The sequence below is a fragment of the Streptomyces sp. NPDC079167 genome, from assembly GCF_040686735.1.
Taxonomy (GTDB): Bacteria; Actinomycetota; Actinomycetes; order Streptomycetales; family Streptomycetaceae; genus Streptomyces.
The window spans coordinates 288,107-342,798 of sequence record NZ_JBFBLO010000007.1; the positions used below are offsets into that span (position 1 = coordinate 288,107).

56 protein-coding genes and 1 pseudogene (2 of these 57 running past the window's edge) are annotated in these 54,692 nt (G+C 71.1%); 28 read left to right on the top strand and 29 right to left on the bottom strand.

Annotated features, from left to right (window positions below; translation table 11 throughout):
- Nucleotides 1–479 carry the final stretch of an NlpC/P60 family protein gene (locus AB0P41_RS17535; protein WP_365932750.1) on the top strand. 673 nt of this gene lie to the left of the window's left edge, so the window shows 479 of its 1,152 coding nt (coding positions 674–1,152); the start codon falls outside the window, past its left edge; its stop codon occupies nt 477–479.
- Between the two features lie 58 nt (nt 480–537).
- Here AB0P41_RS17535 and AB0P41_RS17540 read toward each other — a convergent pair whose 3' ends face one another.
- The 5 genes from AB0P41_RS17540 to AB0P41_RS17560 are packed head-to-tail and all read right to left on the bottom strand — an operon-like array spanning nt 538 to nt 6,260.
- Nucleotides 538–1,779 carry a styrene monooxygenase/indole monooxygenase family protein gene (locus AB0P41_RS17540; protein WP_365932751.1) on the bottom strand — a complete coding sequence of 414 codons (1,242 nt, stop codon included), beginning with the start codon at nt 1,777–1,779 and terminating at the stop codon, nt 538–540.
- Between the two features lie 51 nt (nt 1,780–1,830).
- A complete protein-coding gene (locus tag AB0P41_RS17545) occupies nt 1,831–2,481 on the bottom strand; it encodes an ATP/GTP-binding protein (RefSeq protein WP_356711684.1) in 651 nt (216 codons plus the stop codon).
- Nucleotides 2,462–2,875, bottom strand: a complete 414-nt coding sequence (locus tag AB0P41_RS17550; protein ID WP_203182439.1) for a DUF742 domain-containing protein — start codon at nt 2,873–2,875, stop codon at nt 2,462–2,464. Before AB0P41_RS17550 ends, AB0P41_RS17545 begins: the two co-directional genes overlap by 20 nt.
- Complete coding sequence (locus AB0P41_RS17555; protein ID WP_356711686.1) at nt 2,872–3,351, bottom strand: roadblock/LC7 domain-containing protein; 480 nt, start codon at nt 3,349–3,351, stop codon at nt 2,872–2,874. The genes AB0P41_RS17550 and AB0P41_RS17555 overlap by 4 nt, the downstream gene beginning before the upstream one ends.
- Entirely contained in the window at nt 3,348–6,260 is a 2,913-nt protein-coding gene (locus AB0P41_RS17560; protein ID WP_365932753.1) for a nitrate- and nitrite sensing domain-containing protein, read from the bottom strand. Before AB0P41_RS17560 ends, AB0P41_RS17555 begins: the two co-directional genes overlap by 4 nt.
- A 369-nt stretch (nt 6,261–6,629) precedes the next feature.
- On the opposite strand from AB0P41_RS17560, the gene AB0P41_RS17565 reads away from it, so the two are divergent.
- Nucleotides 6,630–7,415 (top strand): protein phosphatase 2C domain-containing protein, encoded by a 786-nt coding sequence (locus AB0P41_RS17565; RefSeq protein ID WP_356711690.1) that lies wholly within the window; start codon nt 6,630–6,632, stop codon nt 7,413–7,415.
- Nucleotides 7,416–7,448: 33 nt separating this feature from the next.
- Here AB0P41_RS17565 and AB0P41_RS17570 read toward each other — a convergent pair whose 3' ends face one another.
- Complete coding sequence (locus tag AB0P41_RS17570; RefSeq protein ID WP_356711813.1) at nt 7,449–7,931, bottom strand: MarR family transcriptional regulator; 483 nt, start codon at nt 7,929–7,931, stop codon at nt 7,449–7,451.
- Nucleotides 7,932–8,182: 251 nt separating this feature from the next.
- Here AB0P41_RS17570 and AB0P41_RS17575 point away from each other — a divergent pair, with 251 nt between their 5' ends.
- Together AB0P41_RS17575 and AB0P41_RS17580 are read left to right on the top strand one after the other, a co-directional pair.
- Nucleotides 8,183–9,028 (top strand): lysozyme, encoded by an 846-nt coding sequence (locus tag AB0P41_RS17575; RefSeq protein ID WP_365932756.1) that lies wholly within the window; start codon nt 8,183–8,185, stop codon nt 9,026–9,028.
- 182 nt (nt 9,029–9,210) lie between these two features.
- Nucleotides 9,211–9,963 (top strand): polysaccharide deacetylase family protein, encoded by a 753-nt coding sequence (locus AB0P41_RS17580; RefSeq protein ID WP_356711694.1) that lies wholly within the window; start codon nt 9,211–9,213, stop codon nt 9,961–9,963.
- Nucleotides 9,964–10,058: 95 nt separating this feature from the next.
- Here AB0P41_RS17580 and lon read toward each other — a convergent pair whose 3' ends face one another.
- Nucleotides 10,059–12,488: an endopeptidase La gene (gene lon / locus AB0P41_RS17585; RefSeq protein ID WP_365932758.1), complete on the bottom strand. Its 2,430-nt coding sequence runs from the start codon at nt 12,486–12,488 to the stop codon at nt 10,059–10,061.
- A gap of 129 nt (nt 12,489–12,617) precedes the next feature.
- On the opposite strand from lon, the gene AB0P41_RS17590 reads away from it, so the two are divergent.
- The 6 genes from AB0P41_RS17590 to AB0P41_RS17615 all read left to right on the top strand — a co-directional run bounded on the left by AB0P41_RS17590 (nt 12,618) and on the right by AB0P41_RS17615 (nt 20,617).
- The gene (locus AB0P41_RS17590; RefSeq protein ID WP_365932760.1) at nt 12,618–13,442 is read left to right on the top strand and encodes a nucleotidyltransferase; all 825 of its coding nucleotides are present in this window, start codon (nt 12,618–12,620) and stop codon (nt 13,440–13,442) included.
- Between the two features lie 96 nt (nt 13,443–13,538).
- Nucleotides 13,539–14,222 carry a spermidine synthase gene (locus AB0P41_RS17595; protein ID WP_365932762.1) on the top strand — a complete coding sequence of 228 codons (684 nt, stop codon included), beginning with the start codon at nt 13,539–13,541 and terminating at the stop codon, nt 14,220–14,222.
- A 233-nt stretch (nt 14,223–14,455) separates the two neighbouring features.
- Nucleotides 14,456–15,193, top strand: coding sequence for a response regulator transcription factor (locus AB0P41_RS17600; RefSeq protein ID WP_014154105.1), 738 nt, complete (start codon nt 14,456–14,458; stop codon nt 15,191–15,193).
- Nucleotides 15,190–16,266 carry a HAMP domain-containing sensor histidine kinase gene (locus tag AB0P41_RS17605; protein WP_356711701.1) on the top strand — a complete coding sequence of 359 codons (1,077 nt, stop codon included), beginning with the start codon at nt 15,190–15,192 and terminating at the stop codon, nt 16,264–16,266. Before AB0P41_RS17600 ends, AB0P41_RS17605 begins: the two co-directional genes overlap by 4 nt.
- A 259-nt stretch (nt 16,267–16,525) precedes the next feature.
- The gene (locus AB0P41_RS17610; protein WP_365932764.1) at nt 16,526–20,344 is read left to right on the top strand and encodes a multifunctional oxoglutarate decarboxylase/oxoglutarate dehydrogenase thiamine pyrophosphate-binding subunit/dihydrolipoyllysine-residue succinyltransferase subunit; all 3,819 of its coding nucleotides are present in this window, start codon (nt 16,526–16,528) and stop codon (nt 20,342–20,344) included.
- Nucleotides 20,345–20,434: 90 nt separating this feature from the next.
- Entirely contained in the window at nt 20,435–20,617 is a 183-nt protein-coding gene (locus AB0P41_RS17615; protein ID WP_003961784.1) for a DUF6104 family protein, read from the top strand.
- 15 nt (nt 20,618–20,632) lie between these two features.
- On the opposite strand, the gene AB0P41_RS17620 is transcribed toward AB0P41_RS17615, so the two are convergent.
- On the bottom strand, nt 20,633–21,514 hold the full coding sequence (locus AB0P41_RS17620) for a hypothetical protein (RefSeq protein WP_365932766.1): 882 nt from the start codon (nt 21,512–21,514) through the stop codon (nt 20,633–20,635).
- A 169-nt stretch (nt 21,515–21,683) separates the two neighbouring features.
- Between AB0P41_RS17620 and AB0P41_RS17625 the strand changes: the two genes are divergently transcribed.
- Nucleotides 21,684–22,541 (top strand): DUF4097 family beta strand repeat-containing protein, encoded by an 858-nt coding sequence (locus AB0P41_RS17625; RefSeq protein WP_356711707.1) that lies wholly within the window; start codon nt 21,684–21,686, stop codon nt 22,539–22,541.
- 1 nt (nt 22,542) lies between these two features.
- Nucleotides 22,543–23,520 (top strand): helix-turn-helix transcriptional regulator, encoded by a 978-nt coding sequence (locus tag AB0P41_RS17630; protein ID WP_365932767.1) that lies wholly within the window; start codon nt 22,543–22,545, stop codon nt 23,518–23,520.
- A 76-nt stretch (nt 23,521–23,596) separates the two neighbouring features.
- Here the strand turns inward: AB0P41_RS17630 and AB0P41_RS17635 are convergent, their stop codons facing one another.
- The 5 genes from AB0P41_RS17635 to AB0P41_RS17655 form a co-directional block, all read right to left on the bottom strand.
- Nucleotides 23,597–24,169 carry a Clp protease N-terminal domain-containing protein gene (locus tag AB0P41_RS17635; protein WP_356711711.1) on the bottom strand — a complete coding sequence of 191 codons (573 nt, stop codon included), beginning with the start codon at nt 24,167–24,169 and terminating at the stop codon, nt 23,597–23,599.
- The gene (locus tag AB0P41_RS17640; protein ID WP_033298277.1) at nt 24,169–24,378 is read right to left on the bottom strand and encodes a sigma factor-like helix-turn-helix DNA-binding protein; all 210 of its coding nucleotides are present in this window, start codon (nt 24,376–24,378) and stop codon (nt 24,169–24,171) included. Before AB0P41_RS17640 ends, AB0P41_RS17635 begins: the two co-directional genes overlap by 1 nt.
- 31 nt (nt 24,379–24,409) lie before the next feature.
- Nucleotides 24,410–24,958, bottom strand: a complete 549-nt coding sequence (locus tag AB0P41_RS17645) for a GNAT family N-acetyltransferase (RefSeq protein ID WP_356711713.1) — start codon at nt 24,956–24,958, stop codon at nt 24,410–24,412.
- Nucleotides 24,955–25,920: a zinc-binding dehydrogenase gene (locus tag AB0P41_RS17650; protein WP_356711715.1), complete on the bottom strand. Its 966-nt coding sequence runs from the start codon at nt 25,918–25,920 to the stop codon at nt 24,955–24,957. Before AB0P41_RS17650 ends, AB0P41_RS17645 begins: the two co-directional genes overlap by 4 nt.
- Before the next feature lie 121 nt (nt 25,921–26,041).
- Nucleotides 26,042–27,277, bottom strand: a complete 1,236-nt coding sequence (locus AB0P41_RS17655) for an NADP-dependent malic enzyme (protein WP_356711717.1) — start codon at nt 27,275–27,277, stop codon at nt 26,042–26,044.
- Between the two features lie 522 nt (nt 27,278–27,799).
- Here AB0P41_RS17655 and AB0P41_RS17660 point away from each other — a divergent pair.
- From AB0P41_RS17660 to AB0P41_RS17670, 3 genes are read left to right on the top strand one after another with little or no spacing between them, the layout of a single operon-like run.
- A complete protein-coding gene (locus AB0P41_RS17660; protein ID WP_356711719.1) occupies nt 27,800–28,759 on the top strand; it encodes an ABC transporter substrate-binding protein in 960 nt (319 codons plus the stop codon).
- 29 nt (nt 28,760–28,788) lie between these two features.
- A complete protein-coding gene (locus tag AB0P41_RS17665) occupies nt 28,789–29,730 on the top strand; it encodes an amino acid ABC transporter permease (protein WP_356711721.1) in 942 nt (313 codons plus the stop codon).
- Nucleotides 29,727–30,488 carry an amino acid ABC transporter ATP-binding protein gene (locus tag AB0P41_RS17670; RefSeq protein ID WP_356711723.1) on the top strand — a complete coding sequence of 254 codons (762 nt, stop codon included), beginning with the start codon at nt 29,727–29,729 and terminating at the stop codon, nt 30,486–30,488. The genes AB0P41_RS17665 and AB0P41_RS17670 overlap by 4 nt, the downstream gene beginning before the upstream one ends.
- An 80-nt stretch (nt 30,489–30,568) precedes the next feature.
- Here AB0P41_RS17670 and AB0P41_RS17675 read toward each other — a convergent pair whose 3' ends face one another.
- Complete coding sequence (locus tag AB0P41_RS17675) at nt 30,569–31,330, bottom strand: class I SAM-dependent methyltransferase (protein ID WP_365932772.1); 762 nt, start codon at nt 31,328–31,330, stop codon at nt 30,569–30,571.
- A gap of 88 nt (nt 31,331–31,418) precedes the next feature.
- Between AB0P41_RS17675 and AB0P41_RS17680 the strand changes: the two genes are divergently transcribed.
- The gene (locus tag AB0P41_RS17680) at nt 31,419–32,048 is read left to right on the top strand and encodes a CGNR zinc finger domain-containing protein (RefSeq protein ID WP_356711728.1); all 630 of its coding nucleotides are present in this window, start codon (nt 31,419–31,421) and stop codon (nt 32,046–32,048) included.
- Here AB0P41_RS17680 and sodX read toward each other — a convergent pair.
- Nucleotides 31,952–32,389: a nickel-type superoxide dismutase maturation protease gene (sodX, locus tag AB0P41_RS17685; protein ID WP_356711730.1), complete on the bottom strand. Its 438-nt coding sequence runs from the start codon at nt 32,387–32,389 to the stop codon at nt 31,952–31,954. The two genes, AB0P41_RS17680 and sodX, sit on opposite strands and share 97 nt — an antisense overlap.
- Before the next feature lie 179 nt (nt 32,390–32,568).
- On the opposite strand from sodX, the gene sodN reads away from it, so the two are divergent.
- The gene (sodN, locus tag AB0P41_RS17690) at nt 32,569–32,964 is read left to right on the top strand and encodes a superoxide dismutase, Ni (RefSeq protein WP_033298259.1); all 396 of its coding nucleotides are present in this window, start codon (nt 32,569–32,571) and stop codon (nt 32,962–32,964) included.
- Between the two features lie 52 nt (nt 32,965–33,016).
- Here sodN and AB0P41_RS17695 read toward each other — a convergent pair.
- The 3 genes and pseudogenes from AB0P41_RS17695 to AB0P41_RS17705 form a co-directional block, all read right to left on the bottom strand.
- Nucleotides 33,017–33,154: pseudogene (locus tag AB0P41_RS17695) on the bottom strand (site-specific integrase); the annotation flags it as partial.
- Nucleotides 33,155–33,286: 132 nt separating this feature from the next.
- Nucleotides 33,287–33,484, bottom strand: a complete 198-nt coding sequence (locus AB0P41_RS17700) for a hypothetical protein (protein WP_365932775.1) — start codon at nt 33,482–33,484, stop codon at nt 33,287–33,289.
- Between the two features lie 98 nt (nt 33,485–33,582).
- A complete protein-coding gene (locus AB0P41_RS17705) occupies nt 33,583–34,758 on the bottom strand; it encodes an NAD(P)/FAD-dependent oxidoreductase (protein WP_365932777.1) in 1,176 nt (391 codons plus the stop codon).
- Between the two features lie 91 nt (nt 34,759–34,849).
- Here AB0P41_RS17705 and AB0P41_RS17710 point away from each other — a divergent pair, with 91 nt between their 5' ends.
- Complete coding sequence (locus AB0P41_RS17710; RefSeq protein ID WP_365932779.1) at nt 34,850–35,491, top strand: TetR/AcrR family transcriptional regulator; 642 nt, start codon at nt 34,850–34,852, stop codon at nt 35,489–35,491.
- Between the two features lie 171 nt (nt 35,492–35,662).
- Here AB0P41_RS17710 and AB0P41_RS17715 read toward each other — a convergent pair whose 3' ends face one another.
- From AB0P41_RS17715 to AB0P41_RS17730, 4 genes are all read right to left on the bottom strand, one after another.
- On the bottom strand, nt 35,663–36,544 hold the full coding sequence (locus AB0P41_RS17715; RefSeq protein ID WP_365932781.1) for an SDR family oxidoreductase: 882 nt from the start codon (nt 36,542–36,544) through the stop codon (nt 35,663–35,665).
- Nucleotides 36,541–36,894, bottom strand: a complete 354-nt coding sequence (locus tag AB0P41_RS17720; RefSeq protein WP_365932782.1) for a DUF952 domain-containing protein — start codon at nt 36,892–36,894, stop codon at nt 36,541–36,543. The genes AB0P41_RS17715 and AB0P41_RS17720 overlap by 4 nt, the downstream gene beginning before the upstream one ends.
- Before the next feature lie 9 nt (nt 36,895–36,903).
- Entirely contained in the window at nt 36,904–37,908 is a 1,005-nt protein-coding gene (locus AB0P41_RS17725; protein ID WP_365932784.1) for an NAD-dependent epimerase/dehydratase family protein, read from the bottom strand.
- A 72-nt stretch (nt 37,909–37,980) separates the two neighbouring features.
- A complete protein-coding gene (locus AB0P41_RS17730) occupies nt 37,981–38,934 on the bottom strand; it encodes a LysR family transcriptional regulator (RefSeq protein ID WP_356711742.1) in 954 nt (317 codons plus the stop codon).
- A gap of 258 nt (nt 38,935–39,192) precedes the next feature.
- Here AB0P41_RS17730 and snpA point away from each other — a divergent pair, with 258 nt between their 5' ends.
- A complete protein-coding gene (gene snpA / locus AB0P41_RS17735; protein WP_365932785.1) occupies nt 39,193–39,867 on the top strand; it encodes a snapalysin in 675 nt (224 codons plus the stop codon).
- 65 nt (nt 39,868–39,932) lie between these two features.
- Here snpA and AB0P41_RS17740 read toward each other — a convergent pair whose 3' ends face one another.
- The 4 genes from AB0P41_RS17740 to AB0P41_RS17755 all read right to left on the bottom strand — a co-directional run bounded on the left by AB0P41_RS17740 (nt 39,933) and on the right by AB0P41_RS17755 (nt 43,913).
- Nucleotides 39,933–40,601: a DUF6304 family protein gene (locus AB0P41_RS17740; RefSeq protein WP_356711746.1), complete on the bottom strand. Its 669-nt coding sequence runs from the start codon at nt 40,599–40,601 to the stop codon at nt 39,933–39,935.
- 79 nt (nt 40,602–40,680) lie between these two features.
- Nucleotides 40,681–41,277 carry a GNAT family N-acetyltransferase gene (locus AB0P41_RS17745; RefSeq protein WP_356711748.1) on the bottom strand — a complete coding sequence of 199 codons (597 nt, stop codon included), beginning with the start codon at nt 41,275–41,277 and terminating at the stop codon, nt 40,681–40,683.
- Nucleotides 41,278–41,369: 92 nt separating this feature from the next.
- Complete coding sequence (locus AB0P41_RS17750) at nt 41,370–42,413, bottom strand: family 2 encapsulin nanocompartment cargo protein polyprenyl transferase (protein ID WP_356711750.1); 1,044 nt, start codon at nt 42,411–42,413, stop codon at nt 41,370–41,372.
- Nucleotides 42,414–42,509: 96 nt separating this feature from the next.
- A complete protein-coding gene (locus AB0P41_RS17755; RefSeq protein ID WP_356711752.1) occupies nt 42,510–43,913 on the bottom strand; it encodes a family 2B encapsulin nanocompartment shell protein in 1,404 nt (467 codons plus the stop codon).
- Nucleotides 43,914–44,210: 297 nt separating this feature from the next.
- Here AB0P41_RS17755 and AB0P41_RS17760 point away from each other — a divergent pair, with 297 nt between their 5' ends.
- Nucleotides 44,211–45,221: a questin oxidase family protein gene (locus AB0P41_RS17760; protein ID WP_365932787.1), complete on the top strand. Its 1,011-nt coding sequence runs from the start codon at nt 44,211–44,213 to the stop codon at nt 45,219–45,221.
- A 10-nt stretch (nt 45,222–45,231) separates the two neighbouring features.
- Here the strand turns inward: AB0P41_RS17760 and AB0P41_RS17765 are convergent, their stop codons facing one another.
- A complete protein-coding gene (locus AB0P41_RS17765) occupies nt 45,232–46,620 on the bottom strand; it encodes an FAD-linked oxidase C-terminal domain-containing protein (RefSeq protein WP_365932789.1) in 1,389 nt (462 codons plus the stop codon).
- Between the two features lie 137 nt (nt 46,621–46,757).
- On the opposite strand from AB0P41_RS17765, the gene AB0P41_RS17770 reads away from it, so the two are divergent.
- From AB0P41_RS17770 to AB0P41_RS17785, 4 genes are all read left to right on the top strand, one after another.
- Nucleotides 46,758–47,210, top strand: coding sequence for an Rrf2 family transcriptional regulator (locus AB0P41_RS17770; protein ID WP_365932791.1), 453 nt, complete (start codon nt 46,758–46,760; stop codon nt 47,208–47,210).
- A 133-nt stretch (nt 47,211–47,343) separates the two neighbouring features.
- Nucleotides 47,344–48,540, top strand: a complete 1,197-nt coding sequence (locus AB0P41_RS17775) for a globin domain-containing protein (RefSeq protein WP_365932793.1) — start codon at nt 47,344–47,346, stop codon at nt 48,538–48,540.
- Between the two features lie 140 nt (nt 48,541–48,680).
- On the top strand, nt 48,681–49,271 hold the full coding sequence (locus AB0P41_RS17780) for an N-acetylmuramoyl-L-alanine amidase (RefSeq protein WP_356711762.1): 591 nt from the start codon (nt 48,681–48,683) through the stop codon (nt 49,269–49,271).
- A 28-nt stretch (nt 49,272–49,299) separates the two neighbouring features.
- Entirely contained in the window at nt 49,300–50,193 is an 894-nt protein-coding gene (locus AB0P41_RS17785; protein ID WP_356711764.1) for a pyridoxal-phosphate dependent enzyme, read from the top strand.
- A 16-nt stretch (nt 50,194–50,209) separates the two neighbouring features.
- On the opposite strand, the gene AB0P41_RS17790 is transcribed toward AB0P41_RS17785, so the two are convergent.
- Nucleotides 50,210–51,811, bottom strand: a complete 1,602-nt coding sequence (locus tag AB0P41_RS17790; protein WP_365932795.1) for a Na+/H+ antiporter — start codon at nt 51,809–51,811, stop codon at nt 50,210–50,212.
- A gap of 53 nt (nt 51,812–51,864) precedes the next feature.
- Here AB0P41_RS17790 and AB0P41_RS17795 point away from each other — a divergent pair, with 53 nt between their 5' ends.
- From AB0P41_RS17795 to AB0P41_RS17805, 3 genes are all read left to right on the top strand, one after another.
- The gene (locus AB0P41_RS17795; RefSeq protein ID WP_356711768.1) at nt 51,865–52,125 is read left to right on the top strand and encodes a UBP-type zinc finger domain-containing protein; all 261 of its coding nucleotides are present in this window, start codon (nt 51,865–51,867) and stop codon (nt 52,123–52,125) included.
- 230 nt (nt 52,126–52,355) lie between these two features.
- On the top strand, nt 52,356–52,769 hold the full coding sequence (locus AB0P41_RS17800; RefSeq protein ID WP_014154139.1) for an anti-sigma regulatory factor: 414 nt from the start codon (nt 52,356–52,358) through the stop codon (nt 52,767–52,769).
- Complete coding sequence (locus AB0P41_RS17805) at nt 52,766–53,713, top strand: RNA polymerase sigma factor SigF (protein ID WP_356711770.1); 948 nt, start codon at nt 52,766–52,768, stop codon at nt 53,711–53,713. Before AB0P41_RS17800 ends, AB0P41_RS17805 begins: the two co-directional genes overlap by 4 nt.
- 54 nt (nt 53,714–53,767) lie before the next feature.
- Here the strand turns inward: AB0P41_RS17805 and AB0P41_RS17810 are convergent, their stop codons facing one another.
- A complete protein-coding gene (locus AB0P41_RS17810) occupies nt 53,768–54,220 on the bottom strand; it encodes a hypothetical protein (protein ID WP_356711772.1) in 453 nt (150 codons plus the stop codon).
- A gap of 149 nt (nt 54,221–54,369) precedes the next feature.
- On the opposite strand from AB0P41_RS17810, the gene AB0P41_RS17815 reads away from it, so the two are divergent.
- Nucleotides 54,370–54,692 carry the beginning of a diacylglycerol kinase family protein gene (locus AB0P41_RS17815; RefSeq protein ID WP_356711774.1) on the top strand. Its footprint extends 646 nt past the window's final position, so the window shows 323 of its 969 coding nt (coding positions 1–323); it begins with the start codon at nt 54,370–54,372; the stop codon falls past the right edge of the window.

A 54,692-nucleotide genomic window follows, 5' to 3' on the forward strand; every position in this document is an offset into this window, starting at 1 on the left:
CCGCCTCAGGAGCGCTCGACTCCGCCCACCCGCCGTCGGAGGAGGGCGGGGAGGCCGTCCGCTACGCCGTCGAGCAGATCGGCAAGCCCTATGTGTGGGGCGCGGAGGGCCCGGAGTCGTACGACTGTTCCGGGCTCACCTCCCAGGCCTGGTCCACGGCGGGCCGGGCCATTCCGCGCACGTCGCAGGAGCAGTGGCGGCAGCTCCCGAAGGTGCCGGTCGGCTCGCTGCGCCCCGGGGACCTGGTGGTCTACTTCCCGGAGGCGACGCACGTCGCGCTCTACATCGGCGACGGCCTCGTGGTGCAGGCACCCAGGCCGGGCGCCACGGTGAAGGTCTCACCCCTGGCGTCGAACCCGCTGCTGGGGGCCGTACGCCCCGACCCGGGCGGCGAGCCGCTCAGCACGTACACGCTGCCCGAACTCCCGGAGGGCGCCACCTCGGGGGCGGACACGGGGTACGACGCCCCGGACACCTGAGAACCGGGCCGCGACGCCCTTGTGACGGACGTGAAGGCCCGGTTCCCCCGCGCGGGCGTCAGCCCTGCGCGCCCGAGATCTCGGCAAGGTACGCGTTCGTCTTCTCCGGCTCGAAGAAGAAGTTCTCGAAGTCCGCCGGGTCGTTGAACCCGTTGGCGAACCGGTCGGCGGCGGGCTGGAGCTGACCGGCCGCACCGATGAGGTTCAGGACGTGCTCCGGCGGCGGCGCGAGCATCGCGTTCGTCCACTTCACGACGTGCTGGGTCTTCTCCCAGTGCCGCTCGAACGTGGCTTCCATCCACTCCTCGTCGAACGGCCGGTCGCCGTGTTCCAGGATCGAGTGCAGGTAGGAGTGCGCACACTTGGACGCGGTGTTGGAACCCTGGCCGGTGATCGGGTCGTTGGCGACGACCACGTCACCCACACCGAGGACCAGGCCGCCTCCGGGCAGCCGGCCCACGGGCTTGCGCACGGTCGGGGCGTAACGGCCCGCCAGCGTGGCGTTGGCGTCGGTCAGCTCGACCTTGGTGGCGCGTGCGTACTCCCACGGAGTGAACCGCTCCATGAGCTCCAGCGTCTTGGCCAGGTGCTCCGAGGGATCCTTGATGCCCTGGAAGGCGTCGAGGGGGCCGCCGGGGACACCCTCCCAGAACAGGATGTCCGCGCGGCCCGACATCGTCAGGGTCGGCATGACGAAGAGCTCGCCGACACCCGGGACCAGGTTGCACCGCACCGCGTCGAACTCCGGGTGCTCCGGGCGCGGGCCCAGGCCGTGCACATAGGCGACGGCCAGGGCGCGCTGCGGGGCGTCGTACGGCGAACGGGAGGCGTCCCGGCCGAACATGGAGACGAGCTCGCCCTTGCCGGCCGAGACCATCACCAGGTCGTACGTACGGGAGAAGTAGTCCAGGTCGGAGACCGCGGCACCGTGGATGACGAACTGCCCGCCGCGCTGGGCGAACGTCTCCATCCAGCCGGCCATCTTGACGCGCTGGTCGACGGACTGGGCGATGCCGTCCAGCTTGCCGACCCAGTCGATGACACGGGAGGAGTCCGGCCCGGCGACCGAGACACCGAGGCCCTCGATCCGCGGGGCCTGCGACTCCCAGAAGTTGAGCTGGAGATCGCGCTCGTGCTGGAGAGCCGTGTGGAACATGCACTGCGTCGACATGACCCGGCCCGAGCGGATCTCGTCGGCGGTGCGGTTGGACATCAGGGTGACTTCGTACCCGTTGGACTGCAGTCCGAGGGCGAGCTGGAGACCGGACTGGCCGGCTCCGACTATGAGTATCTTCCGCATCGTGGTTCTCCGTTACGTGTACTGGGCGCGTCTGTCCTCGACCGACCGGCCCTACTCGGGGGCGACGTCGAGCGCGTGGCCCACCAGGGCGAGCAGCGACTCGACGACGGTGATCCTCTTACGCGCGTCCATGATCACAACAGGCACGTGCGGGGCTATTGTCAGGGCCTCCCTGACGTCCTCCTCCTCGTAACCGGTCGTCCCCTCGAAGTGGTTGACGGCCACGATGTAGGGAAGGCCGCAGCTCTCGAAGTAGTCGAGCGCCGCGAAGCAGTCGGCGAGGCGCCGTGTGTCGGCCAGCACGACGGCGCCGATCGCGCCGCGCACCAGGTCGTCCCACATGAACCAGAAGCGCTGCTGGCCGGGGGTCCCGAAGACGTACAGGACGAGGTCGTCGTCCAGCGTGAGCCGGCCGAAGTCCATCGCGACGGTCGTGGTGACCTTGTCGGGCGTGGCCGAGAGGTCGTCGGTCTCCTCGCTGGCCTGCGTCATCAGCGCTTCGGTCTGCAGCGGGGTTATCTCGGAGACCGAGCCGACGAAGGTCGTCTTGCCCACGCCGAACCCGCCGGCGACCACGATCTTGGTCGCGATCGGCGCGCGGGTGTGGTCGAGCTGCCAGGTCTGCACGGGCTCGTCCGGCCGCTCCTGCGGCCCTCGCTGACGCGGAGTGAAGAGCGGCGCCTCAGAGACGGCGGAGTCCATTGAGCACCCTTTCGAGCAGCGCGCGGTCGGGCTGGCCGGTGCCGTGACCGGTTCCGTAGACGCGGATCTTTCCCTGGTCGGCCAAGTCGCTGAGCAGCACACGGACCACGCCGAGCGGCATCTTCAGCAGGGCGGAGATCTCCGCGACCGTACGCATACGGCGGCAGAGTTCGACGATGGCGTGGAGCTCGGGCATGACGCGCGAGGCGAGGTTGCCGTTGGTGAGCTCGCGGCGCTCCTCGGGGGCTTCCAGCGCCGCGACGAACGTCTCGACGAGCAGGACGTGGCCGAAGCGGGTGCGGCCTCCGGTGAGGGAGTACGGGCGGACCCGCGCGGCCTTGCGGTCGGCACCGCGGACCGGGAGTTTTCGTACGGGTTCAGCAGCTGACGTCACTGGGTGCTCTCCATCGATTTGCGCAGCTCACTGCGGAGTTCGGGGGTGAGTACGTGTCCGGCACGGCCGACGAAGAGCGCCATGTGGTAGGCGATGACGCTCATGTCGCAGTCGGGGGTGGCGTGCACACCGAGCAGGGAACCGTCGCTGATCGACATGACGAAGACGCTGCCCTCGTCCATGGCGACCATCGTCTGCTTGACGCCGCCGCCGTCCATCAGCTTGGCGGCGCCGATCGTGAGGGACCCGATGCCGGAGACGATGGTGGCGAGGTCGGCGCTGGAGCCCCTGGGGCCCGTCTGCCGTCCTCCCACCTCTGCCGCCGCGAGCCCGGGGTCCGAGGAGAGCAGCATCAGTCCGTCGGACGAGACGACGGTGACCGAGTGGACCCCTGGCACCTCCTCCACGAGATTGCTCAGCAACCAGTGCAGGTTCCGGGCCTCGGCGCTCAGCCCGAATGTGCTGGGTGCAGTCAACTGCGTGCCTCCTCGACTGTGTCCCCCGTCTCATCGATGCGACCGTCGGTACGGTCGTGGTCGGTCTGCGTGCCGGTGTCGGCGATCTCCGCCTCGACGTCGCGGCGGCCGTCCTTCGCGCCCTGATGGAATCCGCCGAGCCGGCGGCGCAGCGCCTCCTTGTCCAGGGTGCCCTTTCGTTCGGTCGCCGGGGCCGCCGGCGCTGCCGCGATCTTCGGGGTGCGCTTGGGCAGTCCCTTGTCCGTGAGGCGCTCGGGCAGCGGCGCCGGGTCGGGTACCTCCTCGCCCAGTCCGGTCAGCGGCTGCCGGGGGCCGGGAACGGCGTCGGCGGCGGGCTCGGCTGCCGGGGCCGCCGGCGCGGGGGCAGGGGGCGCCGGTGCGGGGGCAGGGGCCGCCGGTGCGGGGGCAGGGGCCGCCGGTGCGGGGCCCGTGTCGGCGGCGCGCTCATGGCGGTCGGGGCCGATGGCGTACGGGCTCGGCGCGTCCTGCTGCGCCGGCAGCCGGACCTGCATGGTGGACTCGGACTCCGACTCCTGGCCGGCGGCGGGACCGGCCTCCGGCACGGCCTCGGACGTCGGCTCCGCCGCGGGCTCGGCCCCGGCGGGCGCGGCCGGCTCCTGTGACGGCGGCTCCGGTGCCGGCGGCTGCGGCGCCGCCGTCTGCAGGGTCCGCTCGGCGGCCGCGATCAGCGGGTCGTCGGCATGCTGGGGCGAACGGGGCGGCAGTGCGTTGGAGTTGGCCTCGGCGACCGATCCCGGGAGGTTCAGCGTGGGCGCGTCCCCGGGCAGCGGCACGGGCGGCGGGGAGGCCGCGGGCGGCGCCTTGGGCAGCAGCGCCTGCGGAAGGACGACGACCGCGGTCACCCCGCTCCCCTTCTGTTCGCGCAGCTGCACCCGCACTCCGTGGCGGGCCGCCAGCAGCGAGGTCACCTGAAGACCGAGCCCGGCCCCGTCCGCGGCCTGTCCGCCCGCTTCGAAGGACGCCGGGTCGGCCAGCCTGGCATTGAGTTCGCTCATCCGGACCGCCGACATGCCGATGCCCTCGTCCTGCACGGAGAGCATCACCTCCCCGGTCTCCAGCAGCCAGCCGGAGAGCTCGACATGGGAGTCCGGCGGGGAGAAGGAGGTCGCGTTCTCCAGGAGTTCGGCGACGAGGTGGCTCAGGTCGTCGGCGGCGAAGCCCGCGATCTGGGCGTGCGGCGGCAGGGACTGGATGGTGACCCGCTCGTACCGCTCGATCTCGCTGACCGCGGCGCGCAGTACGTCGACGAGCGGGATCGGGCCCGCGTGCCCCTGGTTGTGGTCGGTCCCGGCGAGGACCAGCATGTTCTCGCTGTGGCGCCGCATGACGGTGGCCATGTGGTCCAGCTTGAAGAGGGTCGCGAGGCGTTCCGGGTCCTGCTCACGCTCCTCCAGGCCCTCGATGACGCCGAGCTGGCGCTCGACGAGCCCGAGGGTGCGCAGCGACAGGTTGACGAAGGTGTGGTGGACGGTGTTCCGCAGCTGCTCCAGCTGCTTGCCGAGTTCGGCCACCGTGACCTGGAGTTCGGCCCGCTGGAGCGTGAGTGCCTCCCGGCCGGCGATGAGTTCGCCGCGCTCGGTCTGCAGGCCCTCCAGCCGGCCGGTGACGTCGTTGTGCAGTCCGTGCAGCTTGCCGTGGAGGGCGTTGATGGACCGTACGACCTGGGCGAACTCGTCGTTGCGCCCGGTGTAACGGACCGGTTCGGCGGTCTCGGGCTCGGCGGCGATGCGGCCGGCCCCGATCCGCAGGACGGCCAGCGGCTGGGTGAGGGTGCGGGCGACGGCGGTGGAGACCCCGACGGCGATCAGGAGGCAGCCGCCGAGCAGGGCGAGGCGGAGTTCCAGCGCGGTGACGTCGTCGTCGCGCAGCGCTTCCAGGCGCTTGACCTGTGCGGTGCCCAGTGCGGACTCGACTCCGCGCATGCGGTCGATCCTGGCGGAGAGCGCCGCCCCGACCTTCTCGGGGTCGGCTTCCCGGTCGGAGTCGGACAGCTCGGGCCGGTCGGTGAGCCGGGTGAGGTACTTCTCCGCGCCGGTGACCTCGGGCCCGGTCACCGTGGAGGCGAGCCGGTCACGGGCCGAGGGTCCGGCCGCCTGGTCGAAAGCGGCCAGAGAGGCGAGCTCCCGCACCCGTGCCTGCTGGGCGGCGGCGCTCAGCTCGTCGCGGGTGCGGTCGTCCTCGCTGTCGCCCTCGTCCTGGGTCTGCACGGGCAGACCCGTGAAGGGGTCGATCTGCTGCTGCGGCTCGGTACCGGGCACGGCGAGCGCGGCCAGGAGCAGCCCCCTGGTGGCGGAGGCCTGCTCCACGGCACTGCCGAGGGCCAGCGGGGCCCGGGTGGCGTCGGCGGCGCGCGGCGGGGTCTTCTCGGCGAGCTCGTCGGCGAGGCCGTGCAGCTTGGCGATGACCTCGGAGTACGCCTGGTACGCCTCCATCGCCGAGCCCTTGCCGGTGAGGGCGGTCCTGCGGAGCGAGGGGACGGCGGCGAGGTCCCGGCGCAGCGACGCCGGGGCCGCCTCCCGGATCTCGTCCATCTGCTGGTCGACGCGGGCCGCGGTGCTCGTGGTGCCGGAGTTGCTGTCCTGGTCCTCACGGCCGCCCGCGATGTGGGCCGTGATCTCGTCGCGCTCGTCCGCGAGGGAGTGCGCGAGAGTGATCGCCTGCTGGTTCAGCTCGGCGAGCGTGACGAGCCGCTGGGACTCGTTGAGATCGGAGGACGCGCCGAGGGCCGCCGGGGCACCCGCCGCGATGACGGTGATCCCCACGACGGCGACGCCGGCGACGAGCCGGCTGCGTACCCGTACGGTCCGCTTGGAGGCACCCGCTGCCGGAGGCATCGCCCCGGACTCCTCGCGCGCGCTGTCCTTGCTCCGAGGCCGCTTCTTCTGCACCGGTGCTCGCAATCTTGACTCGTCCGCCCTTGAAGCAGAGGTGACGCACGGTCACGTGAATGGGCACCCGCCCTGGTGTGCGCCGTACGGCTTCCGACCATTCCAGCGCTTTTGGGAGGGGGCCGTGCATCAACCGCTCCGCCACTCGAACGAGTGAACATCACTCCGGAGTTGGCGAACAAGTCTCCCCACAGGAGCCGCGGGCCATGCATGGCCCGCCGGGTGGAACTTCGGGCCAGGCTTTGGCAGTATGCCCGCCCGCATCTGCGCGGAGCTCCGAATTCCGCGGATGGGCGCCATCTGACCTGCTGGTACGGTCCAACCGCGGGATTGCGGGGGGTCCGTGAAGACATCGTGCAGACTGGCCGGATGCGTATCGAACTCGCCACCGAGCCGGGCAGCCACGAACGCCCCAACGAGGACTGGGCATCGGCCGCCGTGCCCGCGGCAGGCCAGGGCGGCGCCCTCGTTCTGCTCGACGGCGTCACGCCACCCCCGGGCAGTGACGGCTGCGTGCACTCGGTTCCGTGGTTCACCGCGCGACTCGGAGGAGCGCTGGCCGAACTGTCCGCTTCGCGACGGGATCTGACACTCTCCGAGATCCTCTCGGTGTCCATCCGGCGCACCGCCGACACACACCGTTCCCTGTGTGACCTTTCTCACCCGCGCACGCCTCAGGCGACGGTGGTCCTGGCGCGTTGGGACGAGGAGCGGGTCGAGCACCTGGTGCTCTCCGACTCGGCCCTGCTCGTGGAGGCACCCGACGGCACGGTCCGGCCGCTGCTCGACGACCGGATCGACCGGCTGCCCCCGGGTTCACTCGTCTCGGAGGAGATCGCGGACGCGCGCGTACGGAACAAGGAAGGCGGCTTCTTCACAGCCGCCGCTGACCCCTCGGTCGCCTCACGCGCGGTGACGGGCGAGACCCCGCGCGGGGAGGTCCGGGCGCTGGCGGCACTGACAGACGGGGCGAGCCGCTGGACGGAGATGTTCCGGGAGGGCGACTGGACGGCCACCCTGGAGGTGCTCCGCAAGGCCGGGCCGCAGGGGCTCATCGACCGCGTCAGGGAGCTGGAGCGGGCCGACACCGGCCGGGTGCGTCTGCGCCGCGGCAAGACGCATGACGACGCGACAGCTGTTCTCGTCGAGCTGTGACGGCCGCCGACGGACGCTCCGCGGGCCGGCGGTTCAGTCCTCGGCGCGCTCGTTGAAGTGGTGCAGCAGCCGCGCCAGCTCCGCGACCTCGGCCCGGTCCCAGCCGGCGAGCTTGCGGGCGTAACGGCCCCGGCGCGCGTCACGGACGCTGCGGAAGCGCGCGAGGCCCTCCTCGGTGAGGTGGACGAGCGAGGCACGGCCGTCCGCCGGGTCGGTCTCCCGCGCCACCAGACCGAGGCCCTCCAGTGCGCGCAGCTGACGGCTCACCGTCGCCTTGCCCACTCCGAAGTAGGCGGCGAGATCGGTGGCACGCTGCCGCCCCGCGGACTCCAGCCGTACGAGAAGCCCGTAGGCCGCGGCTTCCAGATCCGGATGGACCTCGCGGGCCATTTCCCCCGAATTGGCCCGGGCCCGGCGCAGAAATACAGCCAACTCTCGCTCCAGGGCGAGAAATTCATGGTCCACACCACTCCCGGCCGTCGCACCGGGTTCACCGCCGCTTCCGCTCCCGTGCACGTCAGCACCCCTCATACGCTTTCCCGCCGCTGAAAGTTTCTTTCAACTCCGGCCATCGCCGCAGTTGGGCCAGTATTTCGCAGGAGTAGACCTCCGGCACCGGCCAGGCCCCCTTCCGGAGGGCGGGTCTACGTGCGTAGCTTCATTCCTGCCACGGGTGGCATGTCCACACCATGGTGCACGCACCGCAGGGGCGTCCCGCACCCGCTTCTGCGCCATGAGCTCCCCCACCGAGCCCTCGGAGGCACGCAATGCCCGTGCTCAGATCCGGATCCGCAGCTTCAGCGAACCGCCCCCGCTTCTTCGCGGCGGGCACCCTGCTCGCCGCACTCGCCCTCCTGGTCACGCTGCCCGGCGCGGCGTCAGCAGCCGACACCGCGACCGTCCCCGAACGGGGTACGGCCAGGATGGGCCAGGGCGTCATCGCCCACGACGGCCAGGGCCGCGGCGCCCCCACAGGGACGAGGGCCGTCCAGACCGAAGGTGTGGACGTCAGCAGCCACCAGGGCAACGTCGCCTGGTCGACCCTGTGGAACAGCGGCGTGAAGTGGGCCTACGTCAAGGCCACCGAGGGGACGTACTACAAGAACACGTACTTCACGCAGCAGTACACCGGCTCCTACAACGTCGGCATGATCCGGGGCACTTACCACTTCGCCACTCCGGACACGACCAGCGGCGCGGCCCAGGCGAACCACTTCGTGGACAACGGCGGCGGCTGGTCCAAGGACGGCAGGACCCTCCCCGGCGTGCTGGACATCGAGTGGAATCCGTACGGCGCGCAGTGCTACGGCAAGAGCCAGGCCGGCATGGTCGCCTGGATCCGCGACTTCGTGAACACCTACAAGGCGCGGACCGGGCGGGACGCCGTGATCTACACCGCCACCAGCTGGTGGAAGGACTGCACGGGCAACAACGCGAGCTTCGGCGCCACCAACCCGCTCTGGGTGGCCCGCTACAACACCACGGTCGGCGAACTCCCGGCCGGGTGGAGCTTCTACACGATGTGGCAGTACACCTCGTCGGGCCCGACGGTCGGCGACCACAACCACTTCAACGGCGCCCTCGACCGCGTGGTGGCCCTCGCGAACGGCTGACCGGCACGGCGCAGGACCCGGGCCCCGGTGACCAAGCTCCAGGTCACCGGGGCTCAGCGCTGCCCCGTCCCCCCACTATGCACCAAGCGTATACACGCTATGTATAGTCCTGGCGTGCCGCACCACCGGCGTGCGGCCGAGCCATGGGGAAGTGACGTGCTGTGTCTGTTGTGCCCGGAAAGATGACTCCGTGGGGTGCGGGGTTGGCCGCGACTCTTGTGACGGTGCTCACGCTGACGCTCAGCGGCTGCTCGATGGAGACGACGGCTCCCGGCTCGGCGCGCGCCGACGCCGCCTCCGACGCCAAGGGCTCCTTCGGACAGGCGGACTGCCGCAAGGCCAAGTGCATCGCCCTGACGTTCGACGCCGGACCCGGCGAGGACACCCCCCGTCTCCTGGACATCCTCAAGGAGAAGAAGGTGCCGGCCACGTTCTTCCTGCTGGGCAAGAACCACGTGCTCGAACACCCCGACACCGTGCGGCGTATCCAGGCGGAGGGCCACGAGGTCGCCAACCACACCTGGTCGCACGAGATCCTGACCGACAGGAAGCCCGACGAGATACGCGCCGAGCTGGAGAAGACGCAGGACGCGATAGCGGAGATCACGGGCAGGAAGCCGCGGCTGATGCGCCCGCCGCAGGGCCGCACCGACGACACGGTCTCCGAGATCAGCAAGGAGCTGGGGCTCTCCCAGATCCTCTGGAGCACGACGGCCAAGGACTACTCGACGACCGACTCCGCGCTGATCAGGAAGCGGACCCTCGACCAGGCGGGCAGGGACGGGATCATCCTGCTGCACGACATCTACAAGGGCACGGTGCCCGCGGTGCCGGGCATCATCGACGCGCTGCACGAGGACGGCTACACCTTCGTGACGGTCCCCCAGCTGATGGCCCCCGCCGAGCCCGTACCCGGCACGGTCTACCGTCCGTGAACCTCCCGGCACGCGGAACGGCCCGCCTTCCGGGGGGAAGACGGGCCGTCCGTACCGGCCGTCGGCGTGATGCCACGCCCGTCACAGCATGACGCCTACGCGGCGGCCGGGATCCTTTCCCGCACCCTGGCCGAGGCCGGGGCGAGCGCGATCTCCAGCACCTGGCGGACGTCGGTGACCGGGTGGACGTCCAGCTTCTCCAGCACCTCGGCCGGGACGTCGTCCAGGTCGGCCTCGTTGCGCTGGGGGATCACCACGGTGGTGATGCCCGCGCGGTGTGCCGCCAGCAGCTTCTGCTTCAGACCGCCGATCGGCAGCACCCGTCCGGTCAGCGACACCTCGCCGGTCATCGCCACGTCCGTGCGGACGAGCCGCCCGGAGAGCAGCGAGGCCAGCGCCGTGGTCAGGGTGATACCGGCGCTCGGGCCGTCCTTGGGGACCGCTCCCGCCGGGAAGTGGATGTGCACACCCCGGTCCTTGAGGTCCGCGACCGGCAGCTCCAGCTCCGCGCCGTGCGACCGCAGGAAGCTGAGGGCGATCTGCGCGGACTCCTTCATCACGTCCCCGAGCTGACCGGTCAGGGTCAGTCCGGACGCCCCGGTCTCCGGGTCTGCCAGCGATGCCTCGACGAACAGCACGTCGCCGCCCGCTCCGGTCACCGCGAGCCCGGTGGCCACACCCGGCACCGCCGTGCGGCGCTCGGCGGGGTCCTGGGCGGACTCGGGCACGTGGTGCGGCCGGCCGATGAGGCCGCGCAGATCCGCGTCGGTCACCGCGAACGGCAGCTCGCGGTCGCCCAGTTCGTGCTGGGCCGCGACCTTGCGGAGCAGCCGGGCCACCGCCCGCTCCAGGTTCCGTACGCCCGCCTCGCGGGTGTACTCGCCGGCCAGCTTGCGCAGCGCCGACTCCTCCAGGGCGACCTCGTCCTTCTCCAGGCCGGCCCGCTCCAGCTGGCGCGGGAGCAGGTGGTCCCGGGCGATGACGACCTTCTCGTCCTCGGTGTAGCCGTCGAGCCGGACCAGCTCCATGCGGTCGAGCAGGGCCTCCGGGATGGCTTCGAGGACGTTGGCCGTGGCCAGGAAGACGACGTCGCTGAGGTCGAGTTCGACCTCCAGGTAGTGGTCGCGGAAGGTGTGGTTCTGGGCCGGGTCGAGGACTTCGAGGAGGGCGGCGGCCGGGTCGCCCCGGAAGTCGGAGCCGACCTTGTCGATCTCGTCGAGCAGGACGACCGGGTTCATCGAACCGGCCTCCTTGATGGCCCGCACGATACGGCCGGGGAGCGCGCCGACGTACGTACGCCGGTGGCCGCGGATCTCCGCCTCGTCCCGGACACCGCCGAGCGCGACCCGGACGAACTTGCGGCCCATGGCGTGCGCGACGGACTCACCGAGGGAGGTCTTGCCGACACCGGGCGGGCCGACGAGGGCCAGCACCGCGCCGCCGCGACGGCCGCCCACCACACCGAGCCCCCGGTCGGCACGGCGCTTGCGCACCGCGAGGTACTCGGTGATGCGTTCCTTCACGTCGGCGAGGCCGGCGTGCTCGGCGTCCAGGATCTCCTGGGCGCCCTTGATGTCGTAGGCGTCCTCGGTCCGCTCGGTCCAGGGAAGTTCGAGGACGGTGTCCAGCCAGGTCCGGATCCAGGAGCCCTCGGGGCTCTGGTCGGAGGAGCGCTCCAGCTTTTCGACCTCCTTGAGCGCGGCCTCGCGGACGTGTCCGGGCAGGTCGGCGGCCTCGACACGGGCCCGGTAGTCGTCGGACTCGTCCTCCGGGTCGCCGTTGAGCTCGGAGAGCTCCTTGCGTACGGCGTCGAGCTGGCGCCGCAGCAGGAATTCGCGCTGCTGCTTGTCGACACCCTCCTGGACGTCCTTCGCGATGGACTCCGCGACGTCCTGCTCGGCGAGGTGCTCGCCGAGCCACTGGATCGCCAGCTTCAGACGGGCGACCGCGTCCACGGTCTCCAGCAGCTGGACCTTCTGAGCGGTGGTCAGGAAGGGCGAGTACCCGGAGTTGTCGGCGAGCGCGGAGATGTCCTCGATCTGCTGGACCCGGTCCACGACCTGCCAGGCGCCGCGCTTCTTCAGCCAGCTGGTGGCGAGCGCCTTGTACTCCTTGGCGAGCTCGGCGGCGGAGCCGGGCAGGGGGTCGGGCAGGGATACGTCGATCCTGGTGCCCTCGACCCACAGCGCGTTCCCGGGACCACTGGTCCCGGCGCCGATCCGCACACGGTCGCGTGCCCTGATGAGGGCGCCCGGGTCACCGTCCGAGAGCCGGCCGACCTGCTCGACCGTGCCCAGGACACCGGTCCCGGTGTAGTTCCCGTCGATGCGCGGCACGAGCAGCACCTCGGGCTTGCCGCCTCCGGGCCGCGCGACCGCCTGTGCGGCCTCGACCGCGGCGCGCACCTCCGTGTCCGACAGGTCGAGCGGCACCACCATGCCGGGCAGCACGACCTCGTCATCGAGCGGCAGTACGGGCAGGTCGACCGGCGTGGACGCCTTCGACGCATTCGACTCAGCAGTCATGATCTCCCCTTCGGCAGGCAAGTTGAGCTATGTGGGCTCAATGCTTGTGAGCCGCCGAATGTTCCCCGAGTCGTGTTCGCTCTCAGCGATCACCCGCACCACCGGGCCCTCACCTGCGAGGATCCGGAGATGCACGAAGACAGGGGGCTCGCGGCGGACGGGACGATCCGTCGCGAGGGGTCGCTCGGTCTCGTGGGGACACCGTTCGCCCCGGTGGTCGAAGCGGTCCGCGTACGCGTCTCCGCCGTGTTCGGCCCCTCGCGGCTGCACAGCGCCTACCTCTACGGCAGCATCCCGTGGGGCACGGCCATTCCCGGTGTCTCCGATCTGGACCTGCAGGTGGTCCTGCACGACGCACCCACCGACGCCGACCGGGCGGCGGCCGAGGAGACCGCCGCCGCCCTGGACGCCGCGTTCTCCGTGATCGACGGGGCCGGGCTGCTGCTCTCCCCCGTCCATGACGTGCTCAGCGAAGCGGAGCGCCATGACTTCGGCTTCTTCGTCGCCTGCCTCTGCACCCCGCTGCTGGGCGAGGACCTGGCCGCGTACCTGCCGCGCTACCGGCCGACCTCGCTGCTCGCCCGTGAGACCAACGGCGACCTTGCGCTCATGCTCCCCCGGTGGCGCGCCGACGTCGCCGGAGCCGCCACCGACGGGGCGCGCACCAGGCTGAGCCGGCACGTCGCCCGCCGTCTCGTCCGGTCCGCGTTCGCGCTGGCCATGCCGGTCTGGGGCGGCTGGACGAGCGACCTGCGGCGGTCCGCCGAGCTGTTCGCGCGCTTCCGCCCGGACGCCCCGGAACGCGTTGCGCAGGTCCACACGGCCGCCGTCACGGCGCGCGCGCCCTCATCCGATCCGGCCGTGCTCGCGATGCTCGTCGAGGACCTCGCCCCCTGGCTGGCCGCCGAGTACACCGCCGCGCACGGGACGAAGGCGCCGCGCCACGGAGGGTGAGGCCGGGCGGATCCGCTGGTCCAGGAGGCCTGCGACGAGGAAGGATGGACGCCCGGAGAGAACGACCGCCGCCGACCGGAGACCGGAGACCGCACCATGCACGCCCCAGACACCCACCGCCCCGTCGTCCTCGACCGGCGCGAAGGCCCGTTCGGCGAAGTCGTCCTGCGCGAGCACGGCGAAAACTTCGAGATCATCGCCAACGGATGCTTCCTGATGGACACCTCCGACGGGCGTTCCGAGCGGTTGCTGATCGACGCGGCGCTCGCCGCGCTGCCCGCCGGCCGGCCGGACCCGTCGGTGCTCATCGGCGGACTCGGTGTCGGCTTCTCGCTGGTGCGGGCCTCCGCCGAGCCGCGCTGGGGCCGGATCGCGGTCGTCGAGCGGGAGCAGGCCATCGTGGACTGGCACCTCGGCGGACCGCTCGGCCGGATCTCCGGGGCGGCGCTCTCCGATCCGCGGACCGAGATCCTCCGTACGGACCTCGTCACCCATCTCCGTACGACCACGGAGCGTTACGACGCACTGTGCCTGGACATCGACAACGGCCCCGACTGGACCGTCACCCAGGACAACGGAAACCTCTATTCACCCGCCGGTCTCGCGGCCTGCCGCGCGCGTCTGACACCCGGTGGAGTCCTCGCCGTCTGGTCCGCACAGCCGTCCGCCGAGTTCGGCGAAGCTTTGCGGAATGCCGGATTCCACGCAGTAACGACCGAAGAAGTAGCCGTTGCCCGAGGTGTGCCGGACGTGGTCCATCTCGCACTCCGGGACGGCTGACCCCCCACCCGGTATCCACGACCCCGCCCCACCATGGATCGGGCGGCACAAGTCCGCCGTTCCGTCTCCTTTCCCGTGGGTAACACCTTCACGACGGACAACACCCTGCGTAGCCGAGAGGCGCCTTGTGCCTTTACGCTGCTGACCGGCACAAGGGATCACCGACGAAATCCACAAGCGATAACCGTGCCTCCGGGGGAATGGCCTCCGCGAGAACGGGCAGGGGCGGGGCGATGGAACAGACACACACCACCCACAACGGCGTCGCGGCCACCCCCGGGGCTCAGCGCCGGGTGCTGGTGGTAGAGGACGACGCAACAATCGTCGACGCCATTTCCGCCCGTCTGCGGGCCGAGGGCTTCCTGGTGCAGACCGCACTGGACGGGCCCGCGGCTGTGGACGCGGCCGAGGCGTGGCAGCCCGACCTGATGGTGCTCGACATCATGCTTCCCGGCTTCGACGGCCTGGAGGTCTGCCGTCGCGTGCAGGCTCAGCGGCCCGTGCCGGTGCTGATGCTCACCGCACGCGACGACGAGACCGACATGCTGGTCGGGCTCGGGGTCGGCGCCGACGACTACATGACCAAGCCGTTCTCGATGCGGGAGCTGGCGGCGCGGGTCCACGTCCTGCTGCGCCGGGTCGAGCGGGCCGCGCTGGCCGCGGTGACGCCCCGCAGCGGCATCCTGCGCCTCGGCGAACTGGAGATCGACCACGCGCAGCGCCGCGTCAGGGTGCGCGCCGACGACGTCCACCTCACCCCGACCGAGTTCGACCTGCTGGTCTGCCTGGCCAACACACCGCGCGCGGTGCTGTCCCGGGAGCAGCTGCTGGCCGAGGTCTGGGACTGGGCGGACGCCTCCGGGACCCGCACGGTCGACAGTCACATCAAGGCTCTGCGCCGGAAGATCGGCGCCGAGCGGATCCGTACCGTGCACGGCGTCGGCTACGCCCTGGAGACACCAGCGCCATGACGCCGCCCGGTTCGGGACTGCGGCCCTTCTCGATCAAGGCCAAGCTGGGCACGCTCGTCGTGGTCTCCGTGTTCATCACGACCGGACTGCTGATCGTCGCCCTGCGGACCAGGACCGAATTCCGGTTCATCACGGTCTTCTCGGTGATCGCCACTCTGCTGATCACCCAGTTCGTCGCGCACGGTCTGACCGCGCCGCTGGACGAGATGCGGGCCGTCGCCCGGTCGATCTCGCACGGCGACTACACCAGACGGGTGAGCGGCGCCGGGCGGCGTGACGAGCTCGGGGACCTGGCGCAGACCATCAACCGCATGGCGGACGACCTGGAGGCGGAGGACCGGCACCGCAAGGAGCTGGTGGCGAACGTCTCCCATGAGCTGCGCACCCCGATCGCGGCGCTCAGAGCGGTCCTGGAGAACGTGGTGGACGGGGTGTCCGCCGCCGATCCCGAGACGATGCGTACGGCGCTGAAACAGACCGAACGCCTGGGCAGGCTGGTGGAGACCCTGCTGGACCTCTCCCGGCTGGACAACGGCGTGGTGGCGATCAAGGCGCGCCGCTTCGAGGTCTGGCCGTATCTGTCCGGCGTGCTGAAGGAGGCCAATCTCGCCGCCTCCCACCGCCGGCTCTCCTCCGGCTCGGGCAACCACTCCCGTACGGACGTGCATCTGCACCTCGACGTGTCGCCGCCCGAGCTGACGGCTTACGCGGACGCGGAACGCCTGCACCAGGTGGTCGCCAACCTCATCGACAACGCCGTCAAGCACAGCCCGCCGCACGGGCGGGTCACCGTGCTGGCGCGGCGCGGGGAGTATCCCGAGTCGCTGGAGCTGGAGGTCGTCGACGAAGGCCCCGGCATCCCGGAGGCCGAGCGCCACCGGGTCTTCGAACGCTTCAACCGCGGCCAGGCGCCCTCCCCCCACGGGCCGGGCTCCGACGGCGGAACCGGGCTCGGGCTCGCGATCGCCCGGTGGGCGGTGGATCTGCACGGGGGCCGCATCGGTGTGGCCGAATCCGCCCGTGGCTGCCGGATCCAGGTCACCCTTCCGGGGAGCGCCCAGGCGCACGGTTGACCTTGCGTTCGAAGCGGAGGGCCCCGTTCTCCCTACCGTCCGGGAAAGAGATACGGTCCAGGGGGCCTGAGCGCAGGCCTCGCGTACCCGAAGGGCAGCGGAACCCTGCTTGTTTCCCGCCATTTCATGCGCCGAAACCCGCCTTCAGATGTGATGTGCACGACGAAGACCGGCCCGGCCTGCACGTAACGGCTCGGGAGGCGTAGCCTTGATTTCCGCTGTCCATCACCTTGTGAAGCGGAAGAGGGCGGTTGCCGCCGTGTCGTCTCAGTCCCCCAGTAACTCGAGCATCTCGACCGATCAAGAAGCAGGCTCCGGGTCCAACCCGGCGGCCGCTTTCGGCCCCAATGAGTGGCTCGTCGACGAGATCTACCAGCAGTACCTCCAGGACCCCAGTTCGGTCGACCGCGCCTGGTGGGACTTCTTCGCCGACTACAAGCCGGGCACGACCGGCACGGCGGACAAGCCTGTCCCCGCACCTGCGGGAGCGGTGACCCCGGCCCCGGCCGCCACCGCCGCGAACACCGTGAACAACACCGCTCCGGCACAGGCCGCGACGCAGGCTCCGGCCGCGCCCCCCGCGGCCCCGGCCAAGCCCGCGGCCGCCGCTCCGGCAGCCCCGGCGAAGGCACCGGCCGCTCCCGCGAAGGCAGCCCCCGCGAAGGCGGCCCCGGCACCCGCGAAGACGGACGCCCCGGCCGAGGCCCCCGCGGGCCCGGAGTACGTGACGCTGCGCGGCCCGTCGGCCGCCGTCGCGAAGAACATGAACGCCTCCCTGGAGCTGCCGACGGCCACGTCGGTCCGCGCGGTGCCGGTGAAGCTGCTCTTCGACAACCGCATCGTCATCAACAACCACCTGAAGCGCGCCCGCGGCGGGAAGATCTCCTTCACGCACCTCATCGGGTACGCGATGGTGCAGGCCCTCAAGGCCATGCCGTCGATGAACTACTCCTTCGCGGTGAAGGACGGCAAGCCGACCCTGGTCAAGCCCGAGCACGTCAACCTCGGCCTGGCCATCGACCTGGTGAAGCCGAACGGCGACCGCCAGCTGGTCGTCGCGGCCATCAAGAAGGCCGAGACGCTCAACTTCTTCGAGTTCTGGCAGGCCTACGAGGACATCGTCCGCAGGGCCCGCGTCGGCAAGCTCGGCATGGACGACTTCTCCGGGGTCACCGCCTCGCTGACGAACCCCGGCGGCATCGGCACCGTCCACTCGGTGCCCCGCCTGATGCCCGGACAGGGCCTCATCATGGGCGTCGGCGCGATGGACTACCCGGCGGAGTTCCAGGGCACCTCGCAGGACACCCTGAACAAGCTGGGCATCTCGAAGGTCATGACCCTGACCTCGACGTACGACCACCGGGTCATCCAGGGCGCCGCGTCCGGCGAGTTCCTCCGCGTCCTGTCCCAGCTGCTGCTCGGCGAGAACGACTTCTACGACGAGATCTTCAAGGCTCTGCGCATCCCCTACGAGCCGGTCCGCTGGCTCAAGGACATCGACGCCTCGCACGACGACGACGTCACCAAGGCCGCGCGGGTCTTCGAGCTGATCCACTCCTACCGGGTCCGCGGCCACGTCATGGCCGACACCGACCCGCTGGAGTACCGCCAGCGTAAGCACCCCGACCTGGACATCACCGAGCACGGTCTCACCCTGTGGGACCTGGAGCGGGACTTCGCGGTCGGCGGTTTCGCCGGCAAGACGATGATGAAGCTCCGCGACATCCTCGGCGTCCTGCGTGAGTCGTACTGCCGCACCACCGGCATCGAGTTCATGCACATCCAGGAGCCGAAGGAGCGCAAGTGGCTCCAGGACCGGGTGGAGCGTCCGCGCCCGGCTCCGGAGCGCGAGGAGCAGCTGCGGATCCTGCGCCGTCTCAACGCCGCCGAGGCTTTCGAGACGTTCCTGCAGACCAAGTACGTCGGCCAGAAGCGGTTCTCGCTGGAGGGCGGCGAGTCCGTCATCCCGCTGCTCGACGCGGTCATCGACTCGGCCGCCGAGGCCCGCCTCGACGAGGTCGTCATCGGCATGGCCCACCGCGGCCGGCTGAACGTCCTGGCGAACATCGTCGGCAAGTCGTACGCGCAGATCTTCCGGGAGTTCGAGGGCAACCTCGACCCGCGGTCGATGCACGGCTCCGGCGACGTCAAGTACCACCTGGGCGCCGAGGGCACCTTCACCGGTCTGGACGGCGAGCAGATCAAGGTCTCGCTGGCCGCCAACCCCTCGCACCTGGAGGCCGTCGACCCGGTCCTCGAGGGCATCGCCCGCGCCAAGCAGGACATCATCAACAAGGGCGGCACGGACTTCACGGTCCTGCCCGTCGCGCTCCACGGCGACGCGGCCTTCGCGGGCCAGGGCGTCGTCGCCGAGACGCTCAACATGTCGCAGCTGCGCGGCTACCGCACCGGCGGCACCGTGCACGTGGTGATCAACAACCAGGTCGGCTTCACCGCCGCCCCGGAGTCCTCGCGCTCCTCGATGTACGCCACGGACGTGGCACGCATGATCGAGGCGCCGATCATCCACGTCAACGGCGACGACCCGGAGGCCGTGGTCCGCGTCGCGCGGCTCGCCTTCGAGTACCGGCAGACGTTCAACAAGGACGTCGTGATCGACCTCATCTGCTACCGCCGCCGCGGTCACAACGAGGGCGACAACCCGGAGTTCACCAACCCGCAGATGTACACCCTGATCGACAAGAAGCGCTCGGTGCGCAAGCTCTACACCGAGTCCCTCATCGGTCGCGGCGACATCACGCTGGAAGAGGCCGAGCAGGCTCTCCAGGACTTCCAGGGCCAGCTGGAGAAGGTGTTCGCGGAGGTCCGCGAGGCCACCTCGGCACCGTCCCAGCCGCACGTCCCGGACGCGCAGGCGGAGTTCCCGGTCTCCGTGAACACCGCGGTGTCCTCGGAGGTCGTCAAGCTGGTCGCCGAGTCGCAGGTGAACATCCCCGACGGGATCACCGTGCACCCGCGCCTCCTGCCGCAGATGCAGCGTCGCGCCGCCTCCGTGGAGAACGGCACGATCGACTGGGGCATGGGCGAGACCCTGGCCATCGGCTCGCTGCTCATGGAGGGCACCCCGGTCCGGCTCGCCGGCCAGGACACCCGCCGTGGCACCTTCGGCCAGCGCCACGCGGTCCTCGTCGACCAGAAGACCGGCGAGGACTACACCCCGCTGCTCTACCTCTCCGACGACCAGGCCCGGTACAACGTCTACGACTCGCTGCTCAGCGAGTACGCGGCGATGGGCTTCGAGTACGGCTACTCGCTGGCGCGTCCGGAGTCCCTGGTCATCTGGGAGGCCCAGTTCGGTGACTTCGTCAACGGCGCGCAGACCGTCGTGGACGAGTTCATCTCCTCGGCCGAGCAGAAGTGGGGCCAGACGTCCGGCGTCACCCTGCTGCTCCCGCACGGCTACGAGGGCCAGGGTCCGGACCACTCGTCCGCCCGCCCGGAGCGTTTCCTGCAGATGTGCGCGCAGGACAACATGACGGTCGCGATGCCCACGCTCCCGTCGAACTACTTCCACCTCCTGCGGTGGCAGGTGCACAACCCGCACCACAAGCCGCTGATCGTCTTCACGCCGAAGTCGATGCTCCGCCTGAAGGCGGCGGCGTCGAAGGTGGAGGAGTTCACCACCGGCGGCTTCCGCCCGGTGATCGGGGACGAGTCGGTCAAGGCCGAGGCGGTCCGCAAGGTCGTCTTCGTCTCCGGCAAGCTCTACTACGACCTCGACGCCGAGCGCGAGAAGCGTGGGGACACGGAGACGGCGATCATCCGTCTGGAGCGCCTGTACCCGCTGCCGGGTGCGGAGATCCAGGCCGAGATCGCCAAGTACCCGAACGCCGAGAAGTACCTCTGGGCCCAGGAGGAGCCGGCGAACCAGGGTGCGTGGCCGTTCATCGCGCTCAACCTGATCGACCACCTGGACCTGGCCGTCGGGTCGGACGTCCCGCACGGTGAGCGCCTGCGCCGCATCTCGCGTCCGCACGGCTCGTCCCCGGCGGTCGGCTCGGCCAAGCGCCACCAGGCCGAGCAGGCACAGCTGGTCGCCGAGGTCTTCGAGGCCTGATCAGCGGCTGTACGCCATCGAAGGGCCCGGCCCCGCGAGCATCTCGCGGGGCCGGGCCCTCGGGCTTTCCGGCCTCGTTATTCTGGTCGTATGTACTTCACGGACCGTGGCATCGAGGAACTTGAGAAGCGGCGCGGCGAGGAGGAGGTCACCTTCGAGTGGCTCGCCGAGCAGCTCCGGACGTTCGTCGACCTCAACCCCGACTTCGAGGTCCCCGTCGAGCGCCTCGCGACCTGGCTGGCCCGGCTGGACGACGAAGACGAAGACGAATAGCCGAGTAGTCGGCAGTCACCGTCCCGGGCTTCCGCCGCCCGCGTCCCTGAAGCGGTTGTACGCGAGCCCCAGCAGGCCCTGTACGAGCAGGACGAGGCCGGCGGCGAGCCAGCCGCCGCTGCGCCGGCGGGCACCCCAGAGAGTCAGCGGCAGACCGGCGGCGACCTGTCCCGCGGCCACGGCGCGCGCCCTCGGGCCGAGTACCCAGGGGCCGAGGCTGCCGCTCTCCACGGCGTCGAGTTCCACGCGCACGGCGTCACGCCAGCCGGCCCATTCGATCTGTTCCGCCTCCGGGTGGATCCCGGCGACCGAACGCAGCCGGTCGGCGGACTCCCCGGGTGTGAGACCGGTCGGCAGGCCGGCCCCGGCCCGGGCGAGGACGGCGAGCAGTCCGCGCAGCCGGGCGTCGGCGTCGGCCCCCGGGTCCTCGTGGGTGAGAGCCTCCAGCGCCTGCACGTCCGTGACGGGGTCGAGGCCCAGCCGGAGTGCTGACGTCCGCATGGCTTCCTCCTCGGCGGCCGGAGTGCCGTCGGCGAGCCAGGTGTAGCCGACCGGGCGGCGGAAGCCCGAGGCGAGGGTGTAGCCGGAGCGGTCGCCGTCCCACCACAGGGCGAGGACCGGCCAGGTGGAGCCCACGGCGAGGGCGGTGGCCCAGCCGCCGACGACCCGGTCGACGGGTTCGGCGCCTCCGTCGGCCACCGTGGGCCCGTCGGCCGGCGCGCCTCCGTGGCCTTCGTGGGTGTCCTTCCGCCAGGGCTTCCCTTCGGGGACGAGCACGCTCCAGCCGTCCCCCGCGGGCAGGAGCAGCATGCGCTCACGCAGGAGATGGGCCACGGGCCGTACGGTCTCGGGGTCGGCGCGGCACAGAAGCAGGGCGCCCACGGATGTCGCGGTCATGCCCCACACGCTAGGTCAATTTGCCCGCATATGAGCCATTGGCAGCCCGCCTTCACCCTCCCACCGGCGCCCGTTGAGGCTGCCCCTTGACTTCCCCGATCCGCGATATATCGTGTTCTCAAGAAGACGCGATATGTTGCGTCGCGCCACCCAGTGGGAGGTCAGATCCATGCCCGAGTCGACGTGGACCGTCGCCGAGCCCCAGAAGCTCGCCTTCGACGCCCCAGTGACAGCACTCAACGTGCGCATCGTCGACGGCATGGTCAATGTCGTCGGCACCGACGAACCGACCGCCCGGCTGGAGGTCGCCGAGATCGACGGGCCGCCCCTGGTCGTGACACTGGAGGGCGGGACCCTCACCGTCACCTACGAGGACCTGCCGTGGCAGGGCCTGCTGACCTGGCTCGACCGCAGGGGTCCGCACCGCAGCACCGCGGTCTCGCTCGCCGTGCCGGCCGGCGCGGCGGTGGAGGTCGGTGTCATCGGAGCAGAGGCCAACGTCTCGGGCATCCAGGGCCGCACGGAGCTGCGCGGCATCTCGGGGGACAGCACCCTGGTGGGACTGTCCGGAGTGGTCAGGGCGGAGACCGTGTCCGGCAGCCTGGAGGCCCAGACCGTCACCGGAGACCTCCGCTTCCAGTCTGTGTCGGGCGATCTGACGATCGTCGAGGGCGCCGGCACCTCGGTCCGGGCGGAGACCGTCACCGGCCACATGGTGCTGGATCTCGACACCTCACCGAAGCCGACGGACATCCGGCTGACCTCGGTGTCCGGCGAGATCGCCATCCGTCTTCCGCACCCGGCGGACGCGAAGGTCGAGGCGAACACCGCGAGCGGGGCCGTCTCCAACGCCTTCGAGGATCTGCGGGTGGGCGGCCAGTGGGGTGCGAAGAAGATCACCGGCACGCTGGGCGCGGGCACGGGGAAGCTGAAGGCGACCACCGTCTCGGGTTCCATCGCGCTGTTGCGGCGCCCACCGGCCCAGGACAACCCGCAGGACGCCGAGCCCACCGGAAAGGTGCTCTGACATGGCTCCCGTATTCGCCCACGGCCGTCTGCGCCTGTACCTCCTCAAACTGCTGGACGAGGCACCCCGCCACGGTTACGAGGTGATCCGGCTCCTGGAGGAGCGCTTCCAGGGGCTGTACGCCCCGTCGGCGGGCACCGTGTATCCGCGGCTGGCCAAGCTGGAGGCCGAGGGCCTGGTCACCCACGCCACCGAGGGCGGCCGCAAGGTCTACTCCATCACCGATGCCGGTCGGGCCGAGCTCGCGGGCCGCGGCGGTGAACTGGCCGATCTGGAGCTGGAGATCCGCGAGTCCGTCTCCGAACTGGCTGCCGAGATCCGGGACGACGTGCGAGGAGCGGCAGGCCAGCTCCGCAGCGAGATGCGTGCGGCGGCTTCCGAGTCCCGCCACACCTCCGGCGGCGGCAAGGTCGGCTGGGACCCCGGTTTCGGGGACAAGGATGCGTGGCGCACGGCGAAGGAGGAGCTGCGCAAGGCCAAGCAGGAGTGGAAGGAACAGGCCCGCAGGGCGAAGGACGAGTCCCGCAAGGCCCGCGAGGACGCGGACCAGGCCCGCCGTCAGGCCCAGGAAGCGCACGAGAAGGCACGGGAGCAGATGCAGAACGCCGCGCGCCAGGTTCAGGAACATTTCGCGCGGGGCGACTGGCCCGCGGGGGTGCGGGACGGGCTGGCCGAGATCACCGGCCAACTGGGCAACTTCGCCAGGACCGGTGCCTGGCCGGCGTACAGCCGTCCGGCGCCCGAGGAGCCGGACGTCGAGTGGGCCGCCGACGCCACCACCACCGGTGACCCGGCCCGGGACCTGGACCGCCTGCTGGACCGGTTCCGCGACGACATCCGCGACGCGGCCCGGGACCACGGCGTCACCGAGGCGCAGTTGTCGGAGGCCCGCGGTCATCTGGCCTCGGCCGCGACGCGCATCGGCTCGCTGCTGCGGTCATCGGCCGAGGAGGAGAAGGGCGCCTCCGGCACGTCCTGACCCCGTGCGCGGCCCGGCCGGCGGCGGCCCGGCCGGACCCGCTGCTGGGCCGCCGCCGGACCGCGCCGCTCGGTCGTCAGCTCGCCCGGGCCCGGCCCTGCCCGCCGTCGCCGTACAGGGCGCGTTCCACGGTCGCGTAGGTGGCACCGTGGTCGGCGAGCACATCGGCGACCACACCCGGGCAGGCGGTCAGGGCCAGCAGCAGGTGCTCCTCGCCGATGAAGCGGTCGCGCCGGCCGAGGGCGATGCGCAGGGACTTCTCCAGAATGCTCTTGGCGCCGCCGGTGAAGGGGCGGCGTCCGGACCACCAGCGCCTGTTGCCGCGATCGCCCGCGAGGACTCCTTCGCCATGGGCGTCCTCGACCCGGGCCACGATCTCGGTGATGTCGATACCGATGCCGGCGAGTGCCTCCGCGTCGGCCCTGGTGAGCCCGCCCCGGCGGCGGGCCTCACCGAGCGCGGCCTCCATCGAGGCGCGCCGGTCGGTGAGTCCGAGGGCGGTGACGGCGAAGGACGCCCGACTGCCCTCCTGGTCCAGCAAGGAGAGCAGGAGGTGCTCCTCGGTGACGGAGTCCGCTCCGGCCCGCTCGGCGTGGGTCACCGCGCCGGTCACGGCGGCCCGGGCTCCCACGGTGAATCGCTCGAACATCAATGCCTCCCGTACTTCTTGTGCACGGCCTGCCTGCTGACACCCAGCTCGGCAGCGATCTCCTGCCACGACCAGCCCTGGACGCGGGCGCTCCGCACCTGGACGGCTTCGAGTTGTTCGAGCAGCCTTCGCAGCGCTGCCACCGCCCGCAGCCCGACGCGGGGGTCATGGTCGCCGGCACGCGCGGCGAGATCCGTTGCTTCGGTCATGATGTCAACTTACGTTGACACCGCGTCTTCGTCAACCGAAATTGACAAGGTCGGTGGCGAGGCGGGCGTGACGCTCGACGTCGTACCGGGTGTCCCCGTAGCGGAGCTTCTGCCGGTCGATGCCCTCCGGGGCGAAGCCGGCCCGCAGGGCGACGGTGCAGGAGGCGGGATTGTTCGTCCTGTGCCCGAGCTCGAGCCGGTGGAGGCCCAGTTCACCGAAGGCCCAGCAGGCCAGCGCCCGTACGCCCGCGAGCGCGATGCCCCTCCCCCGCGCTGTTTCGACGGTCCAGTACGAGACCCAGCCGGTGTCGTGGACGTGGTTCACCGCCGCCACGGCCACCGAGCCGAGGGGGACTCCCTCGCGGACGACGGCCCATGTGTACGCGCTGCCCGCCGCCCGCTCGCTCTCACGGGCGGCGATCCAGTCCAGCGCCTCGGCGGTGGTCGTGACGGGCCGTCCGGCCTGACGTGCCATCTCCTCCGGCGCGAAGGCGCGGAGTACGGCGGGGGCGTCCTCGGGTCGCCAGGGCCGCAGCGACAGCCCTTCCGGCGTCCGCAGTTCCGTGACCGGCCGCTTCACGACGTGGTGAGCACGATCTTCCCGAAGAGATCTCCGGCGGCGAGTCGCTCGAAGCCTTCGCGGGCCCGGTCCAGCGGCAGGGTCTGGTCGATCACGGGCCGCACACCGGTGGCCGCACAGAACGACAGCAGGTCCTCCAGCTCGTCCTTGGAGCCCATCGTGGAGCCGACGATCCTGAGTTCCAGGAAGAAGATCCGGGTCAGCTCCGCGTGCGAGGGCCGGTCCCCGCTGGTGGCACCCGAGATGACCAGGGTGCCGCCGGGCCGCAGCGACTTGACCGAGTGGGACCAGGTCGCCGCTCCGACGGTCTCGATGACGGCGTCGACACGCTTCGGCAGCCGGGCGCCGGGTTCGTATGCCTCGACGGCTCCCAGTTCGACGGCCCGCTTGCGCTTGGCCTCGTCGCGGCTGGTGGCGAACATCCGGAGTCCGGCGGCCTTGCCGAGCACGATCGCGGCGGTGGCCACACCGCCGCCCGCCCCCTGCACGAGGACGGAGTCCCCGGGCCGTACGCCGGCGTTGGTGAACAGCATCCGGTACGCCGTCAGCCAGGCGGTCGGCAGGCAGGCGGCCTGCTCGAAGGTGAGCTCCTTCGGCTTGGGCAGCACGTTCCAGCTGGGCACGGTGACCTGCTCGGCGAAGGTGCCCTGGTAGCGCTCGGTGAGGATGGAGCGCGGTTCGTCCGGGCCGACGCCGTGGCCCGTCTGGCCGATGACGGAGTGCAGGACGACCTCGTTGCCGTCCTGGTCGACGCCGGCGGCGTCGCAGCCGAGGATCATGGGCAGCTTGTCCTCGGCGAGGCCCACACCACGCAGGGACCAGAGGTCGTGGTGGTTGAGCGACGCGGCTCTTACCTGGACGGTGGTCCAGCCGGGGCGGCTCTCGGGTGAGGGGCGTTCGCCCAGCTCAAGTCCGTCGAGGGGCTGGTCACGGTCGATGCGTGCGGCGTAGGCGGCGAACATGGCCATGACGATAGGCCGTGACGCGTCGTGACGTAACCGCCCGAGGGTGTGACACGCGCCGCGCGGTGTGGGGCGGGGGAGCGGAGCCCGCAGAGCGGGCTCCGCTCCCCCGCCCCTCGGCTCAGCGCCGAGCGACGCCCTCCGCACGGGCGGCAGCGGCCACCGCGGCGGTGACGGCGGGAGCGACCCGCTCGTCGAACGGCGACGGGATCACGTAATCCGCGGCCAGCTCGTCACCGACGACGTCCGCCAGGGCGTTCGCCGCGGCGATCTTCATGCCTTCGGTGATCCGGGAGGCACGCACCTGCAGCGCGCCCGCGAAGATCCCCGGGAACGCCAGCACGTTGTTGATCTGGTTCGGGTAGTCCGACCGCCCGGTGGCCACCACGGCCGCGTACTTGTGCGCGACATCGGGGTGGACCTCGGGGTTCGGGTTGGCCATGGCGAACACGAACGCGCCGGGTGCCATCGAGGCCACGGCCGGCTCGGGGACCGTACCGCCGGAGACCCCGATGAAGACGTCGGCGCCGGCCAGCGCCGTCTCCAGGGAGCCGGTGATGCCGGCGCGGTTCGTGAGCTCCGCCAGCTCGCGCTTGACGTCGGTGAGGTCGTCGCGGTCGGCGCTGACGATGCCCTTGCGGTCGGCCACGGCGACATCGCCGATGCCCGCTTCCAGCAGGAACTTCGCGATGGCCACACCCGCCGCGCCCGCGCCGGAGATGACGGCGCGCAGATCACCGAGCGTCCGGCCGGACAGCTTCGCCGCGTTGCGCAGAGCCGCGAGGGTGACCACGGCGGTGCCGTGCTGGTCGTCGTGGAAGACCGGGATGTCGAGGCGCTCCTGGAGTTTGCGCTCGATCTCGAAGCACCTCGGTGCCGAGATGTCCTCCAGGTTCACCCCGCCGAAGGACGGCGCGAGGCGCACGACGGTGTCCACGATCTCGTCCGCGTCGGTCGTCGCGAGCGCGATCGGCACCGCGTCGACCCCGCCGAACTGCTTGAAGAGGATCGCCTTGCCCTCCATCACCGGGAGGGATGCCTCGGGACCGATGTCCCCCAGGCCGAGGACGGCCGTGCCGTCCGTCACGACGGCCACGACCTGCGACTTCCACGTGTAGTCGTGGACGAGCTCGGGATTGTCGGCGATGGCGCTGCACACCTTCGCGACACCGGGCGTGTACGCGAGGGACAGGTCGTCCTTGTCGCGGATCGGGACGGTGGCCTGCACGGCCATCTTCCCGCCGCGGTGGAGGGCGAAGGCCGGATCGAAGGGCTCGTCCGCACTGCTGAGCCCTGCCGCACCGGCCTCGCCGTGTGTCTTGCTGTCGCTGCGAGGATTGACGATCTCCGCTGCCATTGTGTTGACCCCTTAAGTCTTCATCAGTTGAGGGTGGCCACTCCTGGTTGAGGAGGGGTGGGCGGGCACCGCGTACGTTCCCGGCACTGAGCGGTTGGACCGCTCCGGCAGGGGAGACACATACGCGCGGGCGCGCCGCACACGCGCCCTGAGCCCCGGATGAGGGGTGTAAAGGTCTTTCTTACCGGACGGACCGGGCCTCTTACGAGTCGGTATCGACTCGGTGACATGACTCATAGCCGAATATCTGGACAAGTCCACTAAGGCCCACAAAGGCCGTCCGTAGGTCGAGACGCACCGGAGATTCTCCGGAGGAGCTCGCACTTTCCAGCAGATGGTCCGGCCTTGCGGTATCGGCCCGTTGAGGTTCGGGGGTCGCCCGTTACCCGATTTTGACATGACCGGCCCCCTGATTGGGTGAGTCCGAATGGCAAGATGCCCTAATCACACGAGGTGGCGGCACTCGAAGGTGCGTGCGTACCCACCCCACCAGCATTCCCTCACCGCCGGAGGATTCCGATCATGACCGCAAGCACCCTCTGTCGTACGACCGCGAAGTCCCGGATTGCCGCGGTCTGCGCAGTCGCGGTCGCCGGCACCCTGCTGCTGACCGCCTGTGGCGACCAGACCGACAGCGCGACCAAGAAGGAGTCCGGCGCGGCCGCCACCGAGGAGGCGCCGCTGGCCGATCTGCTCCCCCAGTCCGTCAAGGACAAGGGTGAGATCAAGGTCGGGTCCGACATCGCCTACCCGCCGGTCGAGTTCAAGGACGAGTCCGGCAAGACGGTCGGTATCGACCCCGACCTCGGGGAAGCCCTCGGCAAGCAGCTCGGCGTGAAGTTCGTCTTCGAGAACGGCACCTTCGACACGCTGCTCACGGGCCTGCGCTCGAAGCGCTACGACCTCGCGATGTCGGCCATGACCGACACGAAGGACCGCCAGGAAGGCGTCGACTCCGAGACGAAGAAGAAGGTCGGCGAGGGTGTCGACTTCATCGACTACTTCACCGCCGGCGTCTCCATCTACACCAAGAAGGGCGACGACAAGGGCATCAGCACCTGGTCGGACCTCTGCGGCAAGAAGCTGGTCGTGCAGCGGGGCACCGTCTCCCACGACCTCGCCAAGGCCGAGAGCGCCAAGTGCGGCAGCAAGGGCAAGATCGCCGTCCAGGCGTTCGACAACGACCTGGAGGCGCAGACCCGGCTCCGCGGCGGCGGCGCCGACGCGGGCTCCTCCGACTTCCCGGTCGCCGCGTACGCGGTGAAGACCTCGGGCGGCGGCAAGGACTTCCAGCTGGTCGGCGAGCAGGTCGAGGCGGCCCCGTACGGCATCGCCGTCGCCAAGGGCAACGACGAGCTCACCAAGGCCATCGAGGCGGCCCTGAACGCGGTCATCAAGAACGGCGAGTACGGGAAGATCATCGAGAAGTGGGGCGTCCAGGCCGGCGCGGTCACCGAGGCGAAGATCAACGGCGGGTCCTGACCGGAGACCGGCGCTGAAAGGCGACATCTGTGACTGACATCAAGAAGGCGGGCCCGGCGGACACCCCGCCCACCCCGTCGGCGGGGCCGGAGGCGATCAAGGCCATCCCGGTACGTCACTACGGCCGGTACGTCTCCGCGGTCGTCGCGCTCGGCCTGCTGGCCTCGCTCGTCTACGCGTTCGCCCAGGGCGACATCAACTGGAACGCGATCCCGGACTACTTCTTCGACGACCAGATCCTCGAAGGGGTCAAGAACACCGTCATCATCACGGTCCTCTCGATGATCATCGGTGTAGTGCTGGGCATCGTGCTCGCCGTGATGCGGCTCTCCAAGAACCCGGTCACGACGTCCATAGCCTGGGGCTACATCTGGTTCTTCCGCGGCACCCCGGTCTACGTACAGCTGCTGGTCTGGTTCAACCTCGGCATCGTCTTCGAGTACATCAACCTCGGGCCGATCTACAAGGACGAGTGGTCGTCCTTCATGACGCCGTTCCTCTGCGCGCTGCTCGGCCTCGGGCTCAACGAGGCCGCGTACATGGCGGAGATCTGCCGGGCCGGACTCCAGTCGGTCGACGAGGGCCAGACGGAGGCGGCGCACGCCCTGGGCATGAGCCACGGCAAGACGCTGCGCCGGATCGTCGTACCGCAGGCGATGCGCGTCATCGTCCCGCCCACGGGCAACGAAGTCATCAACATGCTGAAGACCTCGTCCCTGGCGGTCGCCGTCCAGTACACCGAACTGCTGCGTTCGACCCAGAACGTGTCGCAGACCTCGGGTGCCACCGTGGAGATGCTGTTCCTGGCCGCGGCCTGGTACATGATCCTCACCTCGATGCTCAGCATCGGCCAGTACTACCTGGAGCGGTACTACGCGCGCGGCTCCAGCCGCAGCCTGCCGGACACCCCGTTCCAGAGGATCAGGGCCAACATGCTCTCGCTGGGCCGCCCGAAGGGAGGCGCCGCATGAGCGCCATGGTGAAGGCCGAAGGCGTGCACAAGTCCTTCGGCCCCGCGCACATCCTCAAGGGCATCGACCTGGAGGTCGCCCCGCGTGAGGTCTTCTGCCTGATCGGCCCGTCCGGCTCCGGCAAGTCGACGTTCCTGCGGTGCATCAACCACCTGGAGAAGGTCAACGCCGGGCGGCTGTACGTCGACGGCGACCTGGTCGGCTACCGCCAGAAGGGCGACAAGCTCTACGAGCTCAAGGACAGCGAAGTCGCCCTGAAGCGCCGGGACATCGGCATGGTCTTCCAGCGCTTCAACCTGTTCCCGCACATGACGGCCATCGAGAACGTCATGGAGGCGCCGATCCAGGTCAAGGGCGAGGCCAAGGCCGTCGCCCGGGCCCGCGCGGAGCGGCTGCTGGACCGGGTCGGCCTGTCCGACAAGGCGAAGAACTACCCGTCCCAGCTCTCCGGCGGACAGCAGCAGCGGGTGGCCATCGCCCGCGCCCTGGCCATGGAGCCGAAGCTGATGCTCTTCGACGAGCCGACGTCGGCGCTCGACCCCGAGCTGGTCGGCGACGTACTGGACGTCATGCGCGGCCTCGCCGAGGACGGCATGACGATGGTCGTCGTCACGCACGAGATGGGTTTCGCCCGCGAGGTGGGTGACGCGCTGGTCTTCATGGACGACGGTGTCGTGGTCGAGTCGGGCCACCCGCGCGACGTCCTGACGAATCCGCAGCACGACAGGACGAAGTCCTTCCTGTCGAAGGTGCTGTAGCACCGTCACGGACCTTCGCGGACTTTGCACGACGTGAACGAGGGGCGGCTCCGGCCGCCCCTCGTTCACGTTCGCGCGCCCTACTTCACGGCGAGGACCATGGTGTCCGACGGCGACGCCCAGACCGCCCGTGCCTCCCCGAAGCCGGCCTCGCGCAGGGTGCGGGCGTGCCACTGCGGAGAGGGCATGTCACCGTCCGCGTGCTCGCCGTAGATCTCGAACCGCTCGGCGGTGGGCCCCGCGAGGACCGGGTCCTTCGCCATCAGGGCCCACCACTCGCGCCAGTCCACGGCCCCGTCGGCCTTGGCCCGGTCCATGACCGCGTGCCGGTGGGCGCGTTCGGCGGCGTTGATGCGGGGGGTGCCGGTGTCGATCATGTGGTCGGCGTTCATGAAGACCCCGCCGTCCCTGACGAGTCCGCCGATCTGCCCGTACAGGGCGGCGAGGGGTTCGCTGTGCAGCCAGTGCAGGGCGGTGGCCGTGAGCACGGCGTCGTACGACGTGTGCGGAAGCCGCTCGGTCCAGGTGGCGTCCTTCAGGTCCGCGGTCACGAAGGTGACCCGGCCGTCCCCCTCGAAGGTTCCGCGCGCGATGGCGAGCAGCGCGGGGTCGAGGTCGACACCGGTGCTGGTGGCCTCGGGGAACCGCTTGAGGAGCCGGTCGGTAATACTGCCCGTACCGCACGCCAGGTCGAGCACTCTCGGTTCGGGCCCCACGACGGCCTCGACCATGTCCAGCATCACCCGGAACCGCTCCTCGCGGTCCGGCATGTACCACTCCTGCTGCCGGTCCCAGCTCGCCTGCCAGGACTGCCAGTCGGTGCCCGTAGCCGTCTCCGCCATCCCAACCTCCACGTAATACTCAGTGTTCCTCATCGACCATTACACTGGGCGACACAGCGACCATAGACCGACGCCGTAAGGACTACAAGTGGAACTGGCCTATTACTCGGATTACGCCGTGCGTCTGGTCAACACCGAGGAGCCGGCCCGTAACAAGGACTCCCTCACCACCGTCGACTGCATCCGCGAGCTGTTCGGTCCCAACGCCCAGGCGGCCCGGCGTGCCACGGACGCCGATGTGACGCGCTTCCGCTCCGTGCGGGCGCGGCTGCGCGCGGTGTTCGAGGCGGCCGACGGCGGCGACGAGACACTCGCGGTCGACCTGCTCAACTCGCTGCTGCTGGAGTTCCCGGTCAGCCCGCAGATCTCCGGCCACGACACCCGTGACGAGGACGGCAAGCCGGACTGGCACATGCACCTGGCCGATCACCCGTCGAACGCGACGGCCGGCTTCGCCGCCATCGCGGCGATGGGCCTCGCCTTCCATCTCACCACGCACGGCGTGGACCGGCTCGGCCTCTGCGAGGCGGCCCCGTGCCGCAACGCCTACCTCGACACCTCGACCAACCGCTCCCGCCGCTACTGCTCCGACCGGTGCGCGACCCGCGCCAACGTGGCGGCCTACCGGGCCCGCAAGCGGCTGGAGGCCGACCGCACGGGCGAGACGCGGCGCACCGCGGAGACCGCCCAGCCCAGCAGCCCGAGCACCGACCGCTGATCCTTCCCCAGCGGCCGGTAGCGGGCCCGGACGCGGGCCAGTACGAGCTCTTCGGGCACCGCCCCGTAGTCCGTGCTGTCCCCGCCCGCGTACGAGTTGTCGCCCAGCACCCACCAGCCGCCTCCGCGCCGCTCGGTGGCCCGCTTGACGACCAGCAGGTCCTGCTGCAGCGGGTGACGCAGGATCACCACGTCCCCCGGGCGCACCGGCGCCCCGCGCTGCACGAGCAGCAGGTCGCCGTGGTAGAGCGTGGGCACCATCGACGGCCCCGTCACCTCCACCACCTGGAACGGCTTGCGCGCCGCCCGCCCGCTCCACGGTTCCTGTGCCGGTTCCGGCATCTGTGGCACCTCCCGGTCCATCCTCCAGTACACGGCAGCGCACACCGCTCCGTATTTCGGCCACCGGTCCCATCCTCACCCCGGACTTTTGGCCTAAGCCCTAGGGGGCAGCCGCAAAAACAGGCTCCCTACGGAGTAATGTCCCACCTGAGAAGACGATCACGAGGAAGGACAGCTCCATGCTTTCCCGCCTGTTTGCCCCCAAGGTGAAGGTCAGCGCCCACTGCGACCTGCCCTGCGGCGTGTACGACCCGGCCCAGGCCCGCATCGAGGCGGAGTCCGTCAAGGCCGTCCAGGAGAAGTACCAGGCCAATGAGGACGCGGACTTCCGCACGCGCGCCGTTCTGATCAAGGAACAGCGTGCCGAGCTCGCGAAGCACCACGTCTCGGTGCTCTGGAGCGACTACTTCAAGCCGCCGCACTTCGAGAAGTACCCGGAGCTGCACCAGCTGGTCAACGACACCCTGAAGGCGCTCTCCGCGGCCAAGGGCTCGAACGACCCGGCCACGGGCCAGAAGGCTCTGGACCTGATCGCCCAGATCGACAAGATCTTCTGGGAGACCAAGAAGGCCTGATCTCCGGCCTGGCCGCCTGACCTGCGATTTCGCCGGTCATGTCGCCTACCTGTCCGCACCCGGTCCGCAGGCCGCCGAGAACGGCGACCGTCACGGACCGGGTGCGGTCTTCTTCACCCGGCCACAGGTGCGCGTAGATCCGCAGTGCGATGACGGCGAACGCGCGGCCGAGGGCCATCCGGACCTGCTCGGCACGAGCAGTGCGGCCACGACAGCAGGCAGCAGCAGCCGGGTGCGGGCGGTCGGGGATCCCGACGGGACGCCGCTCGGGGAGCATGTCGTTGGAGCGCCAGCAACCGCAGGGCCGGTGCTCGGACGCCGGTCAGGGTGCCGAACGTCTCTGCTGCAGCAACCAGGTACCCCCTGTTACCGTCCCCGTCACCGATAGGCCCACCATCAGCGACATCCTCAGCTCCTCCATCTTGCTGCCGTCGTCCGCGACAACCACCGACAGCGCCGCGATGACGACCGTGATCACCAGCCCGATGGCCAGGTTCTTCCGCACCCGCGATTTCAGCAACTTCTCCTCCTTCTCGATGGGTGTGGCACCGCATCGTCCTCGATGCGGCAGCACGCCCCGGTTGTCATCGGATCGGGTACCGAACGGGCGTGAACCGTCTAGCGCGTGGCGGACTGTGATCCGCCTGCGGCGGACAGGGAAGGTGGCTCGTAGTCGTACAGGTATCCCTGCACCCGTTCGAAGAACGGGAGGAGTACGCGCATCTTCGCCGCGCTGATCTGACGCTTCACGGTGCCGGGCCGCTTGCTCTCACGGGCGTTGTGCCCGTGCTTGAGCAGCTTGTCGACGCGCGGGCGGCGGGCCTCGTCGTAGGCCTGGAGTGCCGCCGGGACGGTCGGGGCGCTGCTCAGCGCCGCCGCGAGCTCGAGTGCGCCCTCGACGCACATCGAGGCGCCGTGTCCGACGCCGACAGGGTGGGCGGCGTCGCCGACCAGGACGATGCGCCCGCTGTGCCACTTCCGGATCGGGTCGCAGACGTTCAGGTAGCCGGACGCGACTACCGATGTCGTGGCCGCGACGAGGGCCCTCGGCATTGCCTCCGGAAACAGCTCGGTGACGCGCCGGATCCACTGCGCATCGTCGACGCCCCGCAGGTCGGGCTTGACCGGGTCCCCGATCTGAGCCGTCCACCACTGGGTGTGTTCGTCGATGCCGGTGTGGACGAAGGCGCCGTTGCGCGTGTAGGTGAGGTTCCAGACGCCGGCCTCGACTCCCGTCATGGTGGAGATTCCGGCGACCCCGTACAACCCCGCGTACTCCGCTCGCGGCGCGGACGAGTCGATCAGCCCGCGCACGGTTGACCAGATGCCGTCGGCGCCCACGAGCAACTCCGCGGTGTCGCGCCGGCCGGAGGCGAACTCGGCCACCACGTCGTTCGCTGACTCCGTCGCGCCCACCAGGCGTTCACCGGTGACGATCTGCGCGCCCGCGTCGAGCGCCGCGCGCCGCAGCAGTGCCACGAGCCGTCCGCGCTCGAGCGAGATGCTGCGCATCGAGTCGGCGTCGCGCCGAAGGCGTGGCACGTCGCCCAAGAGGTGGCCGCCCGCCGTGTAGAACCGCATCCGGTCGATGGGGAACCCGATCGCCTGTACGTCGCGCAGGCAGCCCAGCTTCTCCAGCGCGCGCAGGCCGTTGACCGCCAGGCTGAAGTGGGCGCCGACGTCCCCGGCCGGATCCTCGTACGCCTCGTAGACGGTCACGTCGTGGCCGATCTGCCGCAGTGCAAGGGCTACGGCGGGTCCGGCTATCCCGCCGCCGATCACGATCGTCCGCATGACGCCTCCTTGAATTCACATTCACTGAATCTCGATTCGGTTAAGTGTGTTCCGATACGCTGGCACCTGTCAACAGCCGATGGAGGACGAGATGCCGCAGGCGAGTACCGCCGGTCGAAAGGCCCGGGCGGCCCAGACCCGTGCCGCTCTTGTGGACGCGGCGCGGGGGCTGTTCAGCGATCGCGGCTACCTCAATACGAAGATCACGGACATCACCGCCGCGGCCGGACGCTCGACCGGCTCGTTCTACGAACACTTCGCCGGCAAGGACGAGCTGCTCCAGGCGCTCCTCGCCGAGATGGAGGGTGCGATCGACGCGCGCATGGTCGGCCTGGAGCACCCCCGCGACCACGACCTGACCGACCGCGACCAGCTGCGCGACCACATCGGTGTCGCGTGGACGGTGATGCGGCAGAACCGCCCGGTCGCGCTCGCACTGTTTCAGGCGATGGTGGCCGACGACCCCGGCACGGGCCGGGCCTGGCGCGACCTGCGCGAGCAGACCGCAACCATTCGGGAGCATCTGGAGTACCTGGCCGAGCGCGGACACCGGCTGCCCGGCGACCCCGAGCTCATCGCGGTGGCGATGGGCGCGATGCTCGTCACCCTCAACTACGCCGTGCTCACGCCCCCCGGCGGCGGCGAGGACGACCAGCACGTCGTCGACACCCTCACGGATCTGCTGCTGCACGGGCTGACCGGACCTGCGTCACGACCAGCGGACGGAACCTGACGAACCAGGTGCGGGTCGATCCCGCACCGGCCGGGGACGAGGCTTGAGGAAGGCCTGACCTGCGCCCCTCCTCCGCGAGGCCGACGACGACCGCGCCCGGTCCGCCGCTCCCCCCGACGGGGGGGTGGGCGGGCCGGGCGCGGTCGTTGTTCCGGTGCCGGGCGGACCGTGTCAGGAGTCCGGCAGGAGGTGGCTGTAGCTGTCCGGGTTCTCCTGGAGGTAGCCCGCCAGGCCCTGGGCCGGCCGGCCCGTGAGGGTGGGGACGGCGTCCGAGACGGTCGCCAGCTCGCCCGCCGCGATCGCCTCGTACGAGGTGACCCAGCCGGCCACTTCCCACTCCGGGGCTCCGTAGTGGGCGCGGGAGGCGTAGGCCTCCTCCCTGGTCTCCGCCACGTACCGGACGGCGCGGCCGGTGCGCCGGCTCAGCTCGCCGGCCGCCTCCGCCAGGGTGAACGCCTCGGGGCCCGTGAGGTCGTACGTCGCGCCGTCATGGGTGGCCCCCTCGTCCAGCAGGACTGCTGACGCCGAGTCCGCGATGTCGTCGTGCGAGACGGCCGATACCCTCCCCTCGCCGCCGGGGCCGCGCAGGACCCCGTCGGCCCCCGTCATCGCGGGGATCGCCGCGAGATACCAGCTGTCCCGCAGGAAGGTGTGGCGCACTCCGGTCATCCGGATGTGCGCCTCGGTGTGCCAGTGGTCGCGGGCGAACGTGAACGTCGCGTCCGGTGCCGCGCCGACGAACGACACGTACACGATGCGTTCGACGCCCGCGGCCAGGGCCGCGTCCACCGCGGTGGTGTGCTCCGCCACCCGGCCCGGGCTCTCGTGCGCCGAGACGAGGAACAGGGTGTGCGCACCGTCGAGCGCGCGGCGCATCGCCTCGCCGTCGCCGTACGCGGCGGCGGGTGCGGTGACCGTGCCGGGCAGTTGTGGCAGCCGTGAGGGGTCCCTGCCGAGGAGGCGCACGGGGACGCCGGTCCGGGCCAGCCGGGCGGCGACGCGGCCACCGACGGCCCCGCTCGCGCCGGTCACCGCTACGAGAGGGCTGATCATCCCGCCTCACCGTCCTCCGCCGTCGGGGGCCCGACCCAGCGCCGCACCTCCACGACCGCGCTCGCCGGCAGCGGTCCGTAGATGTGCGGGAACTCCTCGCCGCCGGGCTCCATGGCCTCGTAGCGGACGGGCGCCGGGAGCCGGCCGGTGTCGATGACCAGGATCACCAGACCGTCGTCCTCGGATCCGTACAACCTCCGGGCCACGGCGGGGAGCTGATGGGGCAGCGAGCAGTGGATGAATCCTTCCTCCCGCAGGGTGCGGCCCCGGGTGGACATCTCGTACGTCCCCGCTCTGCGGGCGGCCTCCCACAGGGGCTCTTCCGTGAGGTGCAGCAGCTGTTCGGTCATGGGGTCACGCTAAGGGCTGCCGGGCGCGGCCAGGAGCTTCGCCTCCGTTCGCGCGTCGAGGCCGACGGCGGGCCGGTCCGGCCGGTGCGGGGCGGTTCCTCCGAGCTCGCACAGCCAGGCCCAGGTGTCGGCGACGGTCTCGCCGACGGGTCTGCAGCGCAGGCCGGCGGCGTGCGCCTTGGTGACGTCCCCCTGGTGCAGGGTGTCGTAGAGCTCTCCGGCGGGAAGCCAGACCGGCAGATCCGTCCACGGCTCCACACCCGCCGCGAGGAGCACCCCGGGGTCGGTCCAGCGCAGCCGGGCGCGCGAACCGGTGACGCGGACGCAGGTGTCCAGGAGCTCGCCCATGGTCGTGTGCCCCGGGTGGCTCACGGTGTTGTACGGCCCGGACAGGCCCTGCGCGGCTGCGTCCAGCAGCCACTCGGCCAGGTCGCGGGCGTCGATGTACTGGAGCGCGGCGTCCGGCGGCCCCGGCGCGATGACCTCCCCGCCCCGGGCCGTCCGCGTGAGCCACCACGGCAGACGGCCGATGTTCTCCCCGGGACCGAGGATCAGCCCGGCCCTGGCGAGCAGCGCCCGGTCGCCGAAGGCGTCGAGCGCCGCGAGCTCCCCGCCGCGTTTGGCCAGGGCGTACGGGAGGTCTCCTCCGGCGTCCTGGGACGCCCCCTCCACCAGCGGTCCGTCCTCCGTCAGCCCGGCCGGGGCCGGGTAGGCGTACACGGACCTGCTGGAGACATAGGTGAAGTGGCGGGCCCTGTCCGTCAGCAGCCGGGCGGCGTCCCGCACGGCCGACGGCGCGCCGCTCCAGGTGTCGACCACCAGGTCCCAGGAGCCCTCGGCGAGTGCGGCGAGACCTGCCTCGCCCGTCGTCCGGTCACCGGTCAGGGACCGGACCCCGGCCGGCGCCGCGTGGCGTCCGCGGTGCAGGGCGGTGACCTCCCAACCGCGGTCGAGGGCCGCGACGGTGACGGCGCGTCCCACGAATTCCGTGCCGCCGAGCATCAAGAGCTTCATGAGGTGATCCTGCCGGTCGGGGGGCCGGACGAAACGGGTCGTCGCTGTCGGCAGAACGGGGAACTCTCCGGCTCAGGAGGTGTGCGCGAGGGGGCTGCGGTGGCGCAGCAGCCACCGGTGGTACTCCTCTGCCCTCCGTGCCGCGTCGCGGTAGGCCGCCTCCAGTTCCTCGTACACGGCGTCGATGTCCGCGCCCGGCCGCGAGACCAGCAGCAGACGTACCGCCAGCGGGTCACCGCGCAGGGGGCGGATGGCCATGTCCTCACGGGGGCCGGAGGTCGGCTGGCAGGGGGCGACCGCCTCACCGAGGACGACGAGGGAGGCAGCGGTGAGGTAGTCGCCGTGCAGGACGGGCGGGTCGAGACCCGCGGCACCGAGGACCCGGCGCACACCGTCCCACTCACCGTCCACCGACGGGTCGACCATCCAACGGTCACCCGCCAGGTCGTCGAGGTCCACCACCGGCCGGCCGGCCGCCGGGTGGTCCCGGGCCAGGGAGATGAACTGTGGTTCGCGCTCCAGGAGTACGCGCTGGACCAGTCCGTCCGGGACGGCGAGCGGGCAGCCCTCCACCTCGTGCACGAAGGCCACGTCGAGCCGGCCGGCCGCCACCGCACCGAGCAGCGCCCGGGCCGACACATCGACCCGGAGCGAGATGTCGGTGCCCGGCAGCCGCACCCGCAGTCCGCGCAGCCAGCCGCCGATGACCCGGCTCGCGGTGGATCCGATCCGCAGGCCGGGGCCGCCGGCCCGCGCGGCCGCGGCCTCCGCCGTCGCGGCGCCGACCAGGGCGGACATGCCGTCCACCAGAGGGCGGGCGCGGCTGAGGACGGCACGCCCCAGAAGGGTCGGCCGGCAGCCTGTCCTCCCGCGACGGAACAGCTCCGCGCCCAAGGTCTTCTCGATCCGCTGGAGCTGGGTGGTCAACGAGGGCTGGCTGACGCCCAGCCGCCGTGCGGCCTGGTGCAGACTGCCGGTGTCGGCGATGGCGCAGAGCGCCCTGAGGTGTCTCACCTCGAGCTCCATGACGGCGAGGGTATGGCTGTTCGTACGCCGAGCACCAGATGCCCCAACCGCCACCAACCGGGCCGATTCAGCGGGTGTCGGGGCGACCCGGCACGTGCTGATTCTGTGTGCACCCTGTCCCGGGGATAGGGCGGGGCTATCGCCGGTTGACATCATCCGCCGCGGGCCCGGCTGCCCCGACACTCTTGCCGTACCCCCCACCCGTTTCCCCGTCCGTCTCCGGACGGGGTTCTTCGGACAGGCAGGAGAACACCCCCCATGACCCACCCCAGGACAGCCGTCATGTCGGCCGTGGCCGGTCTCGGACTCGGCCTCGCCGCCGCGCTCGGCACCACCCCCGCGGTCGCCGCCGCTCCCTCCACCGCGTCCACGGCCACCGTGCCCGCGGCGCAGTCCGGCTACGCCGCGTACGCCGGTTCGAGCGAGAACGCCGCCGCGAACAAGGCGTTCTTCGACGCCGTCATGAAGTCGGTCGCCGAGAAGCGGGCCGCGAACCCCGGTGCCCAGGCGGTCACCGTGGTCTACAGCACCGCCGGCGCCCCCAGCTTCCGCAGCCAGATAGCCAGCAGCACCAGCATCTGGAACAGCTCGGTCAGCAACGTCAAGCTGCAGGAGGGCTCGAACGCCGACTTCGACTACCGCGAGGGCAACGACTCCCGGGGCTCGTACGCGAGTACGGACGGGCACGGCAGCGGTTACATCTTCCTCGACTACGCCCAGAACCAGCAGTACGACTCGACCCGGGTCACCGCTCACGAGACCGGGCACGTGCTGGGGCTTCCGGACCACTACACGGGGCCGTGCAGCGAGCTCATGTCGGGCGGCGGCCCCGGCACGTCCTGCACGAACGCGTACCCGGACGCCACGGAGCGCTCGCGGGTGAACTCCCTCTGGCAGAACGGACTCGCGGCTCTCGCCCGCGCCACGTCCTGACGCCGGTCCGCCGGCCACGGGGCCGTTCCGGGAAGCGGGACGGCCCCCACGGCTCCGGCAGCGGGTCAGGCGAGTTCGAGCGGGAAGGCGCCCCGGTGACCCGTGCCGGCACCCTGCGCCGGGCGCGGCTCGAACTCCCGGCAGCTCCATATCTCCTGCACGAAGCCCGTACGCCGGTCCCAGAGGCCCGCGACGTCGTCCCCGTCCGCCACGTCGCGGTAGGCGTCCTTCGCACCGCGGAAGCAGGCGAGCCCGCCGGAGAGGCCGCGGACCGGGGCCGGAAAGTAGTCGGAGAAGGCGCAGGCTATGCACGTCTGCAGGTGCATGCCCGGGGGCAGGGTCCGCTGGACCGTGGCCAGCGCGGCCGCGAAATCGCCCTCGGCGCGGTTCGACTCGTAGACCGCGCCGTCCAGGTGGAGGGCGAGATACAGATCCGGATCGGCCCTGCGCAGGGACAGCAGGCAGCTGAGCGTCGCCTGGCGGACCGTCCCGGACACGAGGACAGGAAGCGGCAGGTCCCACTCCAGGACGCAGTCGTCGAGCACGCCGTCCACCGGACCGAACAGCCCTTCCGGCACCGGCACACCGGCCACGGGACCCAGAGAGTCGAAGCTCTCGCCCTCGAAGTCCGTGCCCCGGATGCGGATACGGAGCTGCTGTCCGTCCGTGGTGAGAATGACGGCCTCGGATCCATGACGGTCCCGGTACCAGCCTGCCCACGACTCATCTGTCATGAGCAGGGACTGTAGCCCGTGCCCCGGCGCGTACCCCCTGGCACCCTCCCCTTCCGCGCTTCCGGTGATGGCACCCCGGTCATCCGGCCTGCGGCTCACGCCACATGGGCCACATCGACGGCCCCTGGGGAAGGTCGACGGTCCTCCCCATGAAGGTGAAACCGAGCCGCTCGTAGAGACCGCGGCTGCGCTCGCTGCTCGCCTCCAGATAGGCGGGGGTCCCCTCCCGGTCGCACCGCTCCAGAACCCCCCTCATCAGTGCCTCACCGATCCCCTCCCCCTGGCGCTCCGGGGAGACGCCGATCATCAGCAGGTACTCGTGCGCGCGGTCGTGAGGGTGGACGGCACCGGTCAGCCTCCCCACCAGCTCGGCCCGTTCGTTGTCGGGATCCGCGGTCTCCCGCATGAGCGCGGGGGTGTCGTCGTCCTCCTCCGGCGCGCCCGCCGGCACGGAGAGCCAGAGGGCCGCCCCCGTGCCGTCCTCCAGCAGGTCGACGCGGCCTCCTTCCAGCGTGATGTCGGCGAAGACGCCGAGGAACCTCCCGTGCACCGCGCGCCGGTGCTCCTCGTCGGGAAAGACCCAACTGCTCACCGGATCGTGGTGGAACGCCTCTTCCAGGATCCGTACGACCTGATCCCTGTCCCGCTCGTCCGCCCGCCGTACTCGTACGCCCATGACCGGCCCCGCTCCCCTCGTCCCGCGGTTGATCCCAACCGACGTACGGGATCCTAGAGTTGGCACTCCGGAGCCTTCACGGGCGGCCTGGATCAGTGCGTTCTGCGGGTGACGAACTCGGCCAGGGCGAGCAGGTCTCCGCCGCCGGCCGGTGCGGGCACCGCGCGGGACAGGTGGTGGACCGCTCTGGCCATCCGGTCGGCCGCGGCGGTCTGTGCCCAGTCGCGCCCGCCGGCCCGGTCGACCGCGTCGGCGGCACTTCTCACCTCCCCCGGTGTGTTCATGGCGCCCCGGTACAGCGCGGCGAGCTCGGCGGCGGCCGGGGTGTCCGAGGTGAGCGCCGCTACCACCGGAAGGGACTTCTTGTGTGCGGTCAGGTCCGCACCGACCGGTTTGCCCGTGCGGTCGGTGTCCCCCCAGATCCCGATCAGGTCGTCGATGAGCTGGAAGGCGAGACCCGCTTCCCGGCCGAAGCCGTCCATGGCACGGACCGCCCGCTCGCCCGCCCCGGCGTAGAGAGCGCCGAGGGCGCAGGCGCAGCCGAGCAGGGCGCCCGTCTTGGCCATGGCCATGGCGAGGCACTCGTCCAGCGTGACGTCGTCGGGGCCGCGGTCCTCCAGGGCGCAGTCGGCCTGCTGTCCCGCACAGAGCTCGATGACGCAGGTGGAGAGCCGCACCGCGGCGTGCGTGGAAGCCGGGTGCGGGTCGTCGGCCAGGAGTCTCAGGGCGAGGGAGAGCATGGCGTCGCCCGCGATGACTGCGTCCGGAACCCCGAACACGGCCCAGGCCGTGGGCCGGTGCCGCCGGGTGGTGTCCTCGTCGATGACGTCGTCGTGGAGCAGGGTGAAGTTGTGCGCGAGCTCGACGGCGACCGCCGCCCGCATCGCCGCCTCCGGGTCCCCTCCCAGCGCACGGGCGGCGGCCAGGACGAGCGCCGGCCTGATCGCTTTGCCTGCCTGCCCGGAGGCGGGTGTCCCGTCGGCGTTCTGCCAGCCGAAGTGATACATGGCGACGCGGCGGATCGCCCCGGGCAGCGTCTCGACGGCCGCCCGGAGGTGCGGGTCGACGGCGTTGCGGGTGCGCTCCAGGAGCGCGGCGGCCTTGTGCCCCTCCATAGCGGCATCCGTACTGGTCATGGTCACGGTCACTCCTTCCGGGCGCCACGGGGCGCCTGATCGCGGCCTCGGGCCTGCCGGGGCCCGGGCGGTCGCGCCGCCCGGGCCCGGGGAGCGTCACCGCCAGCGGCTCACCTCCACGTTCTCCAGGACGCCGAGGGCGTCCGGCACGAGGACGGCGGCGGAGTAGTACGCGGTCACGAGGTACGAGATGATCGCCTGCTCGTCGATGCCCATGAAGCGGACCGAGAGGCTCGGTTCGATCTCGTCCGGGATGCCGCTCTGCTGGAGTCCGACGACGCCCTGGTCCGCCTCACCGGTCCTCATGCAGATGATCGATGTGGTGCGGGCGTCGGTGACCGGGATCTTGTTGCACGGGAAGATCGGCACCCCCCGCCACGCCGGCACGTGGTGACCGCCGACCTCGACGCTCTCCGGCACCAGGCCGCGCTTGTTGCACTCGCGGCCGAAGGCGGCGATGGCACGCGGATGGGCGAGGAAGAGCTTCGATCCGCGCCGACGCGACAGGAGCTCGTCCATGTCGTCGGGGCCGGGGGCTCCGTCGTGGGGCTGGAGACGCTGCCCGTAGTCGCAGTTGTTGAGCAGCCCGAACTCCCGGTTGTTGATGAGCTCGTGTTCCTGGCGCTCACGCAGCGCCTCGACCGTGAGCCGCAACTGCTGCTCGGTCTGGTTCATCGGCTGGTTGTAGAGATCGGCCACCCTGCTGTGGACCTTCAGAACGGTCTGGGCGACGCTCAGTTCGTATTCACGGGGGGCCGACTCGTAGTCGACGAAGGTGTGCGGGACGACGGTCTCCCCCACGTGCCCCGCGGACAGGTCGATCTCCGCCTCGCCGTAGCGGTTGGTCCGCTGGTGCGGGATGGCGAGCAGCCCCGCGAGGTGGTCGCGGAGCGAGTCCGCCCGGGCCGCGAGGTTGAGCACGTCCGACCGGCGCAGGGTCAGCAGCGTGCAGGCGGTCACGGCACGAGCCGTGTACTCCCAGGTGGCGTCGCCGTCGAGCAGGACGTGGTCGCCGAAGTAGGCGCCGTCGGCGAGGACTCCGAGCACCGTCTCGTCGCCGTACGGACCGGCCCCGATCTTCTCGATCTTGCCGTGCGCCAGCAGGTGGACCCGGTCGGCGGACTCGCCCGACGCGACGAGCACTTCGCCGGCCGCGACGTCGCGCTGTTCGCACCTGCGCGCCAGCTCGGCCAGCACCTCTTCGTCACCGAAATCACGCAGGGCCGGCAGCTCGCCGAGCTCGGCGGGGATGACCCTGACCCGGTCGCCGGTCTGGACGAAGGTCACCCTGCCGTCTCCGACGGAGTAGCTCAGCCGCCGGTTCACCCGGTACGTGCCGCCCTGCACCTGCACCCACGGCAGCATGCGCAGCAGCCACCGGGAGCTGATCTCCTGCATCTGCGGGGCGGACTTGGTCGTCGTCGCGAGGTTCCGCGCAGCCGCTGTGCCGAGACTCTGCTGCGGCGGCTGCGTGTCGCGAACCTCTTCACCAACGGACATCCGACATCCTCTCGATCATGGGCTGACCTGCGAGAAGAACACTTCCAGCCGGGGACACGGCGCGCTATTACACAAAAGAGTGTGACTATTCGGGCCCGGGGCGGGAACGTTGCCCACACCCCGGCGCACGTGAACCGCCCGGGCCGCACTTCCTCGGGCTCCCCGGCAGCGCTTTGCCGGGCGCGGGAAGAAATCCGGGCCGGCCCCCGGACCTAGGACCATCTCCCGAAAGACCCGTCCGCCGCCTAGGACTTCCGCCCGTTACGGCCCCGCGCACGGCCGCCTAGCGTTCCCGTCATGGATACGACAGGCACCCTCGACGAGGCTCTCCAGCGGCTGCACGTCTCGGGCCCCGAGCGGCTCGGGCGGCTCACCAACCACGCGCCGATGGCCGTCGAGGCTCTCGCCGCCAACGGCCGGTCGGCCGCGGTGCACCGCTGGCTCGACCTGTACGCCTCCCGGCTGGAGGAGTTCCCGGCCGGCGTGGAGCCGGTCACGGAAGCCGACTGGCGTTCCGCACTGGGCGACCCGCGCCGCGCCGCCGACTGGATCGGCTACTTCGGCCGGGAGCTCGCCGACCACCCCTGGCGCGAGGTGCTCTCGCTGTGGTGGCCCCGCCTCCTGCCCGGCATGTACGGCGGGTCGACGCATCCGGTGATCCGCGTGGGCCACGCCGTGCGCACCCTGCTGACCGGCGAGGAGACCGGACCGCGTCTGACCGAACTCGCCCACGGCCTCGGTTACTGGGCGGCCCGCCACCACCCCGTCACCGGCCTCGCCCCCGCCGCCGGCGCCGTCACCGCCGCCGCAGCCCTCGACGCGGTGGCGCCCGTCGACGAACGGGAGGGCGGCTTCCCCGCCCGCCTCGGCCGGGTCAGGAGCCTGCCGGTGTGGGCGGCCGGGGTGACGGATCCCGCCGAGGCGCGCCGCCGGCTCGCCGAACTGGTCCGGGCTGCCACCCACCGGTACGCGACCCACGGCCACGGCGAAGCGACGATGCTGGTCCATGCGGCCACGGCTCCCAACGCCGTCCTGCGGACCTTGCCCGCACTCCCCGAGGCCCTGTGGGTGCCGAGCCTCCGGGCGGCCTGGACCGCGTCCGCCGCGGTGACCGCCATGTACGCGCCGGACGCCCCGGTGTCCTACGTACCACCGGGGCGGATCACGCCCGAAGAGGTCATGGAGCGTGCCCTGGCCCACGGCGACGAGCACGTCATCAAGCTGACCGACACGGCCATGGACTTCGCCGACGAGCAGTCGCTCGCGGCAGCCCTGCGCGCCGTCGAGCTCAGCGAACCCCTGCGGTGAGGCGGGCCGTTCAGCGTGCCAGCGGTGCTCCCGACACGACGACCTTGCCCGGGTTGAGGATGCCGTACGGGTCCAGGGCAGCCTTCACCGCTCGCTGCATGGCGAGGTTGACGGGGCCCACCTCACGGTCCATGCCGCCCATCTTCAGCAGGCCCACGCCGTGTTCACCGGTGACCGTGCCGCCGAAGGAGATCGCCGCGTCGAGGATGTCCTCGAAGGCGAGCTGGGCGCGGGCCCTGGCGGCGTCGTCGCCCGGTTCGGTGATGATCAGGGGGTGGAGGTTCCCGTCGCCGGCGTGAGCGATGTTGGCGATGAGGACCTCGTGCGCCCCGGCGATCTCCTCGATGCACGCGAGCATCTGCGGCACTCGGGACCGCGGCACGACGACGTCCTCGGTGAGCACCGGCCCCAGCCGCTCCAGCGCCGGGTAGGCGAGCCGGCGGGCCTGGAACAGGGCGTCCGCCTCGGCCTGGTCGGTGGAGACCTCCGCCCAGGCCGCTCCGGCCTCCGCGAAACAGGCCCGTACGGCTTCGGCCTCGGCGTCGCCCGCGGCGCCCGGGGTGTCCACGCGGCCGAGGAGGATCGCGTTCGCGTCCGCCGACAGCCCCATGTTCTTCCACTCGTCGACGGCCTTCAGGCAGTGCCGGTCGAGGAGTTCGAGCGCCGACGGCACGATGCCCGCCGCCGTCACCCGGCTCACCGCGTCGCCGGCCGCGACCACCGAGTCGAAGAACCCCGCCACCGTGCGTTCCGCCGGCCGCGCACCGCGCAGCTTCACGGTGATCTCGGTGATGACGCCGAGGGTGCCCTCGGAGCCGACGAACAGACCGCACAGGTCGTAGCCGGCGACTCCCTTCGCGGTCTGCCGGCCCACCCGCACGGTCTCGCCGAGGCCGTTGACCACTTCGAGTCCGAGCACGTAGTCACGGGTCACGCCGTACTTGACGCAGCACATGCCCCCGGCGTTGGTGGCCGTGTTGCCGCCGATCGTCGACCAGGGCGAACTCGCCGGGTCCGGCGGGTACCAGAGGCCCTCCTCGGCGCACGCGGCGCGCAGATCGTCGTTGACGACGCCCGGCTGGACGACGGCGATGCGCTCCACGGGGTCGATGCGCAGGATCCGGTTCATGTCCTCGAAGGAGAGGACGACGGCACCGTCCACCGCGTTGGCCCCGCCCGACAGGCCCGTGCCCGCCCCGCGCGGGATCACCGGGATGCGGTGTTCGACGCAGTACGCGATGACGGCCCGCACCTCTTCGGTGTCCTGGGGGCGCACGACGGCGAGGGGCACCCCCGCGGGGGCCCACTCCGCCTCGTCGTGCGCGTAACGGCCCAGACTGTCCGGGTCGGTGATGACCTTGTCCGCCGGTATCCCGTCGGCTGCGTTCGGCTTCGGCACGGCCGCTGACCACCTCTCTCGCCCACACGAACCCCGCATCCGTCACGGGGCCGCGCCTTCCATCATGACGCGGTGCCTCACGTGCGGAACGGGCGCCCTAAGTTGCATCCAGGATGCAACTTATCTACGCTGCCGCCATGCGGCTGACGCGATTCACCGACGTGGCACTCCGGGTCCTCATGCGCCTGACCGTCAGGGCGGAGGGCGAGGATCCGCCGACCACCCGCGAGGTGGCGGCCACGATGCAGGTGCCGTACACCCATGCGGCGAAGGTCGTCGCACGCCTCCAGCGCCTCGGCCTGGTCGAGGCGCGGCGCGGCCGGGGCGGGGGCCTCGCCCTCACCACCGCGGGCCGCGCGGCTTCGATCGGCGCCCTGGTGAGGCAGCTGGAAGGACCGGGTGAAGTCGTCGAATGCGAGGGCGGCACACCGTGCCCCCTGCGCTCCGCCTGCCTGCTCCGCTCGGCACTGCGCCGGGCCGAGGAGGCGTTCTACGCCTCGCTCGACCCGCTCACGGTCGGCGATCTCGTCTCCTCCCCCACCGGCCCGCTGCTGATGGGCATCAGCCGCGGCCGCCCCGCGCCCGGCTGATCCACGGCGGCGCACCCGCCCACGCACCCCACTGCGCGCGACGGGCGGGCGCGCCGCTCAGAAATACTCATCTCATATGCCATTTACCCGGCCGGACGCGCTGCGCCCGGCCCTCACACCCAGGAGTCACCGGATGCTCTCCGAGACGTCGACCGCCACTGTCCGAGCCACGCTTCCCGCCGTGGGAGCGGCCATCGGGGACATCGCGGACCTCTTCTACCGGAAGCTGTTCGACGCCCACCCGGAGCTTCTCCGGGACCTCTTCAACCGGGGCAACCAGGCTTCGGGCACGCAGCGCCAGGCACTCGCCGGGTCGATCGCCGCCTTCGCCACCCAGCTCGTGGAGCACCCGGCCACCCGGCCCGACGTGATGCTGAGCCGCATAGCCAACAAGCACGCCTCGCTCGGCATCTCCGCCCCGCAGTACGAGATCGTGCACACGCACCTCTTCGCCGCGATCGCCGAGGTGCTCGGCGACGCCGTCACCCCCGAGGTCGCCGCGGCCTGGGACGAGGTCTACTGGCTGATGGCCAACGCCCTGATCGCGATCGAGGAGCGCCTCTACGCGCAACAGGGTGTGACGGCGGACGACGTCTGGCGCGAGTGGACGGTGGTCTCCCGCGTCGAGGACACCCCTGACGTGGCCACCTTCCGCCTCACTCCCGCCGACGGGGCACCGGCCCCCGCCTTCCGGCCGGGCCAGTACGTCTCCGTCCAGGTGGAACTCCCCGACGGAGCCCGGCAGATACGCCAGTACAGCCTCACCGGGGCCCCCGGCGCCGCCCTTCGCTCCTTCTCGGTCAAGCGCGTACGGGGCGCGGGCGGCCCGGAGGGCGAGGTCTCCGCGCACCTGCACGCACGACTGGGCACCGGAGACCGGCTGCGCGTCTCGGCACCGTACGGGGATCTCGTGCTCGACGGCTCCGACGCCCCGCTGCTCCTCGCCTCGGCCGGCATCGGCTGCACGCCGATCATGTCGATGCTGGAACACCTCGCGGAGGAAGGGCACCGTTCGCCCGTCACCGTGGTGCACGGCGACCGGTCGCCTGCCGACCACGCGCTGCGTACGGACCACGAGGCGCTGACCAGGAAGCTGCCCGACGCCTCCGCACACTTCTGGTACGAGAACCCGGAGCCCGGCCGGGCAGCCGGCCACACCGGCACCGTCGACCTGAGCGGCGTCCCGGTCGCCCCCGGCACCCGTGCCTACCTCTGCGGCCCGCTCCCCTTCATGCGCGCCGTCCGCACACAACTCCTCGCGAAGGGCGTGCCGTCGGCGGACATCCACTACGAGGTGTTCGGCCCTGATCTCTGGCTCGCCCAGGACTGAGCACCGCTCATCCGGGGCACTCGCGGACTGTCCGGATCGAATCGCACACAACGCGAACGGCGCTCGAACAGGTTTGCCGGAGCCTGCTGTTCCGGTAGAAGCGCTGTACGGACACGCTCCCCCGAACGAAGGAGTCGGCCATGTCCTCACCCATGTCCGCCAGCAACTTCCTCAAGGCCCTCAAGGCCGAAGGACTCACGGTCGTCCAGGTGGGCGACTGGCGTACGCACAACCGCAACCACAAGGGCCCCTGGGGGCCGGTGCACGGCGTGATGATCCACCACACCGTCACGAAGGGGACCGCCCGCACCGTCGAGATCTGCCGTGACGGCTACTCGGGGCTCCCGGGCCCGCTCTGCCACGGTGTGATCGCCAAGGACGGCCGGGTCCACCTGGTCGGCTACGGCCGCGCCAACCACGCCGGGCTCGGCGACGACGACGTCCTGCGCGCCGTCATCGCCGAGAAGCGCCTGCCGTCGGACAACGAGTCCAACACCGACGGCAACCGGCACTTCTACGGCTTCGAGTGCGAGAACCTCGGCGACGGGAAGGACCCGTGGCCCGCCGTCCAGCTCGAAGCCGTCGAGAAGGCCGCGGCGGCGGTCTGCCGCTTCCACGGCTGGGACGCCCCCTCGGTCATCGGGCACCGGGAGTGGCAGCCCGGCAAGGTCGACCCACGCGGCTTCTCGATGACGGGGATGCGCAACCGCATCCACGACCGGCTGAAGTAGGAGATCCCGGGCGGCGGACAATGAGGGCATGACCGACGGAGAACCCGACCTCTCCCGGCTGCAGCCGGCGCTCCCCTCGCCCCTGCAGCCGGCCGAGGACGAGCGCTTCGCGCGGCACGGCGTGACGCTGCTCCTCAAGCGCGACGACCTGATCCACCCTGACCTCCCGGGCAACAAGTGGCGCAAACTGGCCCCCAATCTCCGGGCCGCCGCCGGCCGTACCGTGCTGACCTTCGGCGGCGCCTACTCGAACCACCTGCGGGCGACGGCCGCCGCCGGACGCCTGCTGGGTTTCCCCACCGTCGGCGTCGTACGGGGCCACGAACTGGCCGACCGCCCGCTGAACCCCTCCCTCGCGCGCTGCGCGGCCGACGGCATGCGTCTGCACTTCGTGGACCGGGCGACGTACCGCGCGAAGACCTCTCCCGAGGTCCTGGAAGGCCTGCTGAGCCTCTTCGGGGAGTGCCTGGTCATCCCGGAGGGCGGCAGCAACGCGCTCGCCGCACAGGGCTGCACAGAGCTCGGCCGGGAGCTGTCCGGCCGGGCCGGCACGGTGGCCGTCGCCTGCGGCACCGGCGGCACCCTCGCGGGGCTGGCCGCGGGGCTCGGCCACGGACAGCGCGCCCTGGGCATCCCCGTTCTGCGGGGCGGCTTCCTGGGAGCGGCGGTGCGCGAACTTCAGCGGGAGGCCTTCGGCGCCCCCGCCGGACAGTGGTCCCTGGACGAACGCTTCCACTTCGGCGGCTACGCCCGCACCACCGCGGAACTGCACGCCTTCGCCGACGACTTCGAGGACCGCCACGGCCTGCCCGTCGAACGGCTCTACGTGGCCAAACTCCTGTACGGGCTGACGGTCCTGGCCGGGGAGGGCGCCTTCGCTCCGGGCTCCACGGTCACCGCGGTCGTCACGGGACGGCCGTGAACCGCCCGGGACGTGATCAGGCGCCGTCCGACTCCCGGTAGGCGGCGGCCTCCTCCAGGTCCAGCCGCCGCAGCAGCGCGCGCAGCATCTCGTCGTCGATCCGCCGCTCGTCCCTCAGGCGTACGAAGACCTCACGCTCGGCGGCGATCATCTCCCTCGCGAGCCGCCGATAGGTGTCGTCCGCCGACTCCCCGGTGACCGGATTGGCCGCGCCGAGCCTCTCCCAGACCGCGTTGCGGCGGCGTTCCATGACGGCGCGCAGCCGCTGGACCAGTGGGTCGGGCAGCGCGTTGCGCGGATCGGCCAGCAGCGCCTCCAGCGATGCGTCGGCGGCCGTGGACGCCTCGCTCTGCGCCTGCGCCTCGGCCAGCGTCTCGGCCCGCTCGCTGCGCTGCGGCAGCTTCAGTACGCGTACCAGGAGGGGCAGGCTCAGCCCCTGGACGACCAGCGTCCCGATGACGGTCGTGAAGGTCAGGAAGAGCACCAGGTTGCGCGCGGGGAAGTCCTCCCCGTCGTGCGTGACCATGGGGATGGAGAAGGCGATGGCGAGCGAGACGACGCCCCGCATCCCGGCCCATCCGACGATCAGGGGCGATTTCCAGGAGAGCTCGCCCTCGCGCTCCCTGACCCGCCCGGAGAGCCGGTGCGGCAGGTAGGTCGCCGGGTACACCCAGACGAATCGCACCACGACCACGGCCACGAACACGAGGACCGCGTATCCGAAGGCCTCGGACACCCCGTACGAGCCGAGGCCCCGGAGCACGAAGGGCAGCTGCAGCCCGATGAGAGCGAAGACCGCGGACTCCAGGACGAACGCGACCATCTTCCAGACCGCCGCCTCCTGGAGCCGCGTCGCGAAGTCGACCTGCCAGGAGCGGTGCCCCAAATAGAGCGCGACGACCACGACGGCGAGCACCCCGGAGGCGTGCACCCGCTCCGCGGCGGCGTAGGCGACGAAGGGGATCAGCAGCGACAGGGTGTTCTGGAGCAGCGCCTCCTTGAGGTGGGTACGCAGCCAGTGCAGCGGCACCATCAGCAACAGGCCGACACCGATGCCGCCGACCGACGCCAGCGCGAACTCACCGATCCCGGCGCCCCAGCTCATGCCCTCGCCGACGGCCGCCGCGAGGGCCACCTTGAACGCGGTGATCGCGGTGGCGTCGTTCACCAGGGACTCGCCCTGGAGGATCGTGGTGACCCGGGCGGGCAGTCCCACCCTGCGCGCGATCGCCGCCGCCGTGACGGCGTCCGGCGGGGCGACCACCGCGCCGAGCACGAGCGCGGCGGTGAGCGGCAGGTCCGGGACGAGGAGATGGGCCAGCCATCCCACGGCGACCGTCGCGAAGAGGACGTACCCCACGGAGAGCAGGGCGACCGGCCGCAGATTGGCCCGCAGGTCGAGGTACGAGCTGTCGACCGCCGCCGTGTACAGCAACGGCGGCAGGAGCAGCGGCAGCACGATGTGCGCGTCCAGCGTGTAGTCCGGCACGCCCGGCAGGTACGAGGCCAGCAGTCCGGCCGCGACCAGCAACAGCGGCGCGGGCACCGGTGTCCGGCGTGCGGCCCCCGCGACCGCCGCGCTTGCCGCGACCAGTGCCACCAGCGGCAATGCGTCCATCTCACTGTCCTCACATCCGACGCGACGACCTCACCCGTCGTAACGTGGCCATCATGAGTGAGTGCCTCCACGTATCCGAACTGCCGCGCCCCGAGCCCGCCCCGCTCGACGACACCTGTCCCGAGTGTCTGGCGGCCGGCACCCATCCCGTGCAGCTGCGGCTCTGCCTCGTCTGCGGTCACGTCGGGTGCTGTGATTCCTCGCCGCTGAAGCACGCGACGGCACACTTCCGGGCGACCGGTCACCCGGTGATGCGCAGCTTCGAATGCGCGGAGAGCTGGCGCTGGTGCTTCGTGGACGGTTCGATCGTCTGACGTCTGGGTACGTCAAACCGGCGCCGGTTCTTCGCAATTGACCGCCGCAGACCCCTAGCCACTGTGTGTACTCATATGCCTACCATGAGTAATCAGCGGGTTGCGGTCTCGGCGACACGGCATCATGGGTCGCGACAGCGTCGCCGAACCACAGAACCGACGACGGACCGCATGGCCCCGGGCACCCGTCCCGGAGCCTCGAACGAGTTTGTGCCACCTTGGAGGTGAGGGTGTCCCAGATCGCAGGCGAGCCCGGGAACCAGGACTTCGTAGAGGTCCGGCTGCCCGCTGCGGGTGCCTACCTGTCGGTGCTGCGTACGGCCACGGCCGGCCTCGCAGCGCGCTTGGACTTCACTCTCGACGAGATCGAGGATCTTCGCATCGCGGTCGACGAGGCCTGCGCGATCCTGCTCCAGCAGGCCGTGCCCGGCTCCGTCCTCAGCTGCGTCTTCCGACTGGTCGGCGATTCCCTCGAGGTGACCGTCTCGGCCCCCACGACGGACGGCCGCGCCCCCGAGCGCGACACCTTCGCCTGGACGGTGCTCTCCGCACTGGCCGGCAAGGTCGACTCCACGGTCGCCGACGACCGTACGGTCAGCATCAGCCTCTACAAACAGCGCGGCGCGGGACCCGGGCCGGCGTGAGCGACGGGAACGGGGACGGTCCTGTGCGGGACGAGACGATCCGGTCGGAGCCGGTGCGCCCGGCCGCCCTTCCGGAGCAGCAGGCCCGGCCGCATCCGGAGGGCGGGGCGGACGGTGCGCAGGGCCGTCCGGCCGCGGCGGAGCAGACGGAGCGGGCGGGCCGGATGAGCGAGCACGCGCACCATGATCCGCATGACCGCAGCGGGGCACGGGCGCTCTTCGTCGAGCTCCGGGAGCTTCCCGACGGCTCGGCGGAGAAGGCCGAGCTGCGCAACCGGCTGGTGCGGATGCACCTGCCGCTCGTGGAACATCTGGCCCGCAGATTCCGCAACCGCGGCGAGCCCCTCGACGACCTGACGCAGGTCGCCACGATCGGTCTGATCAAGTCGGTCGACCGGTTCGACCCGGACCGCGGCGTCGAGTTCTCGACGTACGCCACCCCGACGGTCGTCGGCGAGATCAAGCGCCACTTCCGGGACAAGGGCTGGGCGGTGCGGGTCCCGCGGCGTCTTCAGGAGCTGCGGCTGTCGCTGACCACGGCAACCGCCGAGCTCTCGCAGCAGCACGGCCGTTCTCCCACCGTGCACGAGCTGGCGGAGCGTCTGGGCATCTCCGAGGAGGAGGTTCTGGAGGGGCTGGAATCCGCCAATGCCTACAGCACTCTCTCGCTCGACGTCCCGGACACGGACGACGAGTCGCCGGCGGTCGCGGACACGCTGGGCTCCGAGGACGAGGCGCTGGAGGGCGTCGAGTACCGCGAGTCCCTCAAGCCGCTGCTGGAGGATCTCCCGCCGCGCGAGAAGCGGATCCTGCTGCTGCGCTTCTTCGGCAACATGACCCAGTCGCAGATCGCGCAGGAGGTCGGCATCTCCCAGATGCACGTCTCCCGCCTCCTCGCCCGCACACTGGCGCAGCTGCGCGAGCGGCTGCTCGTGGAGGAGTAGCCGCCCCGGCGGTCAGCCGTGGCCCCGCCGGGCAGGGACCGGTCGCGCAGCGGATCAGGCGTCGGGGGTCGTCCGCGGCCCCCGGCGGATGCCCAGCGCATCCGTCGTCGCCGGGTCGAACAGCAGCACGAGCGCCGTCACGGCGACCGCCGCGAGGGCGATGCCCGCCGGGATCAGGGCCCCCTGGGACCTCAGCAGCGTCCAGGCCACCGGCAGCGCCATGAGCTGGGTGATGAGAGCGGGGCCCCTGCTCCAGCTGCGGCGCCGCAGCAGGCCACGGGCGGCGAAGAGCGGGATCAGGCCGAGGGCCACCAGCGTGAGCCCGCCCATTTCGGCCTGCTGGATGCTGTCGGGCCGGCCGAGAAGGCCGACGGCCAGCATGTAGATCCCGCCCACGGCGAGCGCCGCGCCTTCGAGCGCGTTGAGTCCGGCCAGTGCGGCGATCCGCCCCGGCTTCTCCTGGCCGGCCGAGGGCGACGGAGAGGGCGTGTTCTGCTGAGTGCTCACGCCTTTCAGATTCGCATCCCGGCCCCTCGAACGCGAAGCCGGGGCGCCGGCGCACATGCCACGGCGAGCGGATCACGCTGTGTGACCGCCTGTAGACCCGGCGGATCGGGACTTCAGGGCGGTACGGCACGGTAGGTACTCTGGCGGGCATGCGCGCACTTCTCGTGGTCAACCCAGCTGCCACCACTACCAGCGCGCGTACGCGTGACGTGCTCATCCACGCCCTGGCGAGCGAGATGAAGATCGAGGCCGTGACCACGGAGTACCGCGGGCACGCCCGCGACCTGGGGCGACGGGCAGCCGACTCCGACGACATCGACCTGGTGGTCGCGCTCGGCGGCGACGGCACGGTCAACGAGGTGGTCAACGGGCTGCTGCACGACGGCCCGGATCCGGAAGGGCTGCCGAGCCTCGCCGTGGTCCCCGGTGGTTCCACCAACGTCTTCGCCAGGGCCCTGGGCATCCCGAACGA

What these genes read in the sequence shown, in the direction of transcription:
- AB0P41_RS17540 (WP_365932751.1), bottom strand. Translation starts at nt 1,779, where the DNA reads ATGCGGAAGATACTCATAGTCGGAGCCGGCCAGTCCGGTCTCCAGCTC.
- AB0P41_RS17545 (WP_356711684.1), bottom strand. Translation starts at nt 2,481, where the DNA reads ATGGACTCCGCCGTCTCTGAGGCGCCGCTCTTCACTCCGCGTCAGCGA.
- AB0P41_RS17565 (WP_356711690.1), top strand. Translation starts at nt 6,630, where the DNA reads ATGCGTATCGAACTCGCCACCGAGCCGGGCAGCCACGAACGCCCCAAC.
- AB0P41_RS17575 (WP_365932756.1), top strand. Translation starts at nt 8,183, where the DNA reads ATGCCCGTGCTCAGATCCGGATCCGCAGCTTCAGCGAACCGCCCCCGC.
- AB0P41_RS17580 (WP_356711694.1), top strand. Translation starts at nt 9,211, where the DNA reads ATGACTCCGTGGGGTGCGGGGTTGGCCGCGACTCTTGTGACGGTGCTC.
- lon (WP_365932758.1), bottom strand. Translation starts at nt 12,488, where the DNA reads ATGACTGCTGAGTCGAATGCGTCGAAGGCGTCCACGCCGGTCGACCTG.
- AB0P41_RS17590 (WP_365932760.1), top strand. Translation starts at nt 12,618, where the DNA reads ATGCACGAAGACAGGGGGCTCGCGGCGGACGGGACGATCCGTCGCGAG.
- AB0P41_RS17595 (WP_365932762.1), top strand. Translation starts at nt 13,539, where the DNA reads ATGCACGCCCCAGACACCCACCGCCCCGTCGTCCTCGACCGGCGCGAA.
- AB0P41_RS17600 (WP_014154105.1), top strand. Translation starts at nt 14,456, where the DNA reads ATGGAACAGACACACACCACCCACAACGGCGTCGCGGCCACCCCCGGG.
- AB0P41_RS17605 (WP_356711701.1), top strand. Translation starts at nt 15,190, where the DNA reads ATGACGCCGCCCGGTTCGGGACTGCGGCCCTTCTCGATCAAGGCCAAG.
- AB0P41_RS17615 (WP_003961784.1), top strand. Translation starts at nt 20,435, where the DNA reads ATGTACTTCACGGACCGTGGCATCGAGGAACTTGAGAAGCGGCGCGGC.
- AB0P41_RS17620 (WP_365932766.1), bottom strand. Translation starts at nt 21,514, where the DNA reads ATGACCGCGACATCCGTGGGCGCCCTGCTTCTGTGCCGCGCCGACCCC.
- AB0P41_RS17625 (WP_356711707.1), top strand. Translation starts at nt 21,684, where the DNA reads ATGCCCGAGTCGACGTGGACCGTCGCCGAGCCCCAGAAGCTCGCCTTC.
- AB0P41_RS17630 (WP_365932767.1), top strand. Translation starts at nt 22,543, where the DNA reads ATGGCTCCCGTATTCGCCCACGGCCGTCTGCGCCTGTACCTCCTCAAA.
- AB0P41_RS17635 (WP_356711711.1), bottom strand. Translation starts at nt 24,169, where the DNA reads ATGTTCGAGCGATTCACCGTGGGAGCCCGGGCCGCCGTGACCGGCGCG.
- AB0P41_RS17640 (WP_033298277.1), bottom strand. Translation starts at nt 24,378, where the DNA reads ATGACCGAAGCAACGGATCTCGCCGCGCGTGCCGGCGACCATGACCCC.
- AB0P41_RS17650 (WP_356711715.1), bottom strand. Translation starts at nt 25,920, where the DNA reads ATGTTCGCCGCCTACGCCGCACGCATCGACCGTGACCAGCCCCTCGAC.
- AB0P41_RS17655 (WP_356711717.1), bottom strand. Translation starts at nt 27,277, where the DNA reads ATGGCAGCGGAGATCGTCAATCCTCGCAGCGACAGCAAGACACACGGC.
- AB0P41_RS17660 (WP_356711719.1), top strand. Translation starts at nt 27,800, where the DNA reads ATGACCGCAAGCACCCTCTGTCGTACGACCGCGAAGTCCCGGATTGCC.
- AB0P41_RS17670 (WP_356711723.1), top strand. Translation starts at nt 29,727, where the DNA reads ATGAGCGCCATGGTGAAGGCCGAAGGCGTGCACAAGTCCTTCGGCCCC.
- AB0P41_RS17675 (WP_365932772.1), bottom strand. Translation starts at nt 31,330, where the DNA reads ATGGCGGAGACGGCTACGGGCACCGACTGGCAGTCCTGGCAGGCGAGC.
- sodX (WP_356711730.1), bottom strand. Translation starts at nt 32,389, where the DNA reads ATGCCGGAACCGGCACAGGAACCGTGGAGCGGGCGGGCGGCGCGCAAG.
- sodN (WP_033298259.1), top strand. Translation starts at nt 32,569, where the DNA reads ATGCTTTCCCGCCTGTTTGCCCCCAAGGTGAAGGTCAGCGCCCACTGC.
- AB0P41_RS17705 (WP_365932777.1), bottom strand. Translation starts at nt 34,758, where the DNA reads ATGCGGACGATCGTGATCGGCGGCGGGATAGCCGGACCCGCCGTAGCC.
- AB0P41_RS17710 (WP_365932779.1), top strand. Translation starts at nt 34,850, where the DNA reads ATGCCGCAGGCGAGTACCGCCGGTCGAAAGGCCCGGGCGGCCCAGACC.
- AB0P41_RS17715 (WP_365932781.1), bottom strand. Translation starts at nt 36,544, where the DNA reads ATGATCAGCCCTCTCGTAGCGGTGACCGGCGCGAGCGGGGCCGTCGGT.
- AB0P41_RS17720 (WP_365932782.1), bottom strand. Translation starts at nt 36,894, where the DNA reads ATGACCGAACAGCTGCTGCACCTCACGGAAGAGCCCCTGTGGGAGGCC.
- AB0P41_RS17725 (WP_365932784.1), bottom strand. Translation starts at nt 37,908, where the DNA reads ATGAAGCTCTTGATGCTCGGCGGCACGGAATTCGTGGGACGCGCCGTC.
- AB0P41_RS17730 (WP_356711742.1), bottom strand. Translation starts at nt 38,934, where the DNA reads ATGGAGCTCGAGGTGAGACACCTCAGGGCGCTCTGCGCCATCGCCGAC.
- snpA (WP_365932785.1), top strand. Translation starts at nt 39,193, where the DNA reads ATGACCCACCCCAGGACAGCCGTCATGTCGGCCGTGGCCGGTCTCGGA.
- AB0P41_RS17740 (WP_356711746.1), bottom strand. Translation starts at nt 40,601, where the DNA reads ATGACAGATGAGTCGTGGGCAGGCTGGTACCGGGACCGTCATGGATCC.
- AB0P41_RS17745 (WP_356711748.1), bottom strand. Translation starts at nt 41,277, where the DNA reads ATGGGCGTACGAGTACGGCGGGCGGACGAGCGGGACAGGGATCAGGTC.
- AB0P41_RS17750 (WP_356711750.1), bottom strand. Translation starts at nt 42,413, where the DNA reads ATGACCAGTACGGATGCCGCTATGGAGGGGCACAAGGCCGCCGCGCTC.
- AB0P41_RS17755 (WP_356711752.1), bottom strand. Translation starts at nt 43,913, where the DNA reads ATGTCCGTTGGTGAAGAGGTTCGCGACACGCAGCCGCCGCAGCAGAGT.
- AB0P41_RS17760 (WP_365932787.1), top strand. Translation starts at nt 44,211, where the DNA reads ATGGATACGACAGGCACCCTCGACGAGGCTCTCCAGCGGCTGCACGTC.
- AB0P41_RS17770 (WP_365932791.1), top strand. Translation starts at nt 46,758, where the DNA reads ATGCGGCTGACGCGATTCACCGACGTGGCACTCCGGGTCCTCATGCGC.
- AB0P41_RS17775 (WP_365932793.1), top strand. Translation starts at nt 47,344, where the DNA reads ATGCTCTCCGAGACGTCGACCGCCACTGTCCGAGCCACGCTTCCCGCC.
- AB0P41_RS17780 (WP_356711762.1), top strand. Translation starts at nt 48,681, where the DNA reads ATGTCCTCACCCATGTCCGCCAGCAACTTCCTCAAGGCCCTCAAGGCC.
- AB0P41_RS17785 (WP_356711764.1), top strand. Translation starts at nt 49,300, where the DNA reads ATGACCGACGGAGAACCCGACCTCTCCCGGCTGCAGCCGGCGCTCCCC.
- AB0P41_RS17790 (WP_365932795.1), bottom strand. Translation starts at nt 51,811, where the DNA reads ATGGACGCATTGCCGCTGGTGGCACTGGTCGCGGCAAGCGCGGCGGTC.
- AB0P41_RS17795 (WP_356711768.1), top strand. Translation starts at nt 51,865, where the DNA reads ATGAGTGAGTGCCTCCACGTATCCGAACTGCCGCGCCCCGAGCCCGCC.